The sequence below is a fragment of the Pseudomonas sp. GW822-FHT07A10 genome, assembly GCF_058798795.1.
Genome location: NZ_JBXAKV010000009.1, coordinates 1 through 57415 on the forward strand (window position 1 = coordinate 1; position 57415 = coordinate 57415).

The 57415-nt window shown below is 58.6% G+C and carries 52 protein-coding genes and 2 tRNA genes (1 of these 54 cut by a window edge); 22 read left to right on the forward strand and 32 right to left on the reverse strand.

The annotated features are described in order from the left end of the window. Nucleotide 1: 1 nt before the first annotated feature. From AC1RL4_RS16140 to rluD, 5 genes are all read right to left on the reverse strand, one after another. Nucleotides 2-78 (reverse strand) — tRNA-Pro (locus AC1RL4_RS16140). Between the two features lie 9 nt (nucleotides 79-87). After that, nucleotides 88-163, reverse strand: a tRNA-Asn gene (locus AC1RL4_RS16145). 299 nt (nucleotides 164-462) lie between these two features. After that, nucleotides 463-3027 (reverse strand): ATP-dependent chaperone ClpB, encoded by a 2565-nt coding sequence (gene clpB, locus AC1RL4_RS16150; protein ID WP_019581252.1) that lies wholly within the window; start codon nucleotides 3025-3027, stop codon nucleotides 463-465. A 130-nt stretch (nucleotides 3028-3157) separates the two neighbouring features. Then, entirely contained in the window at nucleotides 3158-3880 is a 723-nt protein-coding gene (gene pgeF / locus AC1RL4_RS16155; protein WP_028938883.1) for a peptidoglycan editing factor PgeF, read from the reverse strand. Next, nucleotides 3877-4839, reverse strand: a complete 963-nt coding sequence (gene rluD / locus AC1RL4_RS16160) for a 23S rRNA pseudouridine(1911/1915/1917) synthase RluD (protein ID WP_007901932.1) — start codon at nucleotides 4837-4839, stop codon at nucleotides 3877-3879. Before rluD ends, pgeF begins: the two co-directional genes overlap by 4 nt. 151 nt (nucleotides 4840-4990) lie before the next feature. Between rluD and AC1RL4_RS16165 the strand changes: the two genes are divergently transcribed. The 4 genes from AC1RL4_RS16165 to AC1RL4_RS16180 all read left to right on the forward strand — a co-directional run bounded on the left by AC1RL4_RS16165 (nucleotide 4991) and on the right by AC1RL4_RS16180 (nucleotide 9299). Then, on the forward strand, nucleotides 4991-6007 hold the full coding sequence (locus tag AC1RL4_RS16165) for an outer membrane protein assembly factor BamD (protein ID WP_230173156.1): 1017 nt from the start codon (nucleotides 4991-4993) through the stop codon (nucleotides 6005-6007). Nucleotides 6008-6143: 136 nt separating this feature from the next. Then, entirely contained in the window at nucleotides 6144-6377 is a 234-nt protein-coding gene (locus AC1RL4_RS16170) for a PP0621 family protein (protein WP_019581254.1), read from the forward strand. Further along, entirely contained in the window at nucleotides 6367-7956 is a 1590-nt protein-coding gene (locus tag AC1RL4_RS16175; protein WP_230173154.1) for a sensor histidine kinase, read from the forward strand. The genes AC1RL4_RS16170 and AC1RL4_RS16175 overlap by 11 nt, the downstream gene beginning before the upstream one ends. Next, nucleotides 7953-9299, forward strand: a complete 1347-nt coding sequence (locus AC1RL4_RS16180) for a sigma-54-dependent transcriptional regulator (protein WP_019581256.1) — start codon at nucleotides 7953-7955, stop codon at nucleotides 9297-9299. The genes AC1RL4_RS16175 and AC1RL4_RS16180 overlap by 4 nt, the downstream gene beginning before the upstream one ends. Nucleotides 9300-9318: 19 nt before the next feature. Here the strand turns inward: AC1RL4_RS16180 and thiO are convergent, their stop codons facing one another. The 7 genes from thiO to AC1RL4_RS16215 are packed head-to-tail and all read right to left on the reverse strand — an operon-like array spanning nucleotide 9319 to nucleotide 16119. After that, on the reverse strand, nucleotides 9319-10419 hold the full coding sequence (gene thiO / locus AC1RL4_RS16185) for a glycine oxidase ThiO (RefSeq protein ID WP_096479528.1): 1101 nt from the start codon (nucleotides 10417-10419) through the stop codon (nucleotides 9319-9321). Between the two features lie 55 nt (nucleotides 10420-10474). Next, nucleotides 10475-10876, reverse strand: coding sequence for a type IV pilin protein (locus AC1RL4_RS16190; RefSeq protein ID WP_019581258.1), 402 nt, complete (start codon nucleotides 10874-10876; stop codon nucleotides 10475-10477). 13 nt (nucleotides 10877-10889) lie between these two features. Continuing rightward, complete coding sequence (locus tag AC1RL4_RS16195) at nucleotides 10890-14012, reverse strand: pilus assembly protein (RefSeq protein ID WP_230173152.1); 3123 nt, start codon at nucleotides 14010-14012, stop codon at nucleotides 10890-10892. Beyond that, nucleotides 13999-14478, reverse strand: a complete 480-nt coding sequence (locus AC1RL4_RS16200) for a pilus assembly PilX family protein (protein ID WP_019581260.1) — start codon at nucleotides 14476-14478, stop codon at nucleotides 13999-14001. The genes AC1RL4_RS16195 and AC1RL4_RS16200 overlap by 14 nt, the downstream gene beginning before the upstream one ends. A gap of 11 nt (nucleotides 14479-14489) precedes the next feature. Beyond that, the gene (locus AC1RL4_RS16205; RefSeq protein WP_019581261.1) at nucleotides 14490-15203 is read right to left on the reverse strand and encodes a PilW family protein; all 714 of its coding nucleotides are present in this window, start codon (nucleotides 15201-15203) and stop codon (nucleotides 14490-14492) included. Continuing rightward, the gene (gene pilV / locus AC1RL4_RS16210; RefSeq protein WP_019581262.1) at nucleotides 15200-15649 is read right to left on the reverse strand and encodes a type IV pilus modification protein PilV; all 450 of its coding nucleotides are present in this window, start codon (nucleotides 15647-15649) and stop codon (nucleotides 15200-15202) included. The genes AC1RL4_RS16205 and pilV overlap by 4 nt, the downstream gene beginning before the upstream one ends. After that, nucleotides 15646-16119: a GspH/FimT family pseudopilin gene (locus AC1RL4_RS16215; protein WP_019581263.1), complete on the reverse strand. Its 474-nt coding sequence runs from the start codon at nucleotides 16117-16119 to the stop codon at nucleotides 15646-15648. Before AC1RL4_RS16215 ends, pilV begins: the two co-directional genes overlap by 4 nt. Nucleotides 16120-16250: 131 nt before the next feature. Here AC1RL4_RS16215 and AC1RL4_RS16220 point away from each other — a divergent pair, with 131 nt between their 5' ends. After that, nucleotides 16251-16808 carry a GspH/FimT family pseudopilin gene (locus AC1RL4_RS16220; protein ID WP_019581264.1) on the forward strand — a complete coding sequence of 186 codons (558 nt, stop codon included), beginning with the start codon at nucleotides 16251-16253 and terminating at the stop codon, nucleotides 16806-16808. Here the strand turns inward: AC1RL4_RS16220 and ispH are convergent. From ispH to murJ, 6 genes are all read right to left on the reverse strand, one after another. Next, on the reverse strand, nucleotides 16777-17724 hold the full coding sequence (ispH, locus tag AC1RL4_RS16225) for a 4-hydroxy-3-methylbut-2-enyl diphosphate reductase (protein WP_018925888.1): 948 nt from the start codon (nucleotides 17722-17724) through the stop codon (nucleotides 16777-16779). The genes AC1RL4_RS16220 and ispH overlap by 32 nt on opposite strands. A 149-nt stretch (nucleotides 17725-17873) precedes the next feature. After that, nucleotides 17874-18311, reverse strand: a complete 438-nt coding sequence (gene fkpB, locus AC1RL4_RS16230; protein ID WP_172901223.1) for an FKBP-type peptidyl-prolyl cis-trans isomerase — start codon at nucleotides 18309-18311, stop codon at nucleotides 17874-17876. A gap of 7 nt (nucleotides 18312-18318) precedes the next feature. Then, nucleotides 18319-18831, reverse strand: a complete 513-nt coding sequence (gene lspA, locus AC1RL4_RS16235) for a signal peptidase II (RefSeq protein WP_019581266.1) — start codon at nucleotides 18829-18831, stop codon at nucleotides 18319-18321. Continuing rightward, nucleotides 18824-21655, reverse strand: a complete 2832-nt coding sequence (gene ileS, locus AC1RL4_RS16240) for an isoleucine--tRNA ligase (RefSeq protein ID WP_230173150.1) — start codon at nucleotides 21653-21655, stop codon at nucleotides 18824-18826. Before ileS ends, lspA begins: the two co-directional genes overlap by 8 nt. After that, nucleotides 21656-22606: a bifunctional riboflavin kinase/FAD synthetase gene (ribF, locus tag AC1RL4_RS16245; protein ID WP_018925885.1), complete on the reverse strand. Its 951-nt coding sequence runs from the start codon at nucleotides 22604-22606 to the stop codon at nucleotides 21656-21658. A 129-nt stretch (nucleotides 22607-22735) separates the two neighbouring features. Continuing rightward, nucleotides 22736-24274: a murein biosynthesis integral membrane protein MurJ gene (murJ, locus tag AC1RL4_RS16250; protein WP_028938881.1), complete on the reverse strand. Its 1539-nt coding sequence runs from the start codon at nucleotides 24272-24274 to the stop codon at nucleotides 22736-22738. A gap of 387 nt (nucleotides 24275-24661) precedes the next feature. Between murJ and rpsT the strand changes: the two genes are divergently transcribed. Further along, nucleotides 24662-24940: a 30S ribosomal protein S20 gene (gene rpsT, locus AC1RL4_RS16255; protein ID WP_007901883.1), complete on the forward strand. Its 279-nt coding sequence runs from the start codon at nucleotides 24662-24664 to the stop codon at nucleotides 24938-24940. Nucleotides 24941-25063: 123 nt separating this feature from the next. On the opposite strand, the gene AC1RL4_RS16260 is transcribed toward rpsT, so the two are convergent. The 5 genes from AC1RL4_RS16260 to rplU form a co-directional block, all read right to left on the reverse strand. Continuing rightward, entirely contained in the window at nucleotides 25064-25528 is a 465-nt protein-coding gene (locus AC1RL4_RS16260) for a CreA family protein (RefSeq protein WP_007938427.1), read from the reverse strand. A gap of 12 nt (nucleotides 25529-25540) precedes the next feature. Continuing rightward, the gene (proB, locus tag AC1RL4_RS16265; protein ID WP_019581269.1) at nucleotides 25541-26659 is read right to left on the reverse strand and encodes a glutamate 5-kinase; all 1119 of its coding nucleotides are present in this window, start codon (nucleotides 26657-26659) and stop codon (nucleotides 25541-25543) included. Nucleotides 26660-26796: 137 nt separating this feature from the next. Next, nucleotides 26797-28020: an Obg family GTPase CgtA gene (gene cgtA, locus AC1RL4_RS16270; RefSeq protein WP_018925882.1), complete on the reverse strand. Its 1224-nt coding sequence runs from the start codon at nucleotides 28018-28020 to the stop codon at nucleotides 26797-26799. A gap of 195 nt (nucleotides 28021-28215) precedes the next feature. Then, nucleotides 28216-28473: a 50S ribosomal protein L27 gene (gene rpmA / locus AC1RL4_RS16275; RefSeq protein WP_003228360.1), complete on the reverse strand. Its 258-nt coding sequence runs from the start codon at nucleotides 28471-28473 to the stop codon at nucleotides 28216-28218. A 33-nt stretch (nucleotides 28474-28506) separates the two neighbouring features. Further along, entirely contained in the window at nucleotides 28507-28821 is a 315-nt protein-coding gene (gene rplU / locus AC1RL4_RS16280) for a 50S ribosomal protein L21 (RefSeq protein ID WP_007901869.1), read from the reverse strand. A gap of 240 nt (nucleotides 28822-29061) precedes the next feature. On the opposite strand from rplU, the gene AC1RL4_RS16285 reads away from it, so the two are divergent. From AC1RL4_RS16285 to AC1RL4_RS16295, 3 genes are all read left to right on the forward strand, one after another. Next, nucleotides 29062-30030 carry a polyprenyl synthetase family protein gene (locus AC1RL4_RS16285; RefSeq protein WP_019581270.1) on the forward strand — a complete coding sequence of 323 codons (969 nt, stop codon included), beginning with the start codon at nucleotides 29062-29064 and terminating at the stop codon, nucleotides 30028-30030. 161 nt (nucleotides 30031-30191) lie between these two features. Beyond that, nucleotides 30192-30533, forward strand: a complete 342-nt coding sequence (locus AC1RL4_RS16290; protein WP_007938431.1) for a zinc ribbon domain-containing protein YjdM — start codon at nucleotides 30192-30194, stop codon at nucleotides 30531-30533. Between the two features lie 205 nt (nucleotides 30534-30738). After that, complete coding sequence (locus AC1RL4_RS16295; protein WP_018925879.1) at nucleotides 30739-30996, forward strand: PA4570 family protein; 258 nt, start codon at nucleotides 30739-30741, stop codon at nucleotides 30994-30996. A 61-nt stretch (nucleotides 30997-31057) separates the two neighbouring features. Here AC1RL4_RS16295 and bamJ read toward each other — a convergent pair whose 3' ends face one another. The 3 genes from bamJ to AC1RL4_RS16310 all read right to left on the reverse strand — a co-directional run bounded on the left by bamJ (nucleotide 31058) and on the right by AC1RL4_RS16310 (nucleotide 32722). Next, nucleotides 31058-31675, reverse strand: coding sequence for a BamJ family beta-barrel-assembly machinery protein (bamJ, locus tag AC1RL4_RS16300; protein WP_007938433.1), 618 nt, complete (start codon nucleotides 31673-31675; stop codon nucleotides 31058-31060). Between the two features lie 130 nt (nucleotides 31676-31805). After that, entirely contained in the window at nucleotides 31806-32099 is a 294-nt protein-coding gene (locus AC1RL4_RS16305) for a DUF6482 family protein (RefSeq protein WP_096479525.1), read from the reverse strand. A 134-nt stretch (nucleotides 32100-32233) separates the two neighbouring features. Further along, nucleotides 32234-32722 carry a TIGR00645 family protein gene (locus AC1RL4_RS16310; protein ID WP_007938436.1) on the reverse strand — a complete coding sequence of 163 codons (489 nt, stop codon included), beginning with the start codon at nucleotides 32720-32722 and terminating at the stop codon, nucleotides 32234-32236. Nucleotides 32723-32882: 160 nt separating this feature from the next. Here AC1RL4_RS16310 and AC1RL4_RS16315 point away from each other — a divergent pair, with 160 nt between their 5' ends. After that, entirely contained in the window at nucleotides 32883-34712 is a 1830-nt protein-coding gene (locus AC1RL4_RS16315; RefSeq protein WP_230173148.1) for a hypothetical protein, read from the forward strand. Nucleotides 34713-34718: 6 nt separating this feature from the next. On the opposite strand, the gene AC1RL4_RS16320 is transcribed toward AC1RL4_RS16315, so the two are convergent. Together AC1RL4_RS16320 and AC1RL4_RS16325 are read right to left on the reverse strand one after the other, a co-directional pair. Next, entirely contained in the window at nucleotides 34719-35060 is a 342-nt protein-coding gene (locus tag AC1RL4_RS16320) for a PA4575 family protein (RefSeq protein ID WP_019581273.1), read from the reverse strand. Nucleotides 35061-35388: 328 nt separating this feature from the next. Beyond that, nucleotides 35389-37827 carry a Lon protease family protein gene (locus AC1RL4_RS16325; RefSeq protein WP_019581274.1) on the reverse strand — a complete coding sequence of 813 codons (2439 nt, stop codon included), beginning with the start codon at nucleotides 37825-37827 and terminating at the stop codon, nucleotides 35389-35391. Between the two features lie 275 nt (nucleotides 37828-38102). On the opposite strand from AC1RL4_RS16325, the gene AC1RL4_RS16330 reads away from it, so the two are divergent. From AC1RL4_RS16330 to AC1RL4_RS16345, 4 genes are all read left to right on the forward strand, one after another. Then, nucleotides 38103-38591, forward strand: coding sequence for a DUF3015 domain-containing protein (locus tag AC1RL4_RS16330; protein WP_018925873.1), 489 nt, complete (start codon nucleotides 38103-38105; stop codon nucleotides 38589-38591). Nucleotides 38592-38698: 107 nt separating this feature from the next. After that, nucleotides 38699-40552, forward strand: a complete 1854-nt coding sequence (locus AC1RL4_RS16335; protein WP_230173146.1) for an Lnb N-terminal periplasmic domain-containing protein — start codon at nucleotides 38699-38701, stop codon at nucleotides 40550-40552. Between the two features lie 84 nt (nucleotides 40553-40636). Beyond that, complete coding sequence (locus AC1RL4_RS16340) at nucleotides 40637-40993, forward strand: hypothetical protein (RefSeq protein WP_007938453.1); 357 nt, start codon at nucleotides 40637-40639, stop codon at nucleotides 40991-40993. Between the two features lie 70 nt (nucleotides 40994-41063). Continuing rightward, nucleotides 41064-41558: a GreA/GreB family elongation factor gene (locus tag AC1RL4_RS16345; protein WP_230173138.1), complete on the forward strand. Its 495-nt coding sequence runs from the start codon at nucleotides 41064-41066 to the stop codon at nucleotides 41556-41558. Nucleotides 41559-41652: 94 nt separating this feature from the next. Here AC1RL4_RS16345 and ettA read toward each other — a convergent pair whose 3' ends face one another. Beyond that, the gene (ettA, locus tag AC1RL4_RS16350; RefSeq protein ID WP_018925869.1) at nucleotides 41653-43317 is read right to left on the reverse strand and encodes an energy-dependent translational throttle protein EttA; all 1665 of its coding nucleotides are present in this window, start codon (nucleotides 43315-43317) and stop codon (nucleotides 41653-41655) included. A 286-nt stretch (nucleotides 43318-43603) separates the two neighbouring features. Between ettA and AC1RL4_RS16355 the strand changes: the two genes are divergently transcribed. The 8 genes from AC1RL4_RS16355 to lanM all read left to right on the forward strand — a co-directional run bounded on the left by AC1RL4_RS16355 (nucleotide 43604) and on the right by lanM (nucleotide 55997). Further along, nucleotides 43604-47452 (forward strand): sensor domain-containing protein, encoded by a 3849-nt coding sequence (locus AC1RL4_RS16355; RefSeq protein ID WP_028938877.1) that lies wholly within the window; start codon nucleotides 43604-43606, stop codon nucleotides 47450-47452. A 247-nt stretch (nucleotides 47453-47699) separates the two neighbouring features. Beyond that, on the forward strand, nucleotides 47700-48953 hold the full coding sequence (gene glyA, locus AC1RL4_RS16360; RefSeq protein ID WP_019581278.1) for a serine hydroxymethyltransferase: 1254 nt from the start codon (nucleotides 47700-47702) through the stop codon (nucleotides 48951-48953). Between the two features lie 255 nt (nucleotides 48954-49208). Then, nucleotides 49209-50522, forward strand: coding sequence for a C4-dicarboxylate transporter DctA (locus tag AC1RL4_RS16365; RefSeq protein ID WP_018925865.1), 1314 nt, complete (start codon nucleotides 49209-49211; stop codon nucleotides 50520-50522). 53 nt (nucleotides 50523-50575) lie between these two features. Next, entirely contained in the window at nucleotides 50576-51280 is a 705-nt protein-coding gene (locus tag AC1RL4_RS16370) for a FadR/GntR family transcriptional regulator (protein WP_019581280.1), read from the forward strand. 43 nt (nucleotides 51281-51323) lie between these two features. Beyond that, nucleotides 51324-52019 carry a GntR family transcriptional regulator gene (locus tag AC1RL4_RS16375; protein WP_026331861.1) on the forward strand — a complete coding sequence of 232 codons (696 nt, stop codon included), beginning with the start codon at nucleotides 51324-51326 and terminating at the stop codon, nucleotides 52017-52019. Between the two features lie 297 nt (nucleotides 52020-52316). Next, nucleotides 52317-52460 (forward strand): hypothetical protein, encoded by a 144-nt coding sequence (locus AC1RL4_RS16380; RefSeq protein WP_169342470.1) that lies wholly within the window; start codon nucleotides 52317-52319, stop codon nucleotides 52458-52460. Nucleotides 52461-52636: 176 nt separating this feature from the next. Further along, nucleotides 52637-52789 (forward strand): hypothetical protein, encoded by a 153-nt coding sequence (locus AC1RL4_RS16385; protein WP_019581282.1) that lies wholly within the window; start codon nucleotides 52637-52639, stop codon nucleotides 52787-52789. Nucleotides 52790-52910: 121 nt separating this feature from the next. Beyond that, the gene (gene lanM / locus AC1RL4_RS16390; RefSeq protein WP_230173136.1) at nucleotides 52911-55997 is read left to right on the forward strand and encodes a type 2 lanthipeptide synthetase LanM; all 3087 of its coding nucleotides are present in this window, start codon (nucleotides 52911-52913) and stop codon (nucleotides 55995-55997) included. 72 nt (nucleotides 55998-56069) lie between these two features. Here lanM and yjiA read toward each other — a convergent pair whose 3' ends face one another. From yjiA to AC1RL4_RS16405, 3 genes are all read right to left on the reverse strand, one after another. Then, nucleotides 56070-57032, reverse strand: coding sequence for a GTPase (yjiA, locus tag AC1RL4_RS16395; RefSeq protein ID WP_204124862.1), 963 nt, complete (start codon nucleotides 57030-57032; stop codon nucleotides 56070-56072). A gap of 121 nt (nucleotides 57033-57153) precedes the next feature. Further along, on the reverse strand, nucleotides 57154-57351 hold the full coding sequence (locus AC1RL4_RS16400; protein WP_007937254.1) for a YbdD/YjiX family protein: 198 nt from the start codon (nucleotides 57349-57351) through the stop codon (nucleotides 57154-57156). A gap of 15 nt (nucleotides 57352-57366) precedes the next feature. Beyond that, nucleotides 57367-57415 carry the 3' end of a carbon starvation CstA family protein gene (locus AC1RL4_RS16405; protein ID WP_019581285.1) on the reverse strand. The gene runs 2018 nt beyond the window's last position, so 49 of the gene's 2067 nt are visible here — the last part of the coding sequence; its start codon lies off the right edge, out of view; it ends in the stop codon at nucleotides 57367-57369.

Genomic DNA, 57415 nt, shown 5'->3' on the forward strand with positions numbered 1-57415 from the left:
ATGGTCGGGGTAAGGGGATTCGAACTCCTGACATCCTGCTCCCAAAGCAGGCGCGCTACCGGACTGCGCTATACCCCGGTTTGAAATTGGCTCCGTGACCAGGACTCGAACCTGGGACCCAATGATTAACAGTCATTTGCTCTACCGACTGAGCTATCACGGAACTACATATTTCAATTTACAACTGTGAAGCTTGCTTCACCTCTTCGACCCGTTCGCATCGCTGCGTTCGTGTGTCTGAGGCGCGCTATTCTACAATCTTAAGCACCTCTGTCAACCCCCTAAATTGCTTTCAAGTTAATGATTTGCAACTTATTTCAGATTCCTGCTTGGGGAGCAGAAACCCTTTCGGGGTGACTTACTGCGGGGCGCACTTTACAAGCATTTTCCTTTGAGTTCAACAGCCTATCGAAAAAAAGGCCTCGCAATGCGAGGCCTCTTTCATTTTGTTGCCACCGAGGATCAGGCAAAGACGATTTCGTCGTGCTCCACCACACCTTTGGCGGTCTCTCCGGGCATGAAACGACCCGATAGAATCAGCTGTGCCAGCGGGTTCTCGATCCAGCGCTGGATCGCCCGTTTGAGCGGCCGTGCGCCATAGACCGGGTCGTAACCGACGGCGATCAGCTTATCCATCGCTTCCGGACTCAGCTCAAGCTTCAGCTCGCGCTCGGTCAGACGGCTACGCAGGCGACCCAACTGGATCTCGGTAATGCCCGCGATCTGATCCCGAGCCAGCGGCTCGAAGATCACCACTTCGTCGACCCGGTTGATGAACTCCGGCCGGAAGTGCGTGGAAATCGCATCCATCACCGCTGCACGCTGCGCTTCGCGATCGCCTATCAGTTCCTGGATCTGTACCGAGCCCAGGTTGGAGGTCATGACGATCACGGTATTTTTGAAATCCACCGTGCGGCCATGGCTGTCGGTCAAACGGCCATCTTCGAGCACTTGCAGCAAGATGTTGAACACATCCGGGTGGGCCTTCTCGACCTCATCCAGGAGGATCACCGAGTAAGGCTTGCGACGCACCGCCTCGGTCAGGTAACCGCCCTCCTCATAGCCCACGTAGCCTGGTGGCGCGCCGATCAGACGAGCCACGGAATGTTTCTCCATGAACTCAGACATGTCGATCCGTACCATCGCCTCTTCAGTATCAAAGAGGAACTCGGCTAACGCCTTGCACAACTCGGTTTTACCGACACCGGTCGGGCCGAGGAACATGAACGAACCGCTCGGGCGATTCGGATCGGACAACCCCGCACGGGAACGCCGCACTGCGTTGGAGACGGCGATCACTGCTTCGTCCTGACCGATCACACGTTGGTGCAACAGGCTTTCCATCTTCATCAGTTTTTCGCGCTCGCCCTCGAGCATTTTCGCCACTGGGATGCCGGTCCACTTCGACACGACTTCAGCGATCTCTTCTTCAGTCACCTTGCTGCGCAACAACTGGTTTTCGCTTTTGCCGTGCTGGTCGACCATTTGCAGGCTGCGCTCCAGGTCCGGGATCACCCCGTATTGCAGCTCGGCCATGCGGTTCAGGTCGCCTTTACGGCGTGCGGCTTCCAGTTCCTGACGGGACTGTTCGATTTTCTGCTGGATTTGCGCCGAACCCTGGACCTCGGCTTTTTCCGAGTTCCAGATTTCTTCGAGGTCCGAATACTCACGCTCGTGACGGGCGATTTCTTCCTGCAGCTTTTCCAGACGTTTCTTCGCCGCGTCGTCGCTTTCTTTCTTCAGCGCCTGGGATTCCACCTTCAGCTGAATCAGGCGACGTTCCAGACGGTCCAGCACTTCCGGCTTGGAGTCGATTTCCATGCGGATGCGGCTGGCGGCTTCGTCGATCAGGTCGATCGCCTTGTCCGGCAACTGGCGGTCAGTGATGTAGCGATGACTGAGCTTGGCCGCGGCGATGATTGCACCGTCAGTGATTGCCACCTTGTGGTGAACTTCGTAGCGCTCTTTCAGACCACGCAGGATGGCGATGGTGTCTTCTTCGCTCGGCTCGTCCACCAAGACCTTCTGGAAACGCCGCTCGAGGGCCGCGTCCTTCTCTATATATTGGCGATACTCGTTGAGCGTGGTCGCACCGACGCAATGCAGCTCACCGCGAGCCAATGCCGGTTTGAGCATGTTGCCCGCATCCATCGAGCCTTCGCCCTTGCCCGCGCCGACCATGGTGTGCAATTCGTCGATGAACAGAATGATCTGCCCTTCCTGCTTCGACAGTTCATTGAGCAGGGACTTGAGGCGTTCTTCGAACTCGCCGCGGTATTTAGCGCCGGCAATCAATGCCCCCATGTCCAGGGACAAAAGGCGCCTGCCTTTGAGACCGTCCGGCACCTCACCGTTGATGATGCGCTGAGCCAGGCCTTCGGCGATGGCGGTTTTACCCACGCCAGGTTCACCGATCAGCACCGGGTTGTTCTTGGTGCGGCGTTGCAGAACCTGAATGGTGCGGCGAATTTCATCGTCACGGCCGATCACCGGATCGAGCTTGCCCTCTTCGGCGCGCTTGGTCAGGTCGATGGTGTATTTATCCAGCGCCTGGCGTGATTCTTCCTGGTTGGCGTCATTGACCGCCTCACCGCCGCGCAGATTGTTGATCGCGTTTTCCAGCGCCTTTTTGCTCACTCCCTGGCCGAGCAGCAATTTGCCGAGCTTGCTGTTCTCGTCCATCGCGGCGAGCAGCACCAGTTCGCTGGAGATGAATTGGTCACCCTTCTGCTGGGCCAGGCGATCGGCCTGGTTGAGCAGGCGTGCCAGATCCTGCGACATGTTCACGTCGCCGGTCGGGTTCTGGATTTTCGGCAGCTGATCGAGCGCTTTGGTCAGTTCTTTACGCAGGCTGTTGACGTCGAAACCCACCTGCATCAGCAGGGGTTTGATCGAACCACCCTGCTGTTCAAGCATGGCCTGCATCAAATGCGCCGGTTCAATGGCCGGATGATCGAGGCCGACAGCCAGGGACTGGGCGTCGGACAAGGCTAACTGTAGCTTGCTGGTTAAACGGTCTATACGCATGGGTTCACCTTCCTTTTGAGCAGGCCGGACCTATAAACATCCCGAATAAAGAAACCTGCCAGATACCGCTATAGATGTGGTCGATTCTGGGAGATTCAAGCGTCGTGGAGTTGATGCAGATCAGAGAAGTCTAGCGTTCGAGCCAGATCAGAGAGGCAAACCGGCCGGTGCGAGGACTGCGGCGGTAAGAAAAGAAACGTGGATCGGTCACTGTGCAGAAACCACCGCCATAAACAGCAGTGACACCGCGAGCGGCCAGACGCAAACGCGCCAGCTCATAGATATCAGCCATGAATTTGCCAGCATTGTGGCTCGGCACAAAGGCGTTAGCGGTTTCAGGCAATTGCTGGACGAAGGTTTCGCGCACTTCCGGGCCGACTTCAAAGGCTTGAGGGCCAATGGCCGGGCCGAGCCAGACCAGTACGTCTTCGGGCGGTACAGCCAGACTGTCGAGGGTCGCCTCCAGCACACCCGCCGCCAGCCCGCGCCAACCGGCATGGGCGGCAGCGACGCGGGTGCCGGCACGGTCGCAAAACAGCGCAGGAAGGCAGTCGGCGGTCATCGCTGTGCAAGCGATACCGGGTGTTGCCGTCCAGCTGGCGTCGGCAGTGGCTACCAGGTTCGGGTCCGCTTGGGCCACGACAATGCCGTGAACCTGTTGCAACCAGGCCGGCTGAATCGAGAAACGATCGGTGAGACGACGGCGGTTTTCGGCGACGGCTTCAGGGCTGTCGTCGACGTGATCGCCGAGGTTGAGGCTGTCGAACGGCGCCAGACTGACGCCGCCCGCACGGGTGGTAACGCAGGCTTTGACGCTGGCCGGCGCGGGCCAGTCAGGCGTCAGCCAGGTCATCCGATGAACGCCTCGCGGTCTTGCTTGAGCAGCGACAGCAACCAGACGAAGTCATCCGGCAGTGGCGATTCCCAGCTCATGCGTTTACCGGTGGTCGGATGATCCAGCTCCAGGAACCGCGCATGCAGCGCCTGACGCGGGAAATTCTTCAGGGATTCGACCATGGTCACGCTGGCGGCCGGTGGAATACGGAAACGACCGCCGTAGGCAGGATCTCCGACCAACGGGTAGTTGATGTGCGCCATGTGCACGCGAATCTGGTGCGTACGACCGGTTTCCAGCTTCACTCGCACATGAGTGTGGGAGCGGAAACGCTCGAGCACGCGGTAGTGACTGACGGCTTGCTTGCCACCTTCCATCACCGCCATGCGCTGGCGCTGCTGGCCGTGACGACCGATCGGTGCATTGATCTTGCCGCCGGCCGTCACCACACCGATTACGATGCACTCGTAGATCCGGCTGACGCTGCGGCTCTGCAATTGAGTGACCAGCTGTGTCTGCGCCTGAATGGTCTTGGCCACCACCATCAGACCGGTGGTGTCCTTGTCCAGGCGATGCACGATACCGGCGCGGGGCACATTGATGATGTCCGGCACGTGGTGCAGCAAGGCGTTGAGCAAGGTGCCGTCGGCGTGACCAGCGGCCGGATGCACCACCAGGCCCGCAGGCTTGTTGATCACCAGGATGTCGTCGTCTTCATAGACGATGTCCAGCTCAATGTCTTGAGCGATCCATTCGCCCTGAGCTTCCTGCTCGGCAGTCAGTTCAAGAATGGCGCCACCGTGAACGATGTCTCGCGGGCGGATAACCGCCCCATCCACAGTCAGGCGGCCGTCTTTGATCCAGGCGGAAAGGCGCGAGCGCGAGTGCTCAGCGAATAATTGTGCGGCGACTTGATCGAGGCGTTGGCCGCCCAATTCGGACGGCACCTCTGCGCGAAGTTCAATTTTATCGGACATGCTCAGACTAGGCGTCGGCACAGCCTTTGGTTTCGGCTGCGCGCTTGTGGTTAAATACGGCGTCTTTTGCCCCGAGGCTTTTCAACGGGGCACTCATCATAACAGGACGGCCCCGCCCAAGACAGCGGCCGTCATAGGGACGCAAGCCGCCATGCAAGTGAAACACCTGCTGCTGATCGCCATCCTCGCATTGACCGCTGCTTGCTCATCGAAGGAAGTCGTAGACGAAAACCTGAGCGAAGTCGAGCTGTACCAGCAGGCTCAGCACGATCTGGACAACAATAGCTACACCGCCGCCACAGCCAAGCTGAAGGCCCTGGAGTCGCGTTATCCGTTCGGTCGCTATGCCGATCAGGCTCAACTCGAGCTCATCTACGCCAACTACAAGAACTCCGAGCCTGAGGCTGCGAAGTCCGCCGCCGAGCGATTCATTCGCCTGCACCCGCAGCACCCGAACGTCGATTACGCCTACTACCTCAAGGGTCTGACCTCTTTTGACCAGGACGTCGGCCTGCTGGCGCGCTTCCTGCCACTGGACATGACCAAGCGTGACCCGGGCGCTGCCCGCGACTCCTACAACGAGTTCGCCCAGCTGACCAGCCGCTACCCGAACAGCCGCTACGCGCCGGACGCCAAGCAGCGCATGATTTACCTGCGCAACCTGCTGGCGGCCTATGAAATCCACGTTGCCGACTACTACCTTACCCGTCAGGCCTACGTTGCCGCCGCCAACCGTGGCCGTTATGTAGTGGAAAACTTCCAGGAAACCCCATCGGTCGGCGACGGCCTGGCGGTGATGACCGAAGCCTACCAGCGTCTGCACCTGGACGAACTGGCTGCGACCACCCTCGAAACCCTGAAACTCAACTACCCGAACCACCCGAGCCTGGTGGACGGTCAGTTCGTGCCATCGGTAGCCGAAGCCGACAACCGTTCGTGGCTGAGCAAGGCCACCCTGGGCCTGATCGAATCCCGTCCGCCACTGCCGCCGGGCGAAACCCGCGCCAACCAGGACGTGCAGAAGCAGTTCCAGGATGCCAAGGACGCGATTCCGAACGAGCTCAAGCCTAAAGATGAAAACGGCGATGTGATCGAAGAACCGGAACCCGAGTCCAGCAACACCGACCGTTCCTGGTTCAGTCACATGACCTTCGGTCTGTTCGACTGACGCGGGGATGTTGTACCGGGAAGGCGCCTTTCGAGGCGCCTTTTTTATTGCCGGACTTTAGGGTGAGTGTATTGCGCTGTGCGCTTGACCCGTCCTTGGCTAAACTGCCAATTCATTAATCAAAAAGCAGCTCACCATGCTTCGTCTATTGTTCTGGATCGCCCTGATTGCCGCTGCCGTATGGTTCTGGCGCAAGTTCAAGGGCCCGACGTCGGTCGCCAATATGCCGCGCGAGCAAGATGCTCCGCCCATGGTTCGCTGTGCTCATTGCGGCGTACACCTGCCCCGCGACCGCGCGTTGAAACTCGAACAACAGTGGTATTGCAGCCAGGCTCACCTTGAGCAAGGCCCGGGCCCCAGTGATCGCTGAGACGCCCAGCCCAGGCAACAAACAGGCCCAGCGACTGCTGCGCCTCTATCACCTCTACCGCTTAAGCGTCGGCATCACCCTGGTGCTGTTGATCTCCAGCAACATGGACAACCAGTTGCTGAAGTTCGCCAATGACGACCTGCTGCGCAACGGCAGCTGGTTGTACCTGGTGCTGAATATCCTGCTGGTGGTCTTTCTGGGGAACACCCAGCGCCCCGCGCAGCTGTTCGGCCTGGCGCTGGTCGATGTCCTGCTGCTGTGCGGCTTGTTCTATGCCGCAGGCGGCATGGCCAGCGCCATCGGCAATTTGCTGATCGTCTCAGTGGCCATCAGCAATACCTTGCTGCGCGGGCGTATCGGTCTGCTGATCGCAGCGGTCGGTGCCCTTGGCATCGTGGGTTTTAGCTTCATCCTGAGCTTCAACCACCCCGCCAGCCCCAGTGATTACCTGCAAATCGGCACCCTCGGCGCCCTGTGTTTTGCCGCGGCGCTGCTGGTGCAGGGCTTGACCCGACGACTGGAGGTCAGTGAAACCCTGGCCGAACAGCGGGCCAGTGAAGTGCTCGGTCTCGAAGCCCTCAACGCACTGATCCTGCAACGCATGCGCACGGGCATTCTGGTGCTCGACGACCAGCGGCGGGTGCAACTGGCCAATCACAGCGCCTTGACCTTGCTGGGGCAGGAAAAACTGGACGGCCAGTTGATCGACGATTACTCGATGCCGTTGGTCGAGCGGCTCCAACTGTGGCTCAACAATCCAACATTGCGCCCGCAAAGCCTGCAGATCGCCAGCAACGGCCTCGAGCTGCAACCAAGCTTCATTGCCCTGGACCAAAGCCCGCACCACCAGACGCTGGTTTTTCTCGAAGACCTCGCCCAAATCGCCCAACAGGCCCAACAACTGAAACTCGCCGCCCTAGGTCGCCTGACCGCCGGGATTGCCCATGAGATCCGCAATCCACTGGGCGCCATTAGTCATGCCGCGCAGTTACTGCAGGAATCCGAGGAACTGAACGGTGCGGACCGGCGTCTGACGCAGATTATTCAAAACCACTCTCAGCGCATGAATCGGGTAATCGAAAACGTCCTGCAACTATCCCGTCGTCAGCAAACCGTGCCGCAACGGCTCGATTTGAAGCCGTGGCTGGAGCATTTCGTCGCCGAAACCCGCGAGGGCTCGAAAGAACATCAGCAGATTCACCTGCGCATCGGCTTGGGAAACTTCAAAACCCTGATGGATCCGAATCAGCTGACCCAGATTCTCGATAACCTGTTGCGCAATGCCTGGCGCCATAGCGCCCTCAAGCATGATCAGGCACAGGCCTGGCTCGAGTTGTTTATCGACCCGGACAGCCAGTTGCCGACCCTTGAAGTGCTCGATGATGGCCCCGGCGTCGAGCCGGAGCAGCGCACGCACTTGTTCGAACCGTTCTTCACCACCAGCAGCCAGGGTACTGGCCTGGGGCTTTATCTGTCCCGTGAGCTGTGCGAAAGCAATCAAGCCCGCCTAGACTTCAAATCACGCCAAGGCGGCGGCTGCTTTCGCATCACCTTTGCTCACGGACGGAAACAAAGTTGAACACGAGCCCACGGCAAAAAATCCTCATCGTCGACGACGAGCCGGATATCCGCGAACTCCTGGAAATCACCCTGGGACGGATGAAACTCGACACCTTCAGCGCACGCAACCTCGCGGAAGCGCAGGCGCTGCTGGCACAGGATACGTTCGACCTGTGCCTGACCGACATGCGCCTGCCTGACGGCACCGGACTGGCGCTGGTACAACACATCCAGCAGCGCTATGCGCAAGTGCCGGTGGCGATGATCACCGCCTACGGCAGCCTGGAGACCGCTATAAATGCCCTCAAGGCCGGCGCCTTCGACTTTCTGACCAAACCGGTCGACCTCACCCGCCTGCGTGAGCTGGTCATCAGCGCCCTGAGCTTGCCAGCGCCAGGCGGCGCCAGCAGCGCCATCGACCGTCGGCTGCTGGGCGACTCGCTGCCAATGCGCAACCTGCGCAAACAAATCGACAAACTGGCCCGCAGCCAAGCCCCGGTCTACATCAGTGGCGAGTCCGGCAGCGGCAAGGAACTGGTCGCTCGACTTATCCACGACCAAGGCCCGCGCGCCAGCCGACCGTTCGTCCCGGTGAACTGTGGGGCAATCCCGTCGGAATTGATGGAAAGCGAGTTTTTCGGCCATCGCAAAGGCAGTTTCAGCGGCGCCATCGAAGACAAGCCTGGGCTGTTCCAGGCTGCCCATGGCGGTACTTTGTTCCTCGACGAAGTGGCTGACCTACCGCTGGCAATGCAGGTCAAACTGCTGCGGGCCATACAGGAGAAAGCCGTTCGCAGCATCGGTGGCCAGCAGGAAACCGTGGTCGATGTGCGCATCCTCTGCGCCACTCACAAAGACCTCGATGCCGAAGTCGCCGCCGAACGCTTTCGCCAGGACCTGTACTACCGCCTGAACGTGATCGAGCTGCGAGTACCGTCCTTGCGCGAACGCCGCGACGACATTGAGCTTCTGGCCAACAATATGCTCAAGCGACTGGCGGCCAGCACTGGCCAGCCCCCCGCAAAACTCCACCCACAAGCCCTCGAAGCGCTGAAAAACTATCGCTTTCCTGGAAACGTGCGGGAATTGGAGAACATGCTCGAACGGGCTCACACCTTGTGCGAGAACAAACAGATCGAAGCCAGCGACCTGCGCCTGGCGGAAGGCAACTGCAATCCGGACGGCGGCGTGCCAGACCTGACACAGATCGACAATCTGGAAGCCTATCTGGAAAACGTCGAACGCAAACTCATCCTCCAGGCCCTGGAAGAAACCCGCTGGAACCGCACGGCGGCGGCCCAGCGATTGAATCTGTCATTTCGGTCGATGCGTTACAGGCTGAAGAAATTGGGGCTGGATTGAACCGTTAACAGCTCTTCTGTCAGATTCGTCCGGCTGGCACATACGGCGCAGGGTCAATAATCGGCGCCCGCCCCAGCATCACATCGGCAAACAACTGACACGACGCCGGCGCCAGCACCAGCCCGTTACGGTAATGCCCGCAGTTGAGCCAGAGCCCGTCATATCCCGGCACCCGACCGATATAGGGGATTCCTTCAGGCGACCCGGGCCGCAACCCCGCCCAATGCCCCACCACCTCGGCATCCGCCAATGCCGGAATCAACTCCACCGCCGATGCCTTCAGGCTTTCCAGCGCCGTGTCGGTTGGCGTCTTGTCGAAGCCCTCATGCTCCAGCGTACTGCCGATCAGGATGTGCCCGTCGCGCCGAGGAATGGCATAACGCCCCTTGGCCAGGACCATGCTCGGAAGGAAGTCCGCCGCGCACTTGTAGAGAATCATCTGTCCCTTGACCGGTTCGACCGGCAGCTCCAGGCCCAGCTTTTTCAGCAAGTCACCGCTCCAGGCCCCCGCTGTCAAAACCACCTCATCACCCCGAATGGCCCCCATCGAGGTCCGTACCCCGACCACCGCAGAACCTTCCCGGATAAATTCGCTGACCTCGCATTGTTCATGGATCGTCACGTTCGGCAACGCCAGCAAGGCGGCCTTGAGGGATTTCACCAGCCGTGGATTACGCACATTGGCCACATCGGCCATGTAGATCGCCCGCGAAAAACCGGCGCCCAATACCGGCACCGCATCGTGCGCCGCAGAGATATCCACAGCCCGCAGCGGACGGTTCTCCCGTTCGGCCCAGGCGAGCGCTTCGGCCTCGTCATCCAGGTCCAGCCAGTACAACCCGGTGGTGTGCACTTCAGGATCGACACCGGTGGCAGCGAACAAACGCTGGGCCAGTTGTGGATAAAAATCCTGGGACCAATGAGCCAGTGCAGTGACCGCCGGGCTGTAGCGCCATGGGTAGAGCGGCGAAACGATCCCGCCACCGGCCCAGGAAGACTCCTGACCGACGCTCGAGCGGTCCAGCAGCACCACGCTCTGCACTTCGGACGCGAGATTGAACGCCGTCAGCAGGCCTATCACCCCGCCACCGACAATCACCACTTGCTGTTGACTGCTCATGTTCTGATCCAACCGTTCAATAGACAGAGGGCGCAAAAGGCGCCCGAAAAGGAACTCAGCGACCCCAGCAATCCTTGGTGGCCAGGCCGGACGCGGCATTGACCATACTCCTGACACCGGTATTGGTGAGAGTGAAATCACCGCACTTGTCGCTGGCCATGGTCGAACCGGCCTTGCGTGTTGCCGTCAGCAGGAAGGTCTGATCGGTCAGGGTCGGGGTGATGGTGTAGAAATCATTGCCAGCGCTGAGGCCAGTGGCATTGGTGTAGACATTATTCTTCGAATAGAAACGCTCGAGGATCTGCGCCTGCTCGGAAAGCAACCCGGCGACTTCAGTACGGCGGCCCTTTTTTACGTACTCGGTGAGGCTCGGATAGCCAATGGTGATGACGATCCCAATGATCGCAATCACGATCATGATTTCGATCAGGGTAAAACCTCGGTTGGATCTGCGCATGCCTCACTCTCACTTACTGTATTTGTCGCCACATGATGCGACGGCCGCTGCCGCCACCGGATTTTTCCACCAGAGTGGTCACGCCACCACCGGAGTCGTTCACAATCTTGCGGGTTGCGTCATTGACGACCGCGTTCAGGGTCGGGATACCACCGGTGAAGATCACCCCGCTGGAAATCGTGTCGTTGCCGTCGACCACCCCGTCGGCATTGGTGTCGAGTACCGCGTAATTGAGCATCTTACCGCTGAACGCATCGAGTTCGACCAGTTTGCCGGTGCCGAAGCTGGCACAGGGGTCCACGGTATCCACACTGAGCGTGGTAAAAATGATCCGCCCCGACACCAGGCTGGCCTGATAGATCACTCGCTCCCCCGTCAGCACGTTGTTGTATACCAGGGGCAAGTACCAGCCTTTCTTGGCCGGGTAGGTCACCTCGTTCTGGCTGGTGGTGATGAATTGCCCGGTACTGCCCGAAAACACGCCGGTCACCGCCTGCGCCTGCAAACTGGAAACGGTGATTTGTCCTGCGCCCCCCTCGGCATCCCATACCGCGTAGAACGCCTGCAGATCCTTGTTGGTCTTGTCGGCAACCTCATTGAATTTGCCGGTGCCGAAAAACACCTCCTTGCCGCCCAACACGTGATCCGCCAGCAACGGTTGCGCGGTAATCGGCTGGGTCGCGCCACCTGCTGTGGTGAACAACGGCTTGCCGGAAAACGCCACGCCCCAGGTGTCAGGGGTGGTGCCACTCAAATCGAACTTCCACAACCGCCCTTTCAGATCGCCCCCATAGGCAGCCTGCACCACATTCTGCGAGTTGACCCTGAGCTTCACCGACGACAGGCCGTTGGTGGTTTCGGTACTGTCGATCACGATTTTCTTGATCAGCGAGCCGTCGCGAATATCCACCACATACAACGCCGCCACCCCGGAGTTGCTGCCATAGCCGTTGGAGATAAACGCGGCCCAGCGACCATCGGCCAAGCGTGCCACTTCGGGGCGCGCATAGGCATAACCCAGATCATTGAAAACGTTCGCTGTACTGGCCGTGGCCGGTGCACTGATTTCCCACAGCGCTTTAGTTTCGTTACCGGCCGATGCGTCGAACAACTGCAGCGCATAGAAGGTTTTGCCGCCCGCCCCCGTGCCGCCAATCGCCAGGGTTTTCCAGGCGCTATTGAGCTGGGCATCGAACACGCCGACCTGGCCATCGACCAGAAACTTGTGGCTCACACCGTTGATGTAAGTGGGATCAGCGATGTCGTTCAGCGATGGCAGCACGCTGGAGGGCATGTAGGCATAACGCCTGACACCATTGGCCGAGTTGATGATGTTTACAAAACCGTCGTTGGCATTCACCACCAGGCTGGCATTCATGTTGGCGGCTTTGGTGGTCAGGTAAGTGCTGTAGCTGGTGTCTGCCACCAGATCGGACGCGGTTTTGTCCGTGGGTGAGGCCAGCACGAGTGGCGAATTGATGATGTCGCCGAGCAATACACTGCGAACTTTCAACCCGGTTTTGTTGATGCCCTTGCTCCACTCCACCAGATCGTTGCCGTTGATGCCAGTGGGCAGCCCCTGGTTGAGGGCGGTCTGCTGCGCCGCAGAGAAATTGCTGTAAGCCAGGATGACCGCCGCGTTGGTTTGCGTGTTCCAGGACTGGTAGGTCGGCGCAGTGGCGCCGGGCACGATGGTGGTGTCGGTCGTCCACAGCACGGCGGCGGTGTTAACCGCGCCCGCCGACGTGAAACCAAAGGACTTGATCGTACCCCGCCAGTCCTTGGGATCGTAACTGGTCTGGAAATAGCTCGAGTTGCTGGTCAGGGTTGTGCCGCTGGCCACGCCACTGCCACCTGAACCGGCCTTGGAAGTGATGTCGCTCAGGGCTGCAGACAGTGCATTGTTAAGTCCCGCACTGTCGCTCGCCTGGTAATACTTGCCCTGCCCATAGGTCGCGGCATCCACCAACATCTGGTTTGCAGCGGTGAAACCCACGGTATAGGTGTTCATGTTCTGCTTGGGAAAATCCAGGGCGTTCCAGCTTTTGCCTGTGGCATCGGTTCCCGTGGAACGCATGTCGATGTCGAAAGCGAACTTGGCAATGTCATCCAGGTACAGGGTGTCGCCTTCATCGTCGCCTGAGGGGTCGGTACCATCGTTACTGCTGATCCCGTCCCAGTTCGGTAACTGGCTGCCACCCAGCGGATCATCGGTCGGAAAGGTTCGATCGTAGGTCGGCAGACCATCGGTGATCACCACCCCGTAATTTTTCTGGCAACGGTACTGAATCGGACTGGTATAGGTGTCGGGCGTCGAGTTGTTGTACGGCGCCATGCCACGGAAATAACGAGTGATCTCGTAATAGGCTTCCGCCAGTGGCGTATTGGCTTGCGCGCTCAACTCGTCGATCCCGGCGATCAGTGAGGCGTAATTGGTATCGGCCTGAGCTTGGGTCACAGTGCCGCTGACCGCCGACAAATCACTGATCGAGCGAGCGATGTAACCACCGTCATCCTTATGGTTGCCGACCGCCAGGTTGAACGTCGACAGGCCGATGCGCAGCGAACGGTTATTGGCCACCAACGTCTTGGAAACGTTGCGCGCCACGTTCATCCGGTAATCGTTGGGGATCGAGCCGTCGGTGAAGTCCCGGTCAGTATTGTTGGCCAGGCTGATCAGGTAGGACAAATAATTCGCCGTATACCGTGTGTCCTCGTTTCCCACCGGATCGGGAAGCTTCAGGCAAAGCGAATCCAGACCGAGAAGGCTGTTTTTATAAAAACCGTACCATCCGGCCTTCGAGCATGTTCCATGATTCAAACTCGACAAGGCGATATTGTTATCGGTCATGTCCAGGTCGCGGCCTTTGTTGCACGATCCATTGGAGAGGCAAATCGTCACAGGGGTGCGTACGACCGTCGGGTCGAAGCCGGCTGCCCAGATAATGTTGTTCATACTCCCCGAGTCATCGAGCAGCAGCATCACATTGGGAGGCACGGCGGCGGCGCTCAACAGCGGAGAATCCGAGGGCGTGAAGGCGTAGGTCGGCGCGGCCAGGTAAAGGCTCAAGGCCGCGCCGCAGAGCAGCTGCAGTAACCAACGGCGCCAGCCTGTGCGGGTCTCAGTACTTCGCATAAATACTCTCCACCACACTGCGCGAACTGCCCGCGATACCCACGGCGGTCACCCGGTAAAGTGTTGCCGATGTGTTACTCGGCACGTTCACGGCCGTCAGGGTGGTACCGATGTTCTGCACTCCGTAAAAGCCGTTGCCGACGGCGATCCAGCTCACCCCCGAGGTGGAGTTGAACCCGGCGGCGGTAATGACCGACGCCTCGGCCGGTGGTGCGCACTGGCTGGTGCCACTGCAGACCGGCAATGAGTAGGAGTTCAGTTGCACCGCGCTTTCACCGACCCGCAACGCCGCTTCCGCGCCCTGGAACGACTGGTTGCGCAGGATCACGCTGCTGGTCATTTTCTCCTGCAACGTGGCGCTCTGCATCGACGAGAGACCGATCAATGTCAGCACCAGGAGAAACACCAGGCTGACCAGCAGCGCCATGCCGCGCTGGGCGTGAGATGTCATGGGCGCACGACTCATCGGCCCTCCCCTCATTGCAACCGGTTGCGCAAGGCGGCAACTACGTTGAAGGTTTGATTGCGGACCCGGTTGTTCGGGTCGGTGAGGGTCAGCGTCAGCCGCACACTGCGGATTCGCGCCGGATCGGACGGATTACTGCTGTAACTGGAGGCGGCTGTATCCGTGGCTGAACTGGCGATGCCGAAGCTCACGCCAAAGGCACTGACGTTGTTTACCAGCACCGCCTGAGTCGGCGTGCCAGTGCCGGAGCCCATCAGCAGTTGGTTGTTGCTGAAGCTGTAGACCAGCCGCCGGATCGGAAACGCCAACTGCCCCGATGCCGGCGTGCGTAAACCGGTGTAGGCCGTCGCAGTATTTCGGCAGTCGGAAACCACCGTCCAAGTCGGCACTCCGCCACTGCCGCCGACATCTGCGGTGACCAGCGTTAATTTGAGATTGGCATTGTCCCAACTGATCGGCGTGAGCAGGCTGGCATTGAAATCCCCCGCCGAGCTGGCGTCGGTAATCGTACCCAGGCAACCGAACATGCCGACCATGCGAATTTCCTGAATCATCTTGCTCAGGACGAACCGCGCATCTTCCTGCATCCCGGCGGCGGTGTTCTGGCTGACGTAGGTGTTTTTGGCGGCGATGAAAATCTGCGCCACGCCCAGGACCACGATCAGGCTCAACGCCAGGGCGATCAGCAATTCGATCAGGCCGAAACCTCTGCTGTTTCTGTTCATGGTGTCGTCACCGGATCAACGGTGGCACGGCTGGTGAGGACGAAACTGCGGCGCGAATCGGCGACATTGGCAGCCCGGGAGTCGTCCCAGGTAATGGTGATGGTGTACACCCGCTGGTAGCGGACAATGCTGCCGGTGGCCGTGGCGCCGCCGAAATTGACGATATTGGTGGTGAAGTCGTAGAGGTCCTGATCCCGGGCCACGCTCAGGTTGCCCGAGGTCGGTGGCGTGACGGTGTAATCGGCGCCGGAGTTGGCGCGAATGCGGTCCATCATGTCGTAGGCGATAAAACTCGCCTGGCTGGTCATCCGTGAGCTGTCGGTGTACTTCAGCGCATTGAGCTGAATCGCCGCCGCGCCCAACAGACCCACAGCCAGCACCAACAACGCGACCAGTACCTCGATCAGCGTCATGCCCTCCTGTGCACGCTTGCTCCAACCCCTCATCCGCAACTTCCACCCAATAGAATTCGTCCGTTCAAACACACATTCAGCGTCCTGCTTTGCGCCCCCAGCACATAACTGATCACCACCGCCGTGGACGGCGCTGCCAAGCCGCCGAGATTGTTGAAATCAATCGCGGTCACTCCTGAGGTTAGCGTCAGAGTTGCTCCGCTGCTCATCGCTGGAACAACCCGCAATACATTGGCCGGATTGCCAGTACTGTCATAAACGCTCAGCTCACCGGTCCAGACACTGCCGCCGGCCGTCGGGCGAACCCGAGTGGTGAGGCCCCGATCAATCGCCTCAAGCCGTGCGTAATTGAGTGCCCGTTGCAAATCGCCGACCTCGGTGTCGGCCTTGTTGCTTTGCACCGAGCGGGTGAACGCCGGAACGGCCAGTGTAATCAGGATCAGAAACACCGCGAGCGTGACCAGCAACTCGATCAGCGTGAAACCTTTTGTACGATGATCCATCAGTGCCCTCCGTTGCCGTCGGCTATACCTGCTTCTACACGCTAGAACATTCGACCGACAGATGTACGGTTGTTTTGCCATTACTCGCGCAAGGATCGCGCGGGCCGCAGCACTCCATGGAGGGAGATGACATGCATCAGCAAGGTTTCAGCCTGATCGGACTGCTCATGGGACTGACGATTGTCGGGATTGTTCTGCACTTGGTCAGTCCGGCGTTCGCTGCACTGACGGAATCGAATCATCGGGAGCAGGCGGCCGAGTCGCTGATCAGCGGGATCCGGCAGGCCAGAACCCTGGCCATAACCCGCAACCAGAGCGTGGTCATTCATGGCATCAACGGCGATTGGAGCCAGGGCTGGCGGATCATTCTGGACATCAGCGGCAAAGGGCCAGAGGACAGCAGCAATCCGCTACTGGTCGAGCGCGCAGGTGATGCGCGAACGCCGATTGTCGGCAATTGGTGGGTCAGGCGTTTCGTGCGTTTCAGCAGTCTGGGCCAACCGCTGATGCCCGGGCGGGCATTTCAGGCAGGGACGCTACATATTTGCTCGGCTCGCGAGCCGGTCAGCCAGCTCCAGGTGGTGCTGGCGGCGAGCGGTCGAGTGCGCCTGGCCAACCGTAAGGCTGAGCAGGCGCTGTGTCGAAAGGCGGAAAGTATTACAGCAGCGAACGCACGCGCAGCTCTTTAGGCATGGAGAAGGTGATGTTCTCCTCGCGGCCGGCCAGTTCATCGGCCCCCGTGGCACCCCAGGCCTGCAGTTGCTGGATCACGCCACGCACCAGCACTTCCGGAGCGGAGGCACCGGCCGTGATGCCAATGCGCTCGACACCGTCGAACCAGCTCTTTTGCAGGTCTTCGGCGCCATCGATCAGATAGGCCGGAGTGGCCATGCGTTCGGCCAGTTCACGCAGACGATTGGAGTTGGAGCTGTTCGGGCTGCCGACCACCAGCACCACGTCGCACTCGTCCGCCAGTTGCTTGACAGCGTCCTGACGGTTTTGCGTGGCGTAGCAGATGTCGTCCTTGCGCGGACCACCGATCGCCGGAAAACGCGTACGCAGGGCGTCGATCACGCGACTGGTGTCGTCCATGGACAGGGTGGTCTGGGTAACGAAAGCCAGTTTTTCAGGGTTGTTCACCTGCAACTCGGCGACATCTTTCTCGTCTTCGACCAGATAGATCGCGCCACCATTGCTGCCATCGTACTGGCCCATGGTGCCTTCGACTTCCGGATGGCCGGCATGACCGATAAGGATGCATTCACGGCCGTCACGGCTGTAACGCGCGACTTCGATGTGCACCTTGGTCACCAGCGGGCAGGTCGCGTCGAACACCTTCAGGCCACGACCTGTGGCTTCGGTACGCACGGCCTGGGAAACGCCGTGAGCGCTGAAGATCACGATCACGTCGTCCGGCACCTGATCCAGTTCCTCGACGAAGATCGCCCCACGGGCACGCAGGTCTTCGACGACGAATTTGTTGTGGACCACTTCGTGGCGCACATAGATCGGCGGCCCGAAGACTTCCAGGGCGCGGTTGACGATTTCGATCGCCCGGTCCACACCGGCGCAGAAGCCACGGGGGTTGGCGAGTTTGATTTGCATGCTGTGCCTCGTGTCTTGCGCGCAAGAAGTTAGATCATTGTAGGAGCAGAGCTTGCTCGCGAAAGCGGTGTGTCAGTCAACATTGATGCTGAATGTGATGACGCCTTCGCGAGCAAGCTCTGCTCCTACAGGTGACCGTATTCGGTCAGTTACAACGCTTTGACGTTGATGATCTCGACGTCAAAGGTCAAGGTCTTACCGGCGAGCGGGTGGTTGAAGTCGATGGTCACTTGCGCGTCATCGAATTCCTTCACCACGCCCGGCAGCTCGGTATTGGCGGCATCATTGAAGATCACCAGCAATCCTGGCGACAGTTCCATGTCCTGGAACTGCGAGCGCGGGATGACCTGCACGTTTTGCGGGTTAGGCTGGCCAAAAGCGTTTTCCGGCTCGATGGACAGGCTGCGTTTGTCGCCGGCCTTGAAGCCGAACAGCGCGGCCTCGAAGCCTGGCAACAGGTTGCCGTCGCCGACCTTGAAGGTCGCCGGGGCTTTGTCGAAAGTGCTGTCGACGGTGTCGCCGTTCTCCAGGCGCAATGCAAAGTGCAAGGTGACTTCCGTGTTCTGGCCGATACGTTGTTCAGCCAATACCTGTTCAGTCATGAACGGTTTCTCCGGTCTTCTTACTTTTGAACATATCCAGCGCGAGCATTACGGCACCGACAGAAATGGCGCTGTCAGCAAAGTTGAACGCCGGGAAATACCAGCGGTTCTGCCAGTGCACCAGAATGAAATCGATCACATGGCCCAAGGCAATGCGGTCGTACAGATTGCCCAGCGCGCCACCCAGCACCAGGGCCAGCGCAATCGCCAGCCAGGTGTCGTTGCGCCCCAGGCGCTTGAGCCAGATCACCAGCACCGCACTGACCACCACCGCGATCAACGCAAACAACCAGCGCTGCCAGCCGGAGCTGTCAGCCAGGAAGCTGAACGCCGCCCCGGTGTTGTAGGCCAGGGTCCAGCTGAACAAATCGGGGATCACCACGATTTGCTGGTACATCTCGAGCTTGCCTTCGAAGTAGAACTTGCTGGCCTGGTCAATGACCAGGACCAGCAAACTCAACCAGAGCCAGCTCAGCCGTCCGAAACGGCCAGCCGCATTAGGCATAGTGACGAACCTCGCCCGCGCCGCTGATGTTGTCGACGCAACGACCGCAGATTTCCGGATGTTCCGGGTTCACGCCGACGTCTTCACGGCAGTGCCAGCAACGGGCGCACTTGGCGTGAGCCGACTTGACGATCTTGAGCTTCAGGCCGCTGACTTCGGTGACCACGGCATCGGCCGGTGCCTGCACCAATGGCGCGACACTGGCGGTCGAAGTAATCAGCACGAAACGCAGCTCGTTGCTCAGCTTGGCCAGGTCGGCGCTCAGCGCGTCTTCGGCGAACAGCGTCACTTCGGCTTGCAGGTTGCCACCGACGGCCTTGGCTGCACGCTGGATTTCCATTTCCTTGTTGACCGCCACCTTGACCGCCATGATCCGGTCCCAGTAAGCGCGATCCAGCTCGAAGCCTTCCGGCAGTTCGCTCAGGCCTTCGTACCAAGTGTTGAGCATCACAGACTCGTTACGCTCGCCCGGCAGGTATTGCCACAGCTCGTCGGCGGTGAACGCCAGGATCGGCGCGATCCAGCGCACCAGCGCTTCGCTGATGTGGAACAGCGCGGTCTGGCACGAACGACGGGCCTTGCTGTCGGCGCCAGTGGTGTACTGGCGGTCCTTGATGATGTCCAGGTAGAAACCGCCCAGCTCCTGCACGCAGAAGTTGTGGATCTTGGAATAGACGTTCCAGAAGCGGTATTCGCCGTAGTGCTCCTGCAGCTCGCGTTGCAGCAACAGCGTGCGATCCACGGCCCAACGGTCCAGGGCGAGCATTTCTTCGGCCGGCAGGAGGTCGGTGGCCGGGTTGAAACCGGTCAGGTTGGAAAGCAGGAAGCGCGCGGTGTTACGGATGCGCCGGTAGGCGTCCGCACTGCGTTGCAGGATCTGCTCGGAAACCGCCATCTCACCCGAGTAGTCGGTAGACGCTACCCACAGACGCATGATGTCGGCGCCCAGGGTGTCGTTGACCTTCTGCGGCGCGATCACGTTGCCCAGGGACTTGGACATTTTGCGACCGGATTCGTCGACGGTGAAACCGTGGGTCAGCAGTTCGCGGTACGGTGCGTGGTCGTCGATGGCGCAACCGGTCAGCAACGACGAGTGGAACCAGCCGCGGTGCTGGTCCGAACCTTCCAGGTACAGGTCGGCGCGTGGGCCGGTCTCGTGACCCATCGGGTGCGAACCGCGCAGGACGTGCCAGTGCGTGGTGCCCGAGTCGAACCAGACGTCCAGGGTGTCGCTGATCTTGTCGTACAGCGGCGCTTCGTCACCGAGCAACTCGGCGGCGTCCATCTTGAACCAGGCTTCGATGCCTTCGACTTCGACGCGCTGGGCGACGATTTCCATCAGTTCGACGGTGCGTGGGTGCAGTTCGCCGCTTTCCTTGTTCAGGAAGAACGGGATCGGCACGCCCCAGTTGCGCTGACGGGAGATGCACCAGTCCGGACGGTTGGCGATCATCGAGTGCAGGCGCGCCTGGCCCCAGGCCGGGACGAATTTGGTGTCTTCGATGGCTTTGATCGCGCGTTTGCGCAGGGTGTCGCCCGCTGCTGGCTCTTTGTCCATGCCGATGAACCACTGCGCGGTGGCGCGGTAGATCAGCGGGGTCTTGTGACGCCAGCAATGCATGTAGCTGTGTTCGATGGTGGTGGTGTGCAGCAGCGCGCCGACTTCGGTCAGTTTATCGACGATGGCCGGATTGGCCTTCCAGATGAACTGGCCGCCGAAGAACTCCAGCGATGGCACATACACGCCATTGCTTTGCACCGGATTGATGATGTCATCGTTGACCATGCCGTACTTCTTGCAGGTCACGAAGTCGTCTACGCCGTAGGCTGGCGAGGAGTGAACCACGCCGGTGCCCGCGCCCAGCTCAACGTAGTCGGCCAGGTAAACCGGCGACAGGCGATCGTAGAACGGGTGACGGAAGTTGATCAGTTCCAGTGCTTTACCAGTGGTGGTGGCGATCACCGAACCTTCCAGGCTGTAGCGGGCCAGGCAGGATTCGACCAGCTCTTCAGCCAGTACCAGCAGCTTGTCGCCGACGTCGACCAGGGCGTAGTTGAACTCCGGGTGAACGTTCAGCGCCTGGTTGGCCGGGATGGTCCACGGCGTGGTGGTCCAGATCACGATCGAAGCAGGCTTGGCCAACGATGGCAGACCGAACGCGGCAGCCAGTTTGGCCTCATCAGCGATCGGGAAGGCCACGTCGATGGTCGCGGACTTTTTGTTCTCGTACTCAACTTCCGCTTCAGCCAGGGCCGAACCGCAGTCAAAGCACCAGTTCACAGGCTTCAGGCCCTTGAACACGAAGCCACCCTTGACGATTTCCGCCAGGGCGCGGATTTCACCGGCCTCGTTTTTGAAGTCCATGGTCTTGTAGGGGTTGGCGAAGTCGCCCAACACGCCCAGACGGATGAATTCGGACTTCTGGCCTTCGATCTGCTCGGTGGCGTAGGCACGGCACAGTTCGCGGGTCTTGTCGGCGCCCAGGTTCTTGCCATGGGTCACTTCGACTTTGTGCTCGATTGGCAGACCGTGGCAGTCCCAGCCCGGAACATAAGGTGCGTCGAAACCCGACAGGGTTTTCGAGCGGATGATCATGTCCTTGAGAATCTTGTTCAGCGCATGACCGATGTGAATCGTGCCGTTGGCGTACGGAGGACCGTCGTGCAGTACGAACTTCGGACGATCCTTGCCAATCTCGCGCAACTTACCGTACAGGCCAATGCTGTCCCAGCGCTGCAGAATCTGCGGTTCGCGCTGAGGCAGGCCGGCCTTCATTGGGAAGGCGGTGTCCGGAAGGTTTAGCGTGGCTTTATAGTCGGTCATTTAAGGCTCTTCATTAGCGATTGGCGCTAGGTGCGACAGGGCACGGGCGGCGGCGATATCCGCATTGATCGCCGTCTTAAGCGCCTCCAGAGAGGCGAAACGCTGCTCTTCACGCAGCTTGTGGTGGAAAACCACCGTCAAACGCCGGTCATACAGATCGCCGGCAAAATCTAAAAGGTGCACTTCGAGGTGGGCTTTGCCATCCCCTTCGACCGTTGGCCGCACACCAATATTGGCGACGCCTGGCCAGGTCTTGCCATCGATGTCGACGCTGACCAGGTAAACCCCGCTCAACGGCACACGACGACGCTTGAGTTGCACGTTGGCCGTGGGCGTACCCAACTGGCGCGCCAGCTTCTGGCCATGCAGGACCCGACCGGCAATCCGGTACGGGCGACCGAGCAGTTGTTCGGCCAAGGCGAAATCGGCAGCGGCCAGGGCATTGCGGACCTGAGTGCTGCTGACACGAATGCCGTCCAGCTCGACGGTCTGCGCCGCTTCGACGGTAAAGCCCTGAAGGACGCCGGCCTGTTGCAAGTAGTCGAAATCCCCCAGCCGGTCGCAGCCAAACCGGAAATCGTCACCAACTTCCAGATGCTGCACGCCGAGGCCGTCCACCAGAATGGTATCGACGAACTCCCTGGCGCTGAGTTTGCTCAGGCGATGGTTGAAAGCCAGGCACAACACCCGGTCGACACCTTCTTCGGCCAGCAGCTGCAGTTTGTCCCGCAGGCGGGCCAGACGGGCCGGGGCGGTGTCCGGAGCGAAGAACTCCCGCGGCTGCGGCTCGAAAATCACCACGCAGCTGGGCACGCCCAACTCGAGCGCACGCTCTCGCAGCCGGACCAGGATAGCCTGGTGGCCACGGTGAACACCGTCAAAGTTGCCAATAGTGGCGACACAGCCCCGATGCTGGGGGCGCAGGTTGTGGAGACCTCGAACCAGCTGCATAACGCGCTTCTTGCTCATAAAGTGGTCGATTATAACCACACCCGGCGGCCGACGACAGGCAACACCGTAACCCAAAGTAATCGAGCCGACAAAACTGCCGGTTCGCCCATGATTATCGAGATAACGTCTTCAGCTCAAGGCCTTGCGATTGAAGTCGCGCAAACGGAAGCCCATCAACAGCAACATGCCGAAATACGCCACGACGCCTGCGATCACCAATGCCCCCAGACGCAGCAGCCGCTCAAGCATAGGCCCCTGCCCCCAGGCCGGCATAAAGTGCATCGCACCCAGCAATACTGCAGACATCACCGCTACCGCCACCAGCAATTTGAGCCCGAACTTCGCCCAGCCCGGTTGCGGCTGATACATCTGCTGCTTGCGCAGTTGATAAAACAGCAAACCGGCGTTGATGCAGGCACCCGCGCTGATGGCCAGGGCCAGGCCGGCATGCGCCAGCGGACCGATCAGCACCAGGTTGAACAGCTGAGTGACGATCAGGGTGAAAATCGCGATTTTCACTGGAGTGCGGATGTTTTGTTGCGCATAGAAACCCGGCGCCAGCACTTTAATCACGATAATCCCCAGCAAGCCGACGGAATAAGCGATCAACGCGCGCTGAGTCATGGCCGCATCGAAAGCGCTGAACTGGCCATACTGGAACAGCGAAGCCGTCAGTGGCTCAGACAGAATCCCCAGCGCCAGGGAGCACGGCAACACCAGCATGAAGCACAGGCGCAGCCCCCAATCGAGGATTCGCGAGTATTCGTGGCGATCCTGGCTGGCATAGGTCTTGGCCAGGGTCGGCAACAAAATCGTGCCCAGCGCCACACCCAGCACGCCGGATGGCAATTCCATCAGGCGGTCGGCGTAATACATCCAGGACACGGAGCCGGCCACCAGAAACGAGGCAAAAATGGTATTGATGATCAGCGAAATCTGACTCACCGAAACGCCGATGATCGCGGGCAGCATCTGTTTCATGACCCGCCAGACACCGCTATCGCGCAGGTTCAAACGCGGCAGTACCAGCATGCCGATTTTTTTCAGATGCGGCAGTTGATAAAGCAGCTGCGCCAGCCCACCCACCAGAACGGCCCAGCCCAGCGCCATCACCGGCGGATCGAAATACGGCGTCAGGAACACCGCAAAGATGATCATGCTGACATTGAGCAGGGTCGGCACAAAGGCTGGCACCGAGAAGCGGTTCCAGGTGTTGAGGATCGCCCCGGCCAGCGATGACAGGGAGATCAGCAATATATAAGGGAAAGTGACCCGCAGCAGATCGGTCGTCAGCTGGAATTTTTCCGGAGAATCGACGAAACCCGGTGCCGTGGCCCAGATAACCCAGGGGGCGGCGAGCATGCCCAACGCAGTGACCAGCGCCAGTACCAGTGTCAGCAGGCCTGAGACGTAGGCAATGAAGGTCCGCGTCGCCTCCTCGCCCTTCTGGCTTTTGTATTCGGCAAGAATCGGCACAAAGGCCTGGGAAAACGCCCCTTCGGCGAAGATCCGCCGCAGCAGATTGGGCAGCTTGAAGGCGATAAAGAAGGCGTCGGTCGCCATTCCGGCACCAAATGCACGGGCGATTAGAGTGTCACGAACAAACCCCAACACCCGGGAAAGCATCGTGATAGAGCTGACAGCGGCCAACGATTTGAGCAGATTCATTGAAAGAGTTTGTGCCTGTCGATAAACAGCAGGCGAACAACGCGCCCACTTATGCGATACTCCGCGCCGCAACAGCACAGAGCCAAAGCTCGCGAGTTTACAGGTCGCGCGCCGGAAAGAAATATCCAGCGCACCGTCCCCTTGAAAACGTAGCGAGCGAAGGCAAGACAAGGCGAAAGCAGGCGAGAAAGCGGAGTTGACTTTAGTCAATGAGCATTTCGAGTCTGCTTTCAACGCTGTATTGCCGAGCGCAGTAGTTTTCATGGGGTCGGAACCGGCCACTTAGCGGAACGTCTCTCCCGCCCTTGACAAGCCATCAACTCATCGGCATGATTCGCGGCCTATTTTGTTTGCTATTTCCTAAAAAGTCTTTCGAGGAGCTCGACGGTGGCCAACACACCTTCCGCCAAAAAACGTGCAAAACAGGCTGAGAAGCGTCGCAGCCACAACGCCAGCCTGCGTTCCATGGTTCGTACCTACATCAAGAATGTAGTTAAAGCCATCGACGCAAAAGACGCTGCTAAAGCTCAAGCTGCTTACGTTCTGGCCGTGCCAGTTATCGACCGTATGGCCGATAAAGGCATCATCCACAAGAACAAAGCTGCTCGCCATAAGAGCCGTCTGAATGGCCACGTCAAGGCCCTGAACGTTGCCGCTGCTGCCTAAGCGACGCGCTCGTTAAAAAACCGACCTCAGGGTCGGTTTTTTATTGCCTGCGATTTATCAAATACAATGCAAAAAAAATGTGGGGGCAAGCAGGCTCGCCCCCACACTTGGACCTTCGCTATCTTACTGAGCGTGCGTCCACGGCAGAATCGGAATCGCCGTCACCGCATTCTGCGGACTACCCTCGATCAAACGATCGCTGTAGACCAGATACACCAGGGTATTGCGCTTCTTGTCGAGGAATCGCACCACCTGCATAGTCTTGAATACCAGCGAGGTGCGCTCTTTGAACACCTCCTCGCCATCCTTGAGCTCACCCTTGAAGTTGATCGGCCCGACCTGACGGCATGCAATAGACGCTTCAGCGCGATCCTCCGCCAACCCCAGACCACCCTTCACGCCGCCGGTCTTGGCGCGCGACAGGTAACAGGTCACGCCCTCCACTTTCGGATCATCAAACGCCTCGACAACAATACGGTCGTTCGGGCCGACAAATTTGAACACCGTCGACACCTGGCCGATTTCCTCGGCCGAGGCCAGCAATGGCATCGCCAACAATAAGCCCAATAATCCTTTTGCCACACGCATTCAGGTATTCCTTCAGACCAGAATCAGGTTATCGCGATGAACCAGTTCCGGCTCAGCCATGTAACCCAACAGACCGACGATCGCCTCAGACGACTGACCGATGATTTTTTGTGCTTCCAGAGCGCTGTAGTTGGCCAGGCCACGGGCAATTTCACGACCGTCCGGCGCCACGCAGACCACCATTTCGCCACGACGGAAGCTGCCCTGGACCAGCTTGACTCCTACCGGCAGCAAACTTTTGTTGCCTTGAGACAATGCCGTCACCGCCCCCGCATCCAGCACCAGAGTGCCGCGAGTTTGCAGATGCCCGGCCAACCACTGCTTGCGGGCCGCCAGCATGCCGCGCTCAGGCGACAGCAAAGTGCCGATGCGCTCGCCCGCCTTGAGGCGATCCAGCACTCGCTCAATACGCCCACCAACGATGATGGTGTGCGCACCGGAGCGCGCCGCCAGACGCGCTGCGCGCAGCTTGGTCTGCATGCCGCCACGCCCCAACGCACCGCCAGTGCCACCGGCTACCGCATCGAGCGCCGGATCGTCGGCCCGCGCCTCGTAAATCAGCTTGGCGTCGGGATTGTTGCGTGGATCAGCATCGAACATGCCATCGCGATCGGTGAGGATCACCAGCAAATCGGCTTCGACCAGATTCGCCACCAGCGCCGCCAACGTGTCGTTGTCGCCGAAACGGATTTCGTCAGTGACCACGGTGTCGTTTTCGTTGATCACCGGGATCACTTTCAACTCGACCAGCGCACGCAGGGTGCTACGAGCATTCAGGTAGCGCTTGCGGTCGGACAAGTCGTCGTGAGTCAGGAGAATCTGTGCGGTATGCCGACCATGCTCAGCGAAGCTCGACTCCCAGGCCTGCACCAACCCCATCTGACCGATGGCGGCAGCCGCCTGCAACTCGTGCATCGCACTGGGTCGTGAAGTCCAACCCAGACGGCTCATGCCCGCCGCCACCGCCCCGGAGGACACCAGCACCAGCTCAACGCCCGCCTCATGCAGGGCAACCATCTGCTCGACCCAGACACCCATTGCTGCGCGATCCAGGCCCTTGCCGTCCGCCGTCAGCAAAGCGCTGCCGATCTTCACGACCCAACGCTGCGCACCTGTCACCTTGCTCCGCATCATCTTCAACCTTAGCTTGAGGGCAGCGCGACCTGGCACTGCCCGTGACGTTATTCGTGGTTCTTCGTGACCAACAGTCGATTTCCAGATACTAAAACGCCGCTCCAGTGAGCGGCGCTTAAGTTTATCGCAACGAATCAGTCACGCACGTAAATGATTTCCGGACCGTCTTCGTCATCCACATCTTCTTCATCCCAATCGTCGTCACCGATGTCATGGACCGACTTCACGCCGCTGCGGCGCAGAGCACGCTGATCGTCCAGCGCCTGCAACTGAGCGCGAGCTTCATCTTCGATGCGCTGATCGAGTTCAGCCAGCTCTTCCTTGTAGGCCGGGTCGTTAGCCAGGCGATCGGCGCGATCTTCCAGGTAACGCATGATGTCGTGACACAGGCGCTCGGTGCCTTGCTTGGCGATCGCCGAGATCACATAGACCGGACCGGTCCACTCCAGACGATCAACGATCTCCTTGACGCGAGCATCGTGCTCTTCCTCAAGGATCTGGTCGCACTTGTTCAGCACCAGCCAGCGATCACGCTCAGCCAGGGACGGGCTGAACTTGGTCAGCTCGCTGACGATCACTTCAGCGGCATCCGGCGCACTGGTGTCATCCAGCGGCGCCATGTCGACGAGGTGCAGCAGCAGACGCGTACGCGACAAGTGCTTGAGGAAGCGAATCCCCAGGCCTGCGCCGTCGGAAGCACCTTCGATCAGGCCCGGAATATCCGCGACCACGAAGCTCTTCCAGCGATCGACACTGACCACACCCAGGTTCGGCACCAACGTGGTGAACGGGTAGTCGGCGACTTTCGGCTTGGCAGCCGACACCGAGCGAATGAAGGTACTTTTGCCGGCGTTCGGCAAACCGAGCAGACCGACGTCCGCCAACACCTTCATTTCCAGTTTCAGGTCGCGCTGCTCACCCGGCTTGCCCGGCGTAGTCTGGCGCGGCGCACGGTTGGTGCTGGATTTGAAACGAGTGTTACCCAGACCGTGCCAGCCGCCCTGAACCACCATCAGCTTCTGGCCGGCTTTGGTCAGGTCGCCGATGACTTCCTGGGTGGCAGAGTCGATCACTGTGGTACCGACCGGCACCCGCAGGATCAGATCCTCACCTTTTTTGCCGGTGCAGTCGGTGCTGCCACCGTTGGAACCGCGCTCGGCATCGAAGTGCCGGGTGTAACGGTAGTCGACCAGGGTGTTCAGGTTCTCGTCGGCCATCATGTAGATGGAACCGCCATCACCACCGTCGCCGCCGTTCGGGCCGCCGTTTTCAATGAATTTTTCTCGACGGAAACTCATGCAACCGTTGCCACCGTCGCCGGCCTTTACTCGAATCGATACTTCATCAACAAACTTCATAACAAAACGCCTCTCGCCATACGGACGAGCCGAAAAACAACCAAGACATAAGACTCTTGCAAAAATGAGCGCAGCGACCTCAATCAACGACCGCCAATACAGCGCTGGAGCCCATCACAAACAGCTTTGCAAGAGACTCACCCCACAAACGAAAAAGCCCCGTCGCAAGACAGGGCTTTTCCAGCGATCGCGCAATTAAGCTGCGACGACGCTCACGTAACGACGACCGAAGGCGCCTTTTACTTCAAATTTGATCACGCCTTCGATTTTCGCGAAGAGGGTGTGATCCTTACCCATGCCAACGCCGTAGCCAGCGTGGAATTGGGTGCCGCGCTGACGCACGATGATGTTACCGGCCTTGATGACCTGGCCGCCATACATCTTCACGCCAAGGCGTTTGGCTTCTGAGTCGCGACCGTTACGGGTACTACCACCAGCTTTTTTGTGTGCCATGAGTTCAATTCTCCTAGTGAGGAATTAGGCTGATTAAGCCTGAATACCGGTGATTTTGATCTCGGTGTACCACTGGCGGTGGCCCATACGCTTCATGTGGTGCTTACGGCGACGGAACTTGATGATGCGGACTTTATCGTGACGACCTTGGGAGATCACTTCAGCCACAACGGTAGCGCCAGGAACAACTGGAGCGCCGATATTCACGTCGTCGCCATTGGCAACCAACAGAACGCGATCAAAAGTTACGGATTCGCCGGTAGCGATTTCCAGTTTTTCGATCTTCAGGTATTCACCTGGAGCAACTTTGTACTGCTTGCCACCAGTAACGATTACTGCATAAGACATGGTATTTCTCCGATAATCCTGCTCACCCAGCTCTTTATAAGAAGAGGTATTGGCTGGCATGGCTGCATAAGGCTGGAAGGCCAGTTTGCAATTGCGTAAGGCAGGTGCTGCCCAGGAAGTTCAGGGTGCGCGATTGTACGCAAGCTACTCTGGCGTTGCAAGTGGCCGTCCATCGCGCCTTGACAGGCCCGGACGTGGGTCCTAGCATGCCGCGCAACCCTTCTGGAGCAACTGTCGCTGATGCAACCCCAAGCTTTCTACCGCGCGGTGGCGGACGATTTTAACGCCGTCGACGGCATCATCAAGAAGCAGCTGACTTCCCGAGTGCCGCTGGTATCGAAAATCGGCGACTACATTACCTCGGCTGGCGGTAAACGCCTGCGTCCCTTGCTCGTGCTGCTGTGCGGCAAGGCACTGGGCCGCGAAGGCGATGACCTGCGCCTGCTGGCCGCGACCATCGAGTTCCTGCACACCGCCACCCTGCTGCACGACGACGTCGTCGACATGTCCGGCATGCGCCGTGGTCGTTCGACCGCCAATGCCATGTGGGGCAACGCGCCGAGCGTGCTGGTGGGCGACTTCCTGTATTCGCGTTCTTTCGAAATGATGGTCGAACTGGGCTCCATGCCGGTAATGAAGATCCTTTCGCAAGCCACGCGCATCATCGCTGAAGGCGAGGTGCTACAGCTGTCGAAGGTCCGCGACGCCAGCACCACCGAAGAAACCTACATGGAAGTCATTCGCGGCAAAACCGCGATGCTCTTCGAGGCTTCGACCCACAGCGCCGCAGCCCTGGCCGGCGCCTCGCTGGAACAGAGCGAAGCGCTGCGCACCTTTGGCGATCACCTGGGCGTGGCCTTCCAACTGGTTGATGACCTGCTGGACTACCGTGGCGATGCCGAGACCCTGGGCAAGAACGTCGGTGACGACCTGGCCGAGGGCAAGCCGACGCTGCCGCTGATCTACACCATGCGCGAAGGCACTCCGGAGCAGGCCGCACTGGTTCGTCAGGCGATCCAGAAAGGTGGCATCGAAGACCTGGAAAGCATTCGCGAAGCGGTCGAAGCTTCCGGCTCGCTGGATTACACCGCGCAACTGGCCCGCGACTACGTGGCCCGTGCGATCAAGTGCCTCGACGCCCTGCCCGCCAGCGAATACCGCGATGCGCTGGTGGAATTGAGTGAGTTTGCGGTCGCTCGCACGCACTGATATTCACAGCAAAATCAAAAGATCGCAGCCTTCGGCAGCTCCACATGGGTACACCAAGGAGCTGCCGAAGGCTGCGATCTTTTGCTGTTCGCTCCCTCCTGCGATAAATCCCTATATAATGTGCGCTTTCTTTTTAGCCATCCTGGATCCAAGGAGCTTTAGTGAGCACGTTGCCACCCTGCCCGAAATGCAATTCCGAATACACCTACGAAGACGGCGCACAGCTGATCTGCCCGGAGTGCGCCCATGAGTGGTCCGCCAACGGCGAAGCCGAAGTAGCGTCCGACGATACCGTGAAAAAGGACTCGGTCGGCAACGTCCTGCAGGACGGCGATACCATCACCGTGATCAAGGACCTCAAGGTCAAAGGCACTTCCCTGGTGGTCAAGGTCGGCACCAAGGTCAAGAACATCCGCCTGTGTGATGGCGACCACGACATCGACTGCAAGATCGACGGCATCGGCCCGATGAAACTCAAATCCGAGTTCGTCAGAAAAGTCTGAGCCCGCTGTATTCCATCCCGCGCCCTGCGTGGGATGGTGCTTTGCCCTTCCCCGCCTCACCCAGCACTCCTCGCAATAGCCAAACGCCAGCCGCTTTGACCTTACGCAATCCTTACCCGATAAAAAACGCAAACCGCCAATAGGCCCTTGCTATTTAATGAATAGGAATTATTCTCATTGAACCCAATCAATGGAGATGAGACCCATGACTTATTTGATCGATGCCTGGCTGGACCGCCCACATCCCTACCTCAGAATCCTGCATCGGGAAACCGGGGAAGTCTGTGCGGTGCTTGAAGAAGAAGCCTTGAACGAGCTGCAGGATCAGGGTGATCTGGACGTCAACGGCCTGAGTTCCAGCGAGCCGGTGGTGCTCAAGGAACTGGTGCGCAATCTGTTTCTGTTTTGCTATGCCCGGGCGTTGCGCCCGAGTCATGATCTGAATACCAAGTTCGAGGTATGAAGATCATTTGTAAAAATGCCGGAGCTGGCCCTGCAGGAGCGGGCCAGCTCCAACACCGGGATTACAGAACGTCGAGCAGTTCGACATCGAATACCAGTACGCTGTGCGGCGGAATGCTGCCAACGCCTTGAGCGCCGTAAGCCAGTTCGCTCGGCACGTACAGACGCCATTTGCTGCCCGCGTTCATCAGTTGCAGGGCTTCGGTCCAGCCAGCGATAACGCCGCCTACCGGGAATTCTGCAGGCTGGCCGCGCTCGTAGGAGCTGTCGAACACAGTGCCGTCGATCAGAGTGCCATGGTAGTGCGTGCGCACTTGATCTTCACGGGTTGGCTTGGCGCCTTCACCTTGAGTCAGCACTTCAAATTGCAGGCCCGAAGCCAGAGTAGTGATGCCTTCACGCTTGGCGTTTTCAGCCAGGAAAGCCAGGCCTTCGCCAGCAGCAGCTTCAGCCTTGGCAGCCGCTTCAGCTTGCATGATCTCGCGGATCACTTTGAAGCTGGCGGACATTTCTTCCTGACCCACACGGCTTGGCTTGCCGGCGAACGCGTCGGTCAGACCCGCCAGGATTGCGTCCAGGCTCACGCCCGGTGGCGGATTGTCACGCAGCTGGTCGCCCAACTGACGGCCAATGCCGTAGCTGACGCGGGTTTCATCGGTGGACAGATTTACTTCGGACATGACACTGCTCCGCTGTGCGGACGGCCCTGGAACTTGCCGTGCGTGCACAGCGCATCCCGGAGCGCCCGGAATCAAAAGGGCGAGCAGACTAGCACAGATGCCGCCACGTTGATGAGCGGCGTCAGCCCTGTTACGCAGAACGGAAGGTGCTCGGTAATTTCGGACTTTCCTCGGCGCTGGTACCGCACATTTCATCATGGGCCGAGGTATATACAACGTTGAATGGCTTAGGACAGGCGTGAAGCACTTCACGCGCATGCTCGACCGACCGCAGCTGCAATGTCTCACCATGAGCATCGAGCACTGGATGCGCCGCACCATGCATCCGAGCCTCCAGCACGTAGAACACGCCTTCCATCGAGATCAGATTCAACTCATCGATCTTTCCGGCGATGGCATACGCATTCAACTCTTGCAGGTTCATGAGCGCACCTCACGCAGTGGAGAGCCAGGGTTCTTACAGGGATATGCCTCGACGCGCCAAAGTACAAGCCACAAACGACACCGCCCGTCTGTTTCGCAACAGACGGGCGGTGCGGTGGAGCAAGTAAGGGCGGATCAGTGCTTGGTCAGCTTGTCCAGATAACCCATGGCAAACGCCGACACCACGAAGGTCATGTGGATGATCACGTACCACTGCAAATGCTCCGGATCGACGTTCTTGGCGTCCATGAAAATCCGCAGCAAGTGGATCGACGAAATTGCCACGATGGAAGCCGCGACCTTCATCTTCAACGAAGACGAATCCATGGTGCCCAACCAGTTGAGCTTCTCCTTGCTGTCGTCGATATCCAGTTCGGAAACGAAGTTCTCGTAACCGGAGATCATCACCATTACCAGCAAGCCGCCTACCAGCGCCATGTCGATCAGCGACAACAACACCAGAATCAGATCCGACTCGGCCATCGAGAACACGTTAGGGATGACGTGGATGACTTCCTGGAAGAATTTCAGTGCCAACGCCAGCAAGCCCAGCGACAAACCGAAATAGATCGGCGCCAGCAACCAGCGGGAGGCGTACATTGTATTTTCGATAAAGCGTTCCATTGAATCTCACACAAGGGGCTGGAAATGGCGGCGAGTATAACAGCCGCCTGTTACACCCAGAAACCGCCGGAAAATCCGCAACCTGCGTGTGTGTGACAAAGTTTTTCTGCTAGTGTCCAGATCAATGACAGGTCAGCGACATCGGACAGGAAAACTGGAAATGGATGTGCGATTGCCTTTAACGAGTGCCGGACTTTGCCTCGCATTGCTGCTCGGTGGTTGTTCACCCAGCGATGAGAAACGCCAGGTCAGCCTCGAAGAAAAGACCGCGCAGTTCGAAAAGTCTCTGGAGGCGATCAAGGATCCGAAACTCAAGGACGTCGTGACCGAACTCGGCGGTTCACTGCTGCTGCTCGAGCGTGCGCAACTCAAGCTCGACAGTAAACCGGTGGTCACCGAATACGGCGAAGATGCCCTCGCCGTATTCAAGCACTACCCCACGCCCCCGGCGCTGGTCGACACTTACATCAACGGGCTGTTCGTGCTGCACAAGGAGTCCAGCTCGGATTACCTGACCGATCTGCAACCGGTATTCCCCCTCCACTTCAACACCCCTGGCGCATTCCTTTTCCCTCATGACCTGGAATGGCAATCGGTGACCCTCAGCAACAAGCGCGTCATCGCGTTTCAGCCGGAATGGTCGGAAACCGATCCAGGAATCCAGCTGAGCCCGTCGAGCTCCAACCTGACCAACCCCGATGATTTGACGGTGACCTACCCCTTCATCGAAGGCCTGGGTGTGGACAAGAAGAACCTGCCACAACCGGTGAGTTTGCAAGGCAAGGTGGAGGTCATCGCCCCACGCCGAATCTACAGCTTCGACCTGACAAAAAAGGACGTCGGCCAGACGCGCACCAATGACAACCTCAGTGTCACGCTGCTGAAGCTTGAAAAAAACCATGCCGAAATCGAATTCAGTAACAGCGCACCACCGGCCCCCGAGGTTCGCGATACACCGCCCAACCCGCTGATCGTTCAGGCCAGGGACACCACCGGACAATTCCTCTCGCGCTCGGGCGCGATCCATGAAACCGCCGCGCAAATTGCGTTCTATCAAAAACAACTGGCGCAAATGCAACAGCAGAAAGCCTGGAGCGAAGCGTTCGAAAAACAGCTCGAGGACAACCAGCGTGCCTTTGAAAAACAACAAACCCGACAGTACGCCAAGGTGTACTTCAACGGACCGATCGACACGCTCGAAGTCAGCTTGCTGGACTTCTCGGCGGTCACGGTGACCCGCAAGAACCTGGACCTGCCAGTACGCCGCTTCGACCCGCACACGACGGAAAAAGCCATCCAGCCACTGACCTTGCCCGTGGTGGTATACGACGACCAGGCTGCGACCTGGCTCAAGGGTGCGACGCTGGACGAGAACCAACTGAAAAAAAGCATCAGTATCAGCCAGTCGATCGAAGACCCGAGCGCCGCGCGCATCGATTTCGATCACCCCAGAAGTTTCAATGATGAACTGCTCGGCACCTCGTTCAATCCCGGCGAAAGTCCCGTGACGTTCTTTACCCAAGACAGCAATGGCCGGCGCGACGGGCCGATCGAGCTGCCACCGGAGGCGTATCAGGTCGACCCGCTACGCGGCAGCATCACCTACGATCTGAATCTGTTTGCAGAAACTCCGGCCTACGCAGTGGGCTCCATGCCGCTGTTCCTGGCGACTGTCGACAAGCAAACCTACGACGCCCACCAACTGCCCAAGGGCCTGGCGCTCAAAGGGAATGAGTTGGTGGTTGATCTGAAGCTGTTCCCCGACCAAGACTGGCGCTTTTTCGCCAAGGACGACAGTGGCAACTATCTGAAGGAGATTCTTTCGGTCAGTCACGACGCGAACGCGCAAGGTCCGGGGTTATTCGCAGTGCATTACTTCTACGGCCAGCCCACACGTCTGGAAACTTATCAGCGAACCAACCTCACCACCGTGCAATACGGTTTCGAGGTCAAACTCGACAAGACCGAGCCAGGTAACCTGGATCAATAGCCTGGATCAGCCTTCAGGTCGAAACCCGGGACCGGCAAGGTTGTGGAAACGGCCACCGTTGATCTCTCGCAACTGGGCTTGCAGGTGCAGGCACCAGATTTGCGGGTCATCGGCCAGCTCGTAGCCATGCAGAGTCAGACTTTCGACGATGGTGTCGAGGATCGATTCAGCCACGACCGGCCCACGGAACGGGCCTTGAGCCTTGATGGCTGAAGGTTGCTCGCCGGCCATTCCGGCGGCAAAAAGCAAGGTCCACATGCCCGTATCTCCCGCCAGCGGGCGGATAGCACATTCGATACGGGTCACAAGGCCCAGGCATTGACGGGTGAGGCAGAGGTTGCGCGACATGGCGGCGACCCTCGGTAGATCCGGTATTCAGCCTCCACGGGAAGGCTGTCTCGATCCAGTGATAACTGTCGATATCCTTGAGCAGAGAATAGAAGAAAAGTTCAGCTCGCACGCGGCCCGCAGCCAGAAGGCGCCGAGTGGTCGCCGTGCAAATATTGACGCCAGAGATGTGGCGAGGGGGCTTGCCCCGTTGGGCTGCGAAGCGGCCCCGAAATTTATCAGACAGACCTCATCGCCGATGTGACGACTGCTACGCAGCCGAACGGGGCGGTGCGGCGGTCCGACAAGCTCCCTCGCCACAGGGAGCCTCCTCAGTTTCGAGATTGACTCAGGCCGGTTTGACTTCCAGCAATGCTTCCTGCGCCAACTCCTTTTCGGCCTCCTTGAGGTCTTCGTCGCTGACCATTTCCGCGATCACCCGCAAGCGTTCCACCACCCGCGCGTTGACGCTGCCCTCGGGAAACTCGCCATTCTCATCCGGCGTACCGGCCGGCTCGCCGACCAGCAGGCTCAGGGCTTCGTCGGCCTGGCGCACCGCGTAGACATGGAACTGCCCCGCGCGCACCGCCGCCAGCACCTTCTCGTCAAGCATCAGCGTGGCGACGTTAGCCTGAGGAATGATCGCTCCCTGCTCGCCCGTCAGGCCGCGAGCCTCGCAGAGCCGGAAGAAGCCTTCGATCTTCTCGTTGACCCCGCCTACCGCCTGCACTTCACCGAATTGGTTGATCGAACCGGTAATCGCAAAGCACTGCTTGAGTGGAGTTTTCGACAAGGCCGAGATCAGCGTACAGGCCTCGCCCAACGATGCGCTGTCACCGTCGACATAACCGTAGGACTGCTCCAGGGCGATGCTCGCGGAAATCGCCAACGGGAATTCCTGGGCGTAACGGCTGCCCAGGTACCCGGTGAGGATCATCACGCCTTTGGAGTGAATCGGCTGGCCGAGGTTGACCTCGCGCTCGATGTCGACGATGCCGCTGCCGCCCGGATACACCGTGGCGGAAATCCGCGCCGGTATCCCGAAGGCCGAATCGCCGACTTCCAGTACCGTCAGCCCGTTGCACTTGCCGACCGCCGCGCCATCGGTGTCGATCAGAATGATCCCGGCCAGCATGTCATCGAGAATCCGCGCCGAAACGCGCCCGGTACGGGTGGCCTTGGCCTTGAGCGCACGCTCGATGTGCCCGGCGTCGGTCATGTCATCACCCGCCAGGTCGCGAATGAAATCTGCCTCGCTGACCAGTTGGAACAGATCGCCGATCCGTGCCGACAAACGTCCCTGGTGCTCGGCCAGACGTGCGCTGTAAGTCGCCAGACGCGCCACCGCATCGGCGGTCAGCGGCGCCATGCCTTCTTCCGAGGTACGGGTTTTGAGCAACTGGGCGAACTGCTCCAGGCTTTCGTCAACCATCGGAATGTCTTCATCGAAATCCACCAGGACGCGGAACATCTCCTGGAAGTCCGGATCGAGGTCTTGCAGCGTGTAGTAGAGCTGCCGGGCGCCGATGATCACGACTTTGACCTGTAACGGAATGTGTTGCGGCGTCAGCGTCACGGTGGCCAGACGGCCCAGCTCACCCAGTGGCGATTCCATTTTCAGCTTGCGCGATTGCAAGGCACGCTTGAGCGCATCCCAGACGAATGGCTCGCTGAGCATTTTTTCCGCTTCGAGGATCAGGAAACCGCCGTTGGCCCGGTGCAAAGCACCCGGTCGCAACTGGCGATAGGTGGTGTAGAGCGCGCCCTGATCGGTGCTGTATTCGATACGGCCAAACAGGTTGTCGTAGGTCGGGTGCGGCTCGAACACCACCGGCGCACCGCCGCTGTGCGGATGCCCGACCACCAGGCTCGGGGCGTATTGCTCTTCAAGCAATTTGCGGGCGATGGCGTCGGTCTTGCTGTCGTCCACCAGTTGCTCGACCACCGTTTTGAGCAGGTACACCTGCATCGCTTGCAAGTAACCGCAAACGCCTGCGTTTTCCGCGTACTTTTCCGACAGCGGCGCCAGCAATGGCTGCAAGGCCAGGGTGATGGTTTCTTCGTTGAGCTGGCGCAGCTGATTGCTCGACTCGCGCTTCCATTGCGGCAGGCTGGCGAGTTCTTCGTTCAACCGCTCTTCGAGCCCGGAAATGTCATCATGAAAGCGCTCGCGCTCGGCTTCCGGCAACTGGGCGAATTCCGCCTCATCCAGGGCCTTGCCTTCGCTCATCGGGGTGAAGGCAATGTTGCTGCTGTCGCGGTAGAGCGCGACGTCTTTCTCCAGCGCCAGACGCTCGATCACATCCAGCGCGCGGTCATAACGCTGGTTGAAGGCGCGATCGATGGCGCTTTTCTTCTGCTGGTAGGACGGGTGCTCGAACACCGCCGGAAAGGTCGCCAGCAGGTTGTCGATCAAGCCATTGATGTCACCGATAAAGGCGCCAGCGGTACCCGACGGCAACTCCAGGGCGCGAGGCTCGCGCGGCTCATCGAAATTATTGACGTAGACCCAGTCCGCCGGGGTCTGCATGCGCTTTCCTTCGGCCTTGAGATAGCGCTTGACGAACGAAAACCGGCCAGTGCCGGGCTCGCCCATGACAAATACGTTGTAACCGGGGCGTGGCATGGCCACACCGAACTGCAAGGCTTCGACCGCACGTTCCTGGCCAAGCACACCGCGGAAAGGCTCCAGATCATTGGTGGTAGAGAAGCTGAACTGTTCAGCGGAAAACGGACGGGTCAGCGCTTCAGGCGCTAGACGCAAGCTGGCAGCAACAGGATCAGGCATCGGGCTTCCTTACATCAGGCGGGGCAGATAACGGCATTCTGGCGCTGCCCGTACCCACTGGCAAGGCGCACCTCAAGCCAAAGCTTAGACAAGCCCCCATCCTCGGGCCGCGCGGGTCAAAATCAAGGTTTTCAGGGAATGTTTCGCAAAAAATCACGGAACCCCTGGAACCTGCCTAAACTCCAAACTGCGCGGCTGGAACGAATAACCGGCCCACTGGCACCATTAGGGGCCAGCACCCTGTCCATTGGTATGCACACAAAGAGAACATAGCTATGAAACGGATTCTTCTTGGTACTCTCTTCACCGTTGTATCCATCAACGCCATGGCTCAGGCGCCAGGCGGTCCGGACTGCGGTTGGGGCAACATGCTGTTCGAAGGTCAGCGTGGCACCCCGGCACACTTCCTGGCATCCACCACCAACGGCACTTCCGGTAACGCAACTTTCGGCATGACCTCCGGTACCAACGGTTGCTCGACCAATGCGGCGCTGACCTATGGCGGCAAATCCTGGATCGCCATGAATGGCATGATGAACGAGCTGTCCGAAGACATGGCCAAAGGTCAGGGCGAAGCGCTGACCACTTACGCCGTGGTACTGGGCGTGGCGCCGGAAGACCGTGCGCATTTCGCCGCCGTGACTCATCAACACTTCCAGCAAATTTTCAGCAAAGCTGACGTGACCGCTGAGGATGTGCATACCAACACCCTGGCCGTATTGAAGAACGATCCTCGTCTGGCCAAGTACGCCACTCAAGCTTAAGCTCGACCCGTCCCGCTCTCTTTGGGGAGCGGGTTTTATTTTTTGACCCGGGCCCTTTTTCGCCTGCCTCTTTGGGTCTTTGTTTCTTTCGACTTAAGTTGCTCACTATGCTCAAACGCCTTGCCTGGCTGGCGCTCTGTGTCTGCGCCCCGCTGTCCGCCGCGCCCCACATCGACAATCAACGTTTGCAGCAACTGGCCAACGACCCCTTCTGGATTTCCCTGGGGCATTACGAAACCGCCAAGCTCGGTGGCTGGCGCAGCTATGTCAGCGACAAAAAATTCTTTCTCGCCTCCGACGGCAACGAACACCCCGACCGCGAACTGGCGGCGACCGTACAGGCGCTATATGCCCCGGCCAGTGCCGGCGAGCAGCATGCGCAATGCGTCTATCCGGCCCGTACTCGCTGGCTCAAGGCGCAACTCGACCTGACGGACCTGCCGTCGCTGGACTGTGCTGAATTCAAGCAATGGTTCAAGGACGTTGCCCCCCACAGCGCGGTGATGATTTTCCCGGCCGCCTACCTGAACAGCCCGTCGTCGATGTTCGGCCATACCTTGCTGCGCATCGATCAGGCCGATGTGCAGCGCGACAAGACCTCGCTGCTCAGTTACGCGATCAATTTCGGCGCCTACATCGAAGGGTCGGACAACAGCATTTTGTACGCGTGGAAAGGCCTGATGGGTGGTTATCCCGGGCTGTTTGCACTGGTGCCCTATCAGGAAAAACTCTCGGAATACCGTAGCCTCGAAAACCGCGACCTGTGGGAATACCGCCTGAACCTGACCCAGCAGGAAACCGAGCGCATGGTCGAACACGTCTGGGAGCTCAAGCAGATCCAGTTCGACTACTTCTTCTTCGATGAAAACTGCTCCTATCGCCTGCTTGAGCTGCTCCAGGTGGCGCGGCCGGGCCTGAAGCTGACCGATCAGTTCCCGTTGACCGCCATTCCCACCGACACCGTCAAAGCGGTGAAACAGGCCGGACTCGTGGAGTCGATCGAATATCGCCCGTCCCGCGAGCGTGAACTGCTGAGCCGCGCGCAGCCGTTGACCGATGAAGAGCAGCAGTGGGCGCTGAAAATCAGCGCCGATCAGAAGCAATTGCAGGAACCGGCGTTCAAGGCGCAACCGCGCGAGCGACAGGCGTTGATCATCGATGCGGCCTATCGTCTGGAGCGTTATCGCGCCAACGGCCAGGAACGTGACCCGCAACGAGCTCAGCGCAGTTTCGAATTACTGCGCGCGATCAATCAGAACCCGCCTCCTGAACTGGACATTGCGCGACCTGGCTTGCCCGAGGATGGCCACGAGTCCCGCACCTGGCAGGCCGGCATCGGCACCCGGGATGACAAAGCCTTCGGCGAATATGGCCTGCGCATGGCCTACCACGACCTCAACGACAACGCCGAAAGCTTCCCTCTTGGCGCGCAGATCGAAATCCTGCAGATGAAGCTGCGCCAATACGAAGGCAATCACTGGCAGTTGCAGCAACTGGACCTGGCGACCATCCGCTCCCTGACCCCGCGCAACGCGCTGTTGCAGCCGCTGTCGTGGCAAGTCACCGGCGGCCTGGAGCGTGTGCCGGGCAAGCACGATGACGAAACCCTGGTCAGTCATGTCAACGGTGGCGGCGGCGGGACCTGGCAACTGAGCGACGACATGCTCGGGTTCGCCTTGGGCACCGTGCGCGTGGAGCACAACAACGACTTCGCGGGCTTCATTGCCCCGGCAGCGGGCTTCAACAGCGGTCTGCTGTGGAAAAACCCGCTGGGGAATTTCAGCCTGGAAGCCAAGGGCGATTACTTCACCAACGGCGAAGTGCGCCGGAACATGAGCCTGAATCAGCAGTGGGAGTTGTCGCGCAACCTCGGGCTGCGCCTGAGTGCCCAGCGCGAATTCAGCCACCTGGCGTCACCCGAAAACGAAGTGATGCTTGAAGTGAAGTGGTATCACTATTGATCTTTTGACCTTTCTTTCACTCCCATCCGACAAATCCGCTTCTAGACTTCCCCTATAGGCCGTTGAACGGCCCTGGAGTCCGAGATGTGGCGTTGCGTGGGAGTATTGGGGTTATTGGTCCTGATCACAGGGTGTCAGTCGACCCACGAGGACCTGATCGCCAAGGGTTATCCGCCAGCGTTCGCCGATGGCTTCGATGACGGTTGCAGCAGTGGCCGGCAAGCCGCCGGGGCAATCACCGGTGAGTTTCGCAAAAATGTCCCACGCTACCTCAAGGACAAGCAATACGCCGAAGGCTGGACCGATGGCTTCCGTCAGTGCCAGGCCATGCGCGAAAACGAGGATCGAAACGAGTACAGGGAACGCCATTGGGACGAGCGCGAACGGGCCTGGCAACAGCAGAAAGACCGGGACGCCGCGCGAGCCTATCGCTCGCAATAAGTCGTTTACAGACATTCGTCGAAACTTAAAGCACGCGACCATGGCCCAAACCCTATAACGGGAGAACAACATGAGTCGCGCCTTCGTCAATGAAGATAACGCTGCCGCGCAAGCCGACCTGCCAGTCGAACGACAGGTCAGCGCGCAGCCCAATTACGTCACACCCGCCGGGCTCGCGCAGCTTCAGGCGAAAGTCGCCGCGCTGCAAAGCCTGCTCGACGAGGAAAGCGCCAAAGGTGACCTGGCCGACAAGCAGCGCCAGGCTGACCTCGATCGCGACTGGCGCTACTTCAAGCAGCGCCTGCAAAGTGCGCAGGTGGTTGCACCAGCCTCCTCCACCGACAAAGTGCAGATTGGCAATTGGGTAACTTTTGCCGACGAACACGATCAAGAGCAGCGCGTGCAATTGGTTGGAGAAGACCAGGCGGATGCCGCCCATGGGTTGATCAATTGGAGTTCGCCGCTGGGACGGGCGTTGCTGGGTGCGCACGTGGGCGATGAAGTGTCGTGGAAACGCCCGGCGGGGGATTTGGTGATTGAGGTGCTGGCCATAGAGATCGGGTAAGTTCGATGACGCCTTTGCCGGCAAGCCTCGGTCTTACTGAGCGCAAAAAAAACGGAGCCCCGAAGGCTCCGTTTTTTTTTCGACCAACCTGAAATCAGGCCAGTTTCTTGTGCCGTACCCGGTGCGGCTGGGAGGCCGCTTCGCCGAGGCGTTTCTTGCGATCGGCTTCGTACTCGGTGTAGTTGCCTTCGAAGAACACCGCTTGCGAGTCGTCTTCGTACGCCAGGATGTGAGTCGCGACGCGGTCAAGGAACCACCGATCGTGAGAGATCACAATGGCGGCGCCCGGGAAGTCCAGCAAGGCTTCTTCCAGGGAACGCAGGGTTTCAACGTCGAGGTCGTTGGACGGTTCGTCGAGCAGCAGGACGTTGCCGCCCTCTTTCAGGGTCAGGGCCAGGTGCAAGCGACCACGCTCACCACCGGACAGGTCCTTGACGAACTTCTGCTGATCGCCACCCTTGAAGTTGAAACGACCGACGTAGGTACGCGACGGGATCTCGTAGTTGCCGATGCGAATCTGGTCGGAACCGTCGGAGATCTGCTGGAACACAGTCTTGCTGCCATCCAGGTCTTCGCGGCTCTGGTCGACGCACGCCAGTTGCACGGTTTCGCCGACTTCGATGCTGCCCGAATCCGGCGTTTCCTTGCCCATCAACATGCGGAACAGGGTCGATTTACCGGCACCGTTACCGCCGATCACGCCAACGATGGCGCCTTTAGGCATGGAAAACGACAGGTTGTCGATCAACACGCGATCGCCGTAGCCCTTGGTGACGTTCTTGAACTCGATGACCTTGTCGCCCAGGCGTGGACCGGCCGGGATGTAGATCTCGTTGGTTTCGCTGCGCTTCTGGAATTCCTGTGACTGCATTTCTTCGAAGCGTTGCAGACGAGCCTTGGACTTGGACTGGCGGGCCTTGGCGCCTTTGCGCACCCACTCCAGTTCTTCCTTCATGGCCTTTTCGTGAGCCGATTGCTGCTTGGATTCGGCCGCCAGACGATCGGACTTGGCTTCGAGCCAACCCGAATAGTTGCCTTCGTACGGGATACCGGCGCCGCGGTCGAGTTCGAGGATCCAGCCGGCAACGTTGTCCAGGAAGTAACGGTCGTGCGTGATCGCAACCACGGTGCCCGGGAAATCGTGCAGGAAGTGCTCCAGCCAGGCGACGGAGTCGGCGTCCAGGTGGTTGGTTGGTTCGTCGAGCAGCAGCATGTCCGGGGCGGACAGCAGCAGGCGGCACAGGGCCACACGACGCTTTTCACCACCGGAAAGATGTTCAACCCTGGCATCCCAGGCCGGCAGACGCAGCGCATCGGCAGCGACTTCCAGTTGGCGATCCAGGTTGTGGCCATCGCTGGCCTGCAGGATGGCTTCAAGTTTGGCTTGCTCTGCAGCCAGCTTGTCGAAGTCGGCATCCGGATCGGCGTAGGCCGCGTAGACCTCGTCCAGACGCGCCTGGGCGTCCTTGATCACGCTGACCGCTTCCTCGACCACTTCACGCACGGTCTTGGTCGGGTCCAGGATCGGTTCTTGCGGCAGGTAGCCGATGTTCAGGTCCGGCATCGGACGGGCTTCACCGTCGAACTCGGTGTCGACGCCTGCCATGATTTTCAGCAGCGTGGACTTACCCGAACCGTTGAGACCGAGGACGCCGATTTTGGCGCCGGGGAAGAACGACAGCGAAATGTTTTTCAGGATTTCCCGCTTCGGCGGAACAACTTTGCCCAGCCGATGCATGGTGAAGACGTATTGAGCCATGGAGAACCTAGGGTCAGTGACTGATGAATGATTGGAGCGCAGGCGATGCCCGGCCAGGCCATGCGCGTCGTTCGTTTGATGGGTATCAAGGCGTGCGCGCTGAAAAAAACCTGAGTCTAGGAGCTGGAACGCTCCCGCGTAACCGGCAAAGCTACCTCATTGACAGAAGGCAGTCCAGCCGAGCGGGGCTGGCACTTCGCCACAACTCAAGGCATGCTAGCCGCCCTTCGGGCGTCCGGCTTATAGTGCACGCCGCGCCAGTCCAGCCAAACCGCAGGATTACAGTTTGTCTAATGTCACTCCGCCACCGTCCGCGAGCGTGCTCAACCCTGGGCTCGGCTCGCCCCTGCGCGGAAGCTTGAAGGGCGCGCTGGCGACTCTCGTGCTGTTGCTGCTCGCATTGCTGTTCTGGCAGTTGCTGGATCAACTGCGCGAAACCCAGAAAAACCAGCGCCAGTACACCATCGACTACACCGCCGACCTGGCTTCGCAAGTCAGCCTCAACATGGCGCTCAACGCCCAGATCGCCCTTAATCTGCTACCGATCGTCGAACAACCGCAAAGCGCCGACGAACAGCAGGCATTGCTGCGCAAGCTGCAACAGTCGCTGCCCGACCTGCGCAGCCTGGCGCTGCTCAGCCCCTCCGGGAAAATCCTGAGTGACAGCGCCGTCGACAGCCAGGACGCCAACTACCTGAGCGAACTGGTCCAGCGCAGCCGCGCCCAGGCCCACTATTTCAGCAATGCCGATGACGGCTCGGTGGTGCACCTGCTCCTGCACCAGGCCAGCGGCAGCACTCGCGGCTACTGGGCCCTGCGCCTGACACCGACATTTTTTTCTTCATTGACCAAACAGGGCGACGCCGGCCTTCGCCCCCTGTGGCTGGTGGAAAACCGCATCAATCATCAGATCATCAGTCGCGATGACGCCCTGCCTTCAGCCAAACCCGCGGCGCTGACACCCGACGAACTGACCAACAGCGTATTGATCGTCCCCCTGAGCAGCAGCGACTGGCAACTGCGCGGGCTGTTTGACCGGCAACGGGTGATCGAACAAATGCTGCCGGCGTTCATCGGCAAATGCCTTCTGGGCCTGGCGTTCTCGCTGTTACCGTTCATCGCTTTGCTGAACATTCGTCGCCGCCAACGCCAACTGCATGAAGGCCGCCGACGCTATCAGGACATCTTCGAAGGCACCGGCGTTGCCCTGTGCGTGCTGGACCTGTCCGGACTCAAAAGTTTTTTCGACAAGGCGCAACTCACCAACAGCGAGCAGCTGAGAACCTGGCTCGAGATACCGGAGCAACGCCAGCAATTGTTGCAGGAACTGCGCATCACCGAAGTCAACCAGGTCGCCCTGCAACTGCTCAACGTCAATTCCTGCGATCAGGCCTGGAAACTGCTGATCAACGGCTGCCCACTGGACTGCACGGCCATCGGCAATCAAGTGCTCGAAGCGGTGCTCCACCAGCAGAAACAACTTGAACTGGAAATCAAGCTTCAGGACGCCAATGGCCGCGACCAGCACTTGTGGCTCGTGCTGCGCCTGCCGGAAGATCAGCCCGACTATAGAGCGGTGATCCTGAGCATCAGCGACATCACCAGCCGCAAACTCATCGAGCTTTCGCTGCTGGAGCGCGAAGGATTCTGGTCCGATGTGGTGCGTACCGTGCCGGATCACCTGTATGTGCAAGACGTGATCAGCCAGCGGATGATCTTCAGCAACCATCACCTTGGGCAGACGCTGGGTTACAACCGCACCGAGCTGCACCAGATGGGCGAGTACTTCTGGGAAATCCTCTTGCACCCGGAAGATGCCGACTACTACCACCGCTCTCGCCAGTCTCAGCGTCAGGCGGGTTACACCCAATTACTGCAGTGCCAGCTGCGCTTCCGTCATCGCGATGGCAAATGGCGGCGTTTCGATATTCGCGAACAGGCCCTGGCGCGGGACAAGCACGATCAGGTCACGCGCATCATCGGCGTGGCCAAGGACATCACCGAGCAGATCGAAGCCAGTGAATCCCTGCGCGACAGCGAGCAGCGCTACCGGATGCTCGCTGAAAGTATCAGCGACGTGATTTTCTCCACTGACAGCAAGATGGCGCTCAATTACGTCAGCCCTTCGGTACAAGCGGTGCTGGGCTTCGACGCCGACTGGATATTCCAGAACGGCTGGCAATCGACCATCGCCAACCCGCAACAACTGAGCGGCATCTACAGCCTGATGGACCGGGTCAGCAAAGCGCTGGATAAACCCGATCAACTGACACTGCTGCGCAGTCAGGTGCAGACCCAACTGTTTTTGTTCGACTGCCTGCGGGCCGATGGACGCAAGATCCCTATCGAGTTGCGTCTGGTGCTGGTCTGGGACGAACACGGCGCCTTCGAAGGTGTGCTCGGGGTCGGTCGCGACATCAGCCAGCAACGCCGGGCCGAGAAGGACCTGCGCATGGCGGCCACGGTATTCGAGCACTCGACCTCGGCGATTCTGATCACTGACCCGGCCGGCTACATCGTCCAGGCCAACGAGGCCTTCAGTCGCGTCAGCGGCTATGCGGTGTCCCAGGTGCTCGATCAGTTGCCGAACATGCTCACCGTCGACGAGCAGCAGGAAACTCATCTGCGCTACGTGCTCAAGCAATTGCATCAGCACAGCACCTGGGAAGGCGAAGTCTGGCTCAAGCGTCGCAACGGCGAGCACTACCCGGCCTGGGTCGGGATTACGGCGGTGCTCGACGACGAAGGCGATCTGGCCAGTTATGTGTGTTTCTTCAGCGACATCAGCGAACGCAAGGCCAGTGAGCAACGGATTCACCGCCTCGCCTATTACGACGCCCTGACCCACCTGCCCAACCGCACGCTGTTCCAGGATCGCCTGCACACCGCACTGCAATCGGCCGAACGGCAGAAGTCCTGGGTGGTGCTGATGTTCCTCGACCTGGACCGCTTCAAGCCGATCAACGACTCCCTGGGCCATGCCGCCGGCGACCGCATGCTCAAGGAAATGGCCACGCGCCTGCTCGGCTGCGTCGACGATGACGACACCGTGGCGCGCATGGGCGGTGATGAGTTCACATTGCTGCTGCAACCCCGGGTCAACCGCGAGATCGCGCTGAACCGAGCCATTCACGTGGCCGAACAGATCCTCGCCAGCCTGGTGAAGCCGTTCGTGCTCGAAGGTCGCGAGTTCTTCGTCACCGCCAGTATCGGCATCGCCCTGAGTCCTCAGGACGGTAGCGAACTCAGTCAGCTGATGAAGAACGCCGACACCGCGATGTACCACGCCAAGGAGCGCGGCAAGAACAACTTCCAGTTCTACCAGGCCGACATGAACGCCAGCGCCCTGGAGCGTCTGGAACTGGAAAGCGACTTGCGCCACGCCCTGGAACAAAACGAATTCGTGCTGTACTACCAGCCGCAATTCAGCGGCGACGGCAAACGCCTGACCGGCGCCGAAGCCCTGCTGCGCTGGCGCCATCCGCGCCGCGGTCTGGTGCCGCCGGGAGATTTCATTCCGGTGCTCGAAGAGCTCGGGCTGGTGGTGGATGTCGGCGACTGGGTGATCGGTGAGGCTTGCCGTCAGCTCAAGACCTGGCACCAGGCCAAGGTGCGGGTGCCGAAGGTCTCGGTGAATATTTCGGCCCGGCAGTTCTCCGACGGGCAGCTCGGCACGCGGATCGCCACCATCCTCAGGGAAACCGGCCTGCCGCCGGCGTGCCTGGAGCTGGAGCTGACCGAAAGTATCCTGATGCGCGAAGTCAGCGAGGCGATGCAAATCCTCGCCGGACTGAAAAACCTCGGCCTGAGCATTGCGGTCGACGACTTCGGCACCGGTTATTCATCGCTCAACTACCTCAAGCAATTCCCGATCGATGTGCTGAAAATCGACCGCACCTTCGTTGATGGCCTGCCGTCGGGCGAGCAGGATGCGCAGATTGCCCGGGCGATCATCGCCATGGCCCACAGCCTCAATCTGGCGGTAATCGCCGAGGGTGTAGAAACCCACGAACAGCTCGACTTCCTGCGCGAGCATGGTTGCGATGAGGTTCAGGGCTACCTGTTCGGCCGCCCGATGCCGGCCGGCCGGTTCGAAGCGCAGTTCAGCAATGATGCGTTGTTCATGTTCGACTGAGTTTCAGAGTGCTGCGGACGGCCCCATCGCGGGCAAGCCCGCTCCCACAGTTTTTTGGGTGAACCCAAGATTTTTGACCACTGAAGATCCCTGTGGGAGCGGGTTTGCCCGCGATGAGGCCCGCACGATCACCGCTGATCCCGTCATGAAGCCCACTTGTCTGCGACATGATGTCCTTTCATATGCCATCTAAAAGCGGTTGGGTTAGAATGCCTCCCTTTTCTGCCCCCGATCCTTGAGGACCGCCATGTTCAGCCGTGATTTGACTATTGCCAAGTACGACGCCGATCTCTTTGCCGCCATGGAGCAAGAAGCTCAGCGTCAGGAAGAACACATTGAGCTGATCGCTTCGGAAAACTACACCAGCCCTGCGGTGATGGAAGCTCAAGGCTCGGTATTGACCAACAAGTACGCCGAAGGTTACCCAGGCAAGCGCTACTACGGTGGTTGCGAGTTCGTCGACATCGTCGAGCAGCTTGCAATTGATCGAGCCAAGGAACTGTTCGGCGCCGATTACGCCAACGTTCAGCCGCACGCCGGTTCGCAAGCCAACAGCGCCGTTTACCTGGCCCTGCTGCAAGCGGGCGACACCATTCTGGGCATGAGCCTGGCTCACGGCGGTCACCTGACCCACGGTGCCAGCGTTTCGTCCTCCGGCAAGCTGTACAACGCCGTGCAGTACGGCATCGACAGCAACGGCCTGATCGACTACGACGAAGTCGAGCGTCTGGCGGTCGAGCACAAGCCGAAAATGATCGTGGCCGGTTTCTCGGCTTACTCGCAGATCCTGGACTTCCCACGCTTCCGCGCTATCGCTGACAAGGTTGGTGCTTACCTGTTCGTCGACATGGCCCACGTGGCCGGTCTGGTCGCCGCTGGCGTCTACCCGAACCCGGTGCCTTTCGCTGACGTGGTGACCACCACCACCCACAAGACCCTGCGCGGTCCACGTGGCGGCCTGATCCTGGCTCGCGCCAACGCCGACATCGAGAAGAAGCTGAACTCCGCAGTATTCCCGGGTGCCCAGGGCGGCCCGCTGGAGCACGTGATCGCTGCCAAGGCGATCTGCTTCAAGGAAGCGCTGCAGCCTGAGTTCAAGGCCTACCAGCAACAAGTGGTGAAAAACGCCCAGGCCATGGCCGGCGTGTTCATCGAGCGCGGTTTCGACGTGGTGTCGGGCGGTACTCAGAACCACCTGTTCCTGCTGTCGCTGATCAAGCAGGAAATCTCCGGTAAAGACGCCGACGCTGCACTGGGCAAAGCGTTCATCACCGTGAACAAGAACTCGGTACCGAACGATCCACGCTCCCCGTTCGTCACCTCCGGCCTGCGTTTCGGTACCCCGGCTGTGACCACTCGCGGCTTCAAGGAAGCAGAGTGCAAAGAGCTGGCCGGCTGGATCTGCGACATCCTGGCTGACCTGAACAACGAAGCGGTGATCGACGCCGTTCGTGAGAAGGTCAAGGCCATCTGCAAGAAACTGCCGGTGTACGGCGCTTAATTGCCCCGCTAAACCGCAGCAATGAAAAAACCGGCCAGTGATGGCCGGTTTTTTTTCGTCCGCCATAAAGATCAATGGGGGTTGGCACCACTGGTCAGACCGGTCATGCCAATTTTGCTGCGTCCCCTTGTAATCCTGAAAAAATCCAGCGTAGACTGCGCCTGCACTGGACATACCGGTAAGACCACAATAATTAAGTCCTGAATCTGATGCGCTTGGCGCACGGCAGCCAGGACACCGACCAGGATTCCTCCCATGCTCAGATGGTGCTCGCGTTCAATCTTCCTTCAAGTGGTTCTCGGACTGGTGCTCGGCATCGTCTGCGGGCTGACCCTTCCCGAATACTCCGCCCAACTCAAACCCCTTGGCGACGGCTTCATCAAACTGATCAAGATGCTCATTGGCCTGATCGTGTTTTGCGTAGTGGTCAGCGGCATCAGCGGTGCCGGTGACCTGAAGAAGGTCGGACGCATCGGCCTCAAATCGGTCATCTACTTCGAAATACTGACCACCATCGCCCTGGTGATCGGCCTGGTGTTCGCCTTCACCACCGGTATAGGCAGCGGCGCGAACATTCATCTGGAGCAACTCTCCGCCGCCGACATGGGCGACATCGCCCAGCGCGGTCAGCACATGCACACCACCACGCAGTTCTTGATGGACCTGATTCCGACGTCGGTGATCGGTGCCTTCGCCGACAACAACATCCTGCAAGTCCTGCTGTTTTCGGTGCTGTTCGGCAGCGCGTTGAATCTGGTGGGTGAAGCGGCGTCGGGTATTTCCCGGCTGATCAACGAGCTGAGCCATGTGATCTTCCGCATCATGGGCATGATCGTGCGCCTGGCACCGATTGGCGTCTTCGGCGCCATCGCCTTCACCACCAGCAAATATGGCCTGGACTCGCTGCAACACCTGGGTAGCCTGGTCGGCCTGTTTTACCTGACCTGCGCAGCATTCGTGGCGCTGATTCTCGGCCTGGTGATGCGCCTCTCGGGTCTGCGGATGTGGCCACTGCTCAAGTACCTGCGTGAAGAACTGCTGATCGTCATGGGCACCGCTTCTTCCGACGCCGTGCTGCCACAAATCATGCGCAAGCTTGAGCATCTGGGCATCGGCAGCTCTACGGTCGGGCTGGTGATTCCGACCGGGTATTCGTTCAACCTTGATGGTTTTTCGATCTACCTGACCCTGGCCATTGTGTTCATCGCCAATGCCACCGGCACGCCGCTGGCCATGACTGACCTGCTGACGATTCTGCTGGTGTCACTGATCACCTCCAAAGGTGCCCACGGGATTCCCGGCTCGGCGCTGGTGATTCTCGCCGCCACCCTGACGGCGATCCCGGCAATTCCGGTGGTGGGCCTGGTGCTGGTGCTGGCGGTGGACTGGTTCATGGGCATCGGCCGGGCACTGACCAATCTGATTGGTAACTGCGTCGCCACGGTGGCCATTGCCCGCTGGGAAAAGGACATCGATATCCAACGGGCAAACAAAGTGCTGTCCGGCCAGGTGGGTTATACCTTCCAGCCGAGAAAACCGGTGGTCCCGGCACATCAGCAGGAATTTTAAACAACGTGTGCCTGCCCACAGGCAGGCACATTTATCGCGATTTGGAGCGAACAGTGATTACCTCGTCAACCGTCGTAAATTCAGTGGTAGAAAAACTTCGGGCCGCGCTGGCCCGCGGTCAGTGGCGTTCCGGCGACATGCTGCCGGGCCAGCGTGAACTGGCCGAACAACTGGGCATCAGCCGCCCAAGCCTGCGCGAAGCGGTGATCGTGCTGGAAACCCTCGGGCTGGTGCGCTCGATGCCGGGCAAAGGCGTGGTGGTGCTGGAGGCCAATCTCAGCGACAGCCAAAGCCACGACAGCGCGGTCGCCGGGGCCAGCCTGGAAGACGTGCTGCAACTGCGCTACACCCTCGAACCGTTCATCGTCGGCCTGGTGGCACAGTCCATCAGCAGCAAGGAAGTCGGGCAACTGCGCCTGACCCTGATGGACATGCGCGAAGCCCTGGAAGCCAATGACAGCGAAGCCGGTGTGAACGCCTACATCGCGTTCCACGAAGAGTTGTTCACCCTGACCTCGAACCCGATTTTCCAGAGCGTGGTGCAGCAGACCAGCAATGCCCTCAAGCAAAGCGCCGACGTGCTGCGCAATTCTCCGGAGCACTTGGCTGAGCGCCTTGAAGAAAGCGAAGCCATGGTACGAGCGATCCGCAGCAAAAACAGCGCCCAGGCCAGCGCCGAAATGCGTCGGCACATCCTTCGGGAAAGCCAACGGATGGGCATCGAATTGAACATCCCGGACGACCATATGCACAACTGAACCTCTTTCACTTTCATTTCGGCAACCGGACTGGAGACAGGCCATGGCCAGCTGCGCCTTGAATTCACAGCACCTCACTTTCCCCGTGACCCTACGCCGTCGCCGAGCAGAGGAGAAAACCCATCTGGTGGACAACATCTACCCGCGGGTTTTCGACGCGATTCTTGAACGGCGTATCGACACTGACAGTCGTTTTACCGAAGCGAGCCTGGGCCAGATGTTCGGCGTGAATCGCAACATCATTCGCCAGGTACTTGCGAGATTGTCTCAGCAGCAGGTGATCTTGCTGCTGCCCAATCATCGACCTCAAGTGGCGGCGCCAGATGCTGAGCGGACCCGCCAGACGCTCCATGCTCGACGCCTGACCGAATCCACCTTGATCCGGCTGGCTTGCCAACAACCACAATCAACACAGTTGCGACATTTACGTGACCTGGTTGCCAGAGAGCGCGAATCCGCCGAGCGTGGGTTGCGTGGACCGACGCTTCGCCTGTCCGGTGAATTTCACCTGCTATTGGCTGAATTCGTCGGCAACGTTCCACTGGCCTGGTTTCTCGGAAGCCTGGTACCACCGATTTCCCTGGCAATCGCGCAGTGTGAAGTTCCGTGGAATGATCACGATGCATGGCAATCACACGGGGCGATAGTCGATGCGGTTGAGCGCCGCGATGTGTCGGCTGCGGTCAGGCTGATGAACACGCACCTCGATAAATTGGAGAAACAACTATTCCAGACATGATAAAGATCGGGGCTGACACGTAGTTATTAATGTTTCGCCCCAGTCATGACGCGAAACAATCATACTATTTGTTGCGAATTCGATATAAACAAACTCATATTTTCTTCAGCCAGTTATTCAGACCACTTGAATATCACCCTGAAATCATTACAGCACGACACCCAACACGCCCTGAAAATTACAACCTGACAATCAACAACTGAAATATGAGGTTATAAGCTACGTATTGGTGTCCCGCCCGGAGCATGTTAACTTTTTTCGCACACCATACCGGTGGTTAATAAAAAGAGGAACATGATGAGCGAGATACTTATGGCCATGTCCGGCGACTTCGATAGCGAGTTCGAAGCCTATCAACAAGTCAGCCGAAACGGCATTGAATCGGCAGCACTGACAATCGTCGAGTGTGGCACCGAAAACTGCACCGCCATTCTGTGCTAAAACTGTGGCAGAGCCTGTCTAAAGCCAGAAATACGCCTCCGCGTAAATCTTCTTTTAGATAAAAGCAGCTCAGCCCTATAAAAACTCTGAATACAATGTAGCCAAAGGTAATTACCGGTATCCGGCTGACCGTTGCTCACTGCATTTAGTACCTGACCAACAATGAGAATAACACTATGAACGAGCAGATTCTAAATATGTCCGGCGATTTTGATCGCGACTTTGAAGCGTACCAGTCTTGCGACAAAGACAACATTGAAGCAATGGGCACCACCATTCTTGACTGTGGCACCTTGCAATGCACAGGCCTGGGTTGTTCGATTCCTTGATCATTGGCCGTTATACCGACGACCGACCTGGATAAATTACCAGCCAGTCAGTCTGTCAAGTGATCAACAATAAAAAGATCGAGCAGGCAACGCCTGCTCGATCCATACAGGGAGTTTCGGCATGTTGGCTAATTTCTTGACGTTGCGTCAGCGAGGTAAACGCAGATTTTCTTCTGAAAATGAACTTATCAACTTCAGAAATAACATGATCCGCCTGCATGAAATTGACGACCAGGCCGTCCTGCATTATTTTGGAATGGACCGGAAGGAATTGGCTTCGCTTGTGGAAGAACCCACCAATACGCACCTGCTGCCCAGCAGCAGTGAAGCATCACTAAATTCTTTGCAAAAAAAAATAACTGCACTAGACGCCATAAATACCGACGAGAAGCCAGCCCCAAAAAACAGTGAAAATTTCTATTGGTTCGCCTACCGCTTTTACCTTTATTTTATAGATGCTTTCAAAACAGACGAACGCTACTTGAGTGCGTCGACACACATCTGTGAGCAAACGTTACTTTCAAGTGTTGAAAATTTTATATTAGACAGAATCAGCCGCACCTCCGAACAGAGCCTTGTTCACTATTTGAACACTCAGATTGCCCAAGGCAACAACGTTGAATTGCCTGAACTCAGCCAGCAACTGAGAACTCTTTCACTCAGCACATTTTTTGAAGCCTACCCGGTGTTGGCGAGCTTATTGTTTGGGCTGCTGGAGGATGCAATTGACTATTTGTATACCGTCATTCTCGACTTCGCTGCCGACGTTGAATCTCTGCGAAACGAGTTTTCAATCCCCTGCGATAAAATAAGCGCTATCGAATTTGGTCTGGGAGACCCGCATGGCCGCGGTGAAACGGTTTGTCGGGTTGAGGTCGGTGCAATGCCCCTGGTATACAAACCAAGGGCGAGCCAGGAGGCACTGTTTTTCAATCGTCTCCTTGGTGAACTGCACGAGCAGACAGGCGCTGAGTGTTTTTCTATTTATTCGCCCAGAATTGTCAGTCGTGGAAAACATAGCTGGATAGAGGTAATCGAGAACCTACCCTGTGCAAACCTGGCGGAGGTTGAACTGTTCTACCGAAAAATGGGAGCACAAATCGCCGTTATCCATGCTTTGAACGGTATCGACTTTCATCACGAAAACATTATTGCGCATGGAAGCAACCCGGTCATGATTGACCTGGAATGTTTGTTTACGGCTTCTATCAGCGACCTGCTTTATGACTTGCCGGCTGACTCTGCTCTGTTCAAGGCATTTACGTCGACTCGGCATTCAGTTTTTTCCAGCGGCTTTGTACCTTTCGCGCAAGGTTCAGGTAACGACTTGAGCGGGTTGACACGACAAGAGCGATTCCTCTCCACTGGCAAATCGCTCGTTCATGAAAACGGCTTTTACCATTTGCGCAAAATCAATACAGAACATTGCCTTCAGCAAAAACACCTGCCTCTGCTGGCCGATGAACGAAAAGGGCTGGAGCATTATAAAGAAGCTTTCTTAGAGAGCTTTGAACTTTCCTATGATGCGTTAATGACCCATCGGCAAACCGTTATTCGAATGCTTGAACTATCTGCAGAACAGCTCTCAACCCGTGTACTGGTGAAAAACACCCAACGTTATGCCGACTTTATCGGACTGAGCCGTCATCCACGCTTTATGCAAAACATGCTCGATAGAGAACTCTTACTCGCCACCCTGTGGAAAGATTTGAAAGATGCCTACATTACAATAGGCATTCCCCGGCACGAAATAATGGACCTGCAAAGGTTAAGCATTCCGTGTTTTACCATGCCCCTCACCTCCCGTTATCTAGTGAGTGCACACGGTGAAAAAATCGAAACACCTCAAGTAAGACCGCCGTACGAAAGCTGCTTGAAAAAAATGGACAGCTTGTCTCTAGCGGATAAAGCCTTGCAACGCACTATTCTCGAAACATGTCTGTTTCCAAAGCCAAATGACCTTCAGCCTCTTAATCTCACGCATACTCATACGAAAACTGAACGTTCGGCACCGACTGATCGTCTTGAAAACATCATCAAAATCGCTTCCCGCGTCGAGGAGCTCGCGGTGACGAAAGCGGGCGCGGACATTAGATGGCTATCCTTCCATACACACCCCACGACACATAAAAAATATCTTTCCCCAATGGGTAATGGCCTGTATTCCGGGATCGCCGGGGTTGGACTGTTTTATCTGAGTCTATTCAAAGTAAGCCGGACACCTCATTATTTGACCTGCGCTGATCGAGTGCTGCACTCACTGGCCGAATCATTCGGTTATTTCAAGAGCGACTCGAGTGTCAGTGCATTTCATGGGTTGGGCTCTTATATCTACCTCCTCTTGAGCCGCCAGCAGATCACCGGCGATCAAAAATATAACGATACACTGGAAGACTTACTGACCAGAATAATAGAAGTCCCCCCCAAGGATTATGACTTTGATTTTCTGTCGGGCTGCTGTGGCGCGGTGACGCTAATGGCAAATGTCTATGTATTGAATCCGCGAGAAGATCTGCTATCAGCCATCAGGCGTATGGTCGATTACATAAAAAGTGAGCTCATCATTGAAGAGGGCCGTTTTTTCCGACGCAACGATCAGCCTGTCATTTTGACAGGCCTGTCCCACGGGCTCTCGGGAGTGCTCCATGCCTTGTGCAAAGCCTATGACGTGACTTACGACAGGTCTCTGGTGCCCTTGGCCATTGAGGTGTTCGAGAGCGAAAACCGCTTGACTCGTGACGGGTTCTGGCTGGACTTGAGAGACAAGGAGAATCCGGGGCATTTGACCAAGTGGTGCCACGGGGATGGTGGAATTCTGATTGCCAGGCGACAACTCTTGAAGTCGATGGGAGAGGTCCTAGAGACATCAACCAGACAGAAAGTGGATGAGGATATTTCCAGGTGCGAGAGCAATCTCTGGCGTCATGGCCTTGGGAGCGGTTATAGCTTGTGTCATGGTGACTTTGGCAATCTGATCTGCTTGTACGATTGGTACCGGGATTCAGGCAATCACGAGGGCGTCACCAGAGTTGAAAAAGCATTTGAACAAGTCGCCCATAACTTTTTCGAGGGCAATTTTCTCAGCAGCGATCAGGTTCCCGACATCAGTCTACTGACGGGGATATCAGGTGTCGGGTATGCCTTGCTATATTCCGTTGACCCGACGATTCCCAACATACTGTCGCTCGACTTCAGCGTGCCGGCATAGGCACACCTGACAACGGCAGCTCAAAAAACCGGCGATCACTCAGGCCGGTTTTTTGTGCGAAAACCTGGCGGATCAAAGCATGGAAAACCCTGCCCGAATCTTCTCTTCCGGCAAGTCATCGGCAATAAACACCATCACACTATCGCGCCTCTCCCCCTCGGCCCATTCGGTGTCCCAATCAAAACCATAGAGTTTCAAAACTCCCTGAAACACCAGACGCCGGTCCTCGCCGGCAATGTTCAGCACGCCCTTGTAACGCAGCAGTTGCTTGCCATGCTCTTCGAGCAGTTCGTTCATGAACTCGCTGAGCTTGTCGATATCCAGCGGCTTGTCGGTACGCAGCACCAGGCTGGAAATACGGTCGATGGAGGGCGCCTTGCTCACCGGGCGTAAACTCACACCACCACCGAGGTCGGCATTGAGGTTGAAGCCACGCACATCGAGCAGCTCGGCCAGATCAATCTTGCCGTGGTCAACCACACGAATCGGTGCACGACGGTTGATGCGGGTCAGGCGTTCGCTGAGGGCAGTGAAGGTCGGCTCATCCACCAGGTCGCGTTTGCTCACCAGCAAGCGGTCGGCAAAACCGATCTGCGCCTGGGCAATGGTCTGGGTCAGGTGCAGTTCGGCATGAGCCGCGTCCACCAGGGTGATGATGCCGTCGAGGATGTAGCGCTCGCGCAGCTCTTCATCGATAAAAAAGGTTTGTGCCACCGGGGCCGGGTCGGCCAGACCGGTGCATTCGATCACCAGGCGGTCAAAGGCGATTTCGCCACTGTCCAGGCGCTCCAGTAGCAGGTACAGCGCTTTGGTCAAATCGGTGTGGATGGTGCAGCAGACGCAGCCGTTGGACAGCGTCATCACTTGCACGGGCTCGTCGCCCAATAGTTGGGTGTCGATGCCGGCGTCACTGAACTCGTTTTCGATCACGGCGATTTTCAGGCCGTGCTCGGCTTTGAGCAGGTGGCGCAACAAGGTGGTTTTACCAGCGCCGAGAAAGCCGCTGAGGATCGTGACAGGGATTGGCGCTAACAAAATAAGATCTCCCGGACGCAAAAAAACTGTAGGAGCCAGGTTTGCCGGCGAAAGCATCTTGAAGATCGCCTTCGCCGACAAGCCGTGCTCCTACAGTGGTGTGTTACCTAAACCGCATACATCAACAGCACTTCGGTCCACCCTTGCCGCCGTAACGAGCCTCCTGGCGCTCCCGAAAGAACGCCTCGTAACTCATCACCGGTTTGTCCGGGTGTTTGGTTTGCATATGCTCGACGTAGTTGTCGTAGTCGGGCATGCCGACCATCAGGCGTGCGGCCTGACCGAGGTATTTACCGAGGCGACTCAGGTCATTGAACATGGTGCAATCCTCAGGTTACGCATCCGGCTGAGCCTGGAATGGCGACTCTTTATCCGTGCGTTCT

What these genes read in the sequence shown, in the direction of transcription:
- AC1RL4_RS16310 (WP_007938436.1), bottom strand. Translation starts at nt 32,722, where the DNA reads ATGGAACGCTTTATCGAAAATACAATGTACGCCTCCCGCTGGTTGCTG.
- clpB (WP_019581252.1), bottom strand. Translation starts at nt 3,027, where the DNA reads ATGCGTATAGACCGTTTAACCAGCAAGCTACAGTTAGCCTTGTCCGAC.
- AC1RL4_RS16385 (WP_019581282.1), top strand. Translation starts at nt 52,637, where the DNA reads ATGAACGAGCAGATTCTAAATATGTCCGGCGATTTTGATCGCGACTTT.
- AC1RL4_RS16195 (WP_230173152.1), bottom strand. Translation starts at nt 14,012, where the DNA reads ATGCGAAGTACTGAGACCCGCACAGGCTGGCGCCGTTGGTTACTGCAG.
- cgtA (WP_018925882.1), bottom strand. Translation starts at nt 28,020, where the DNA reads ATGAAGTTTGTTGATGAAGTATCGATTCGAGTAAAGGCCGGCGACGGT.
- glyA (WP_019581278.1), top strand. Translation starts at nt 47,700, where the DNA reads ATGTTCAGCCGTGATTTGACTATTGCCAAGTACGACGCCGATCTCTTT.
- AC1RL4_RS16335 (WP_230173146.1), top strand. Translation starts at nt 38,699, where the DNA reads ATGCTCAAACGCCTTGCCTGGCTGGCGCTCTGTGTCTGCGCCCCGCTG.
- rluD (WP_007901932.1), bottom strand. Translation starts at nt 4,839, where the DNA reads ATGTCCGATAAAATTGAACTTCGCGCAGAGGTGCCGTCCGAATTGGGC.
- lspA (WP_019581266.1), bottom strand. Translation starts at nt 18,831, where the DNA reads ATGCCTAATGCGGCTGGCCGTTTCGGACGGCTGAGCTGGCTCTGGTTG.
- AC1RL4_RS16215 (WP_019581263.1), bottom strand. Translation starts at nt 16,119, where the DNA reads ATGGATCATCGTACAAAAGGTTTCACGCTGATCGAGTTGCTGGTCACG.
- AC1RL4_RS16170 (WP_019581254.1), top strand. Translation starts at nt 6,144, where the DNA reads ATGCTTCGTCTATTGTTCTGGATCGCCCTGATTGCCGCTGCCGTATGG.
- ispH (WP_018925888.1), bottom strand. Translation starts at nt 17,724, where the DNA reads ATGCAAATCAAACTCGCCAACCCCCGTGGCTTCTGCGCCGGTGTGGAC.
- AC1RL4_RS16365 (WP_018925865.1), top strand. Translation starts at nt 49,209, where the DNA reads ATGCTCAGATGGTGCTCGCGTTCAATCTTCCTTCAAGTGGTTCTCGGA.
- thiO (WP_096479528.1), bottom strand. Translation starts at nt 10,419, where the DNA reads ATGAGCAGTCAACAGCAAGTGGTGATTGTCGGTGGCGGGGTGATAGGC.
- AC1RL4_RS16285 (WP_019581270.1), top strand. Translation starts at nt 29,062, where the DNA reads ATGCAACCCCAAGCTTTCTACCGCGCGGTGGCGGACGATTTTAACGCC.
- AC1RL4_RS16260 (WP_007938427.1), bottom strand. Translation starts at nt 25,528, where the DNA reads ATGCGTGTGGCAAAAGGATTATTGGGCTTATTGTTGGCGATGCCATTG.
- AC1RL4_RS16295 (WP_018925879.1), top strand. Translation starts at nt 30,739, where the DNA reads ATGACTTATTTGATCGATGCCTGGCTGGACCGCCCACATCCCTACCTC.
- AC1RL4_RS16320 (WP_019581273.1), bottom strand. Translation starts at nt 35,060, where the DNA reads ATGTCGCGCAACCTCTGCCTCACCCGTCAATGCCTGGGCCTTGTGACC.
- AC1RL4_RS16345 (WP_230173138.1), top strand. Translation starts at nt 41,064, where the DNA reads ATGAGTCGCGCCTTCGTCAATGAAGATAACGCTGCCGCGCAAGCCGAC.
- AC1RL4_RS16325 (WP_019581274.1), bottom strand. Translation starts at nt 37,827, where the DNA reads ATGCCTGATCCTGTTGCTGCCAGCTTGCGTCTAGCGCCTGAAGCGCTG.
- ribF (WP_018925885.1), bottom strand. Translation starts at nt 22,606, where the DNA reads ATGCAGCTGGTTCGAGGTCTCCACAACCTGCGCCCCCAGCATCGGGGC.
- AC1RL4_RS16220 (WP_019581264.1), top strand. Translation starts at nt 16,251, where the DNA reads ATGCATCAGCAAGGTTTCAGCCTGATCGGACTGCTCATGGGACTGACG.
- ileS (WP_230173150.1), bottom strand. Translation starts at nt 21,655, where the DNA reads ATGACCGACTATAAAGCCACGCTAAACCTTCCGGACACCGCCTTCCCA.
- AC1RL4_RS16330 (WP_018925873.1), top strand. Translation starts at nt 38,103, where the DNA reads ATGAAACGGATTCTTCTTGGTACTCTCTTCACCGTTGTATCCATCAAC.
- AC1RL4_RS16165 (WP_230173156.1), top strand. Translation starts at nt 4,991, where the DNA reads ATGCAAGTGAAACACCTGCTGCTGATCGCCATCCTCGCATTGACCGCT.
- ettA (WP_018925869.1), bottom strand. Translation starts at nt 43,317, where the DNA reads ATGGCTCAATACGTCTTCACCATGCATCGGCTGGGCAAAGTTGTTCCG.
- AC1RL4_RS16400 (WP_007937254.1), bottom strand. Translation starts at nt 57,351, where the DNA reads ATGTTCAATGACCTGAGTCGCCTCGGTAAATACCTCGGTCAGGCCGCA.
- AC1RL4_RS16315 (WP_230173148.1), top strand. Translation starts at nt 32,883, where the DNA reads ATGGATGTGCGATTGCCTTTAACGAGTGCCGGACTTTGCCTCGCATTG.
- pgeF (WP_028938883.1), bottom strand. Translation starts at nt 3,880, where the DNA reads ATGACCTGGCTGACGCCTGACTGGCCCGCGCCGGCCAGCGTCAAAGCC.
- AC1RL4_RS16380 (WP_169342470.1), top strand. Translation starts at nt 52,317, where the DNA reads ATGAGCGAGATACTTATGGCCATGTCCGGCGACTTCGATAGCGAGTTC.
- AC1RL4_RS16190 (WP_019581258.1), bottom strand. Translation starts at nt 10,876, where the DNA reads ATGCGCAGATCCAACCGAGGTTTTACCCTGATCGAAATCATGATCGTG.
- AC1RL4_RS16340 (WP_007938453.1), top strand. Translation starts at nt 40,637, where the DNA reads ATGTGGCGTTGCGTGGGAGTATTGGGGTTATTGGTCCTGATCACAGGG.
- pilV (WP_019581262.1), bottom strand. Translation starts at nt 15,649, where the DNA reads ATGAGGGGTTGGAGCAAGCGTGCACAGGAGGGCATGACGCTGATCGAG.
- lanM (WP_230173136.1), top strand. Translation starts at nt 52,911, where the DNA reads ATGTTGGCTAATTTCTTGACGTTGCGTCAGCGAGGTAAACGCAGATTT.
- AC1RL4_RS16200 (WP_019581260.1), bottom strand. Translation starts at nt 14,478, where the DNA reads ATGAGTCGTGCGCCCATGACATCTCACGCCCAGCGCGGCATGGCGCTG.
- AC1RL4_RS16305 (WP_096479525.1), bottom strand. Translation starts at nt 32,099, where the DNA reads ATGAACCTGCAAGAGTTGAATGCGTATGCCATCGCCGGAAAGATCGAT.
- AC1RL4_RS16375 (WP_026331861.1), top strand. Translation starts at nt 51,324, where the DNA reads ATGGCCAGCTGCGCCTTGAATTCACAGCACCTCACTTTCCCCGTGACC.
- rplU (WP_007901869.1), bottom strand. Translation starts at nt 28,821, where the DNA reads ATGTCTTATGCAGTAATCGTTACTGGTGGCAAGCAGTACAAAGTTGCT.
- murJ (WP_028938881.1), bottom strand. Translation starts at nt 24,274, where the DNA reads ATGAATCTGCTCAAATCGTTGGCCGCTGTCAGCTCTATCACGATGCTT.
- bamJ (WP_007938433.1), bottom strand. Translation starts at nt 31,675, where the DNA reads ATGTCCGAAGTAAATCTGTCCACCGATGAAACCCGCGTCAGCTACGGC.
- rpmA (WP_003228360.1), bottom strand. Translation starts at nt 28,473, where the DNA reads ATGGCACACAAAAAAGCTGGTGGTAGTACCCGTAACGGTCGCGACTCA.
- AC1RL4_RS16205 (WP_019581261.1), bottom strand. Translation starts at nt 15,203, where the DNA reads ATGAACAGAAACAGCAGAGGTTTCGGCCTGATCGAATTGCTGATCGCC.
- proB (WP_019581269.1), bottom strand. Translation starts at nt 26,659, where the DNA reads ATGCGGAGCAAGGTGACAGGTGCGCAGCGTTGGGTCGTGAAGATCGGC.